Here is a 57,671-nt window from a genome sequence, read left to right on the forward strand (position 1 = left end):
TCGGAATTGTAACTGCCTGATTTGCAATGATGAGGTTTGACGTTAGTCAAAAGTTTAGAAAACACCCCGATAAGAAAACAGTAAATATTGAGTAAATTTACCCTATGAAACCAAAGTTGTATTTCGACACGTCAGTTTTTGGGGGTGTGTACGATATAGAGTTTGAACAAGAGACTAAGAAGCTCTTTGAAATGGTCGAAAAGGGCGAAATTATTTGTCTCTATTCTGAATTGACCATAGCTGAACTTGAAAATGCACCAAAAAAAGTCAAGGAACACTTTCACAAAATCGTAAACAGCAATGCTGAACAAGTTGAACTGACGAGAGAAAGCACAAAACTTGCAACGCTTTATGTAACTGAAAAAGTAGTTGGACCTACAAGCTTTGATGACTGTTTACATATTGCGACAGCAACTATTCAAAAAGCTGACATTTTGGTTAGTTGGAATTTTAAACATATCGTCAACGTTTTTAGAATAAGAGGTTACAACTCCATTAACATAAGAGAAGGACATAACCAATTAGATATCAGGTCACCAAAAGAAATCATAACACATGAAGACAACAACTAAAAAATTTGACACTGTAAGCTTTTTTAGAGCCGAAAAGGAAAGGATTGCAAAAGAAATATCAAATATGAGTTTTGAAGAATTGAAAGATTATTTGAAATCAAAAAGTGCATGGATGAAGAAAAATAAAAGCCGACCGCACAATTGAGGTACTGTCTTAAAAACCAAACAAAGCCCATAAAATTTTCTCGAACTTAGCGCTGTCTGAAAGAGGACTTCAGTCGGCTGTCTGAAAGAGGACTTCAGTCGATTGTTTAGACGGAAGTTCATCTTGTGCAGGCAAGTCTGATGGCTTGCCTGCCTTTTTTGATCAGTAGCTGGCCTTTCCGTTCCAGCTTTTTCCAGACGTGCCAAATAAATAGCGCAGCATGTTGCGCTACCAACTGTCAAGGTCTTTGAGTTTGCCTTTAATACTTGCCCTATGGAAGTATTTTAGCCATCCTCCTACCCAGTCGCTCTGCTCCAACCGGGTGACAATTTAGTATCGGAGGCCTCTGGCCGGATTCAGGGCAGCGGCCAGGCCATCTGCGCCTTTACCGGGTAGTATCGCACCACCAGATTCTTCTCTTCGCTATCGCTCCGATCAGAATGACGGTCATTGCGGGAGAAGGGATATATCCGTGTAGCTTATCCCCAGCTCGCGCCTGTGGCGCGTGTCCTTTTCGTCCTCAGCCCAAAGCGGTACGTTTAGCGGCAGGTTATCACAGGCAATTTATTCCGCTATCGCTCCATGATTTCCTTCGCAATGACAGTATGATATATCAGTCATTGGGCTATCCAGGCCACTTACACCCCCTGCCCCTCAAGGGGGAATTACCTCCTTTGGAGGTTTCTACTGTCTTGTTCTATTTCGGTGCTATGGTGCCGCCCGTTTCGCTTCCTTCAATCCCTCCCTCCCGGGAAACCACCCCCGACTAAAAAGTACGGAGCAAGCTTTGCGGCTTGTCGAAGATCCCGGATTTATTACGGGGCTAATCCCGCCTACTAACTAGCGGGACAAGGGACTTTCACCCTCTGGAAATATTAGGTATCTTCGATACCTTTGCCCATGCCGGGCACACACAGCAAGTCATAGATGAATTCTTCTTGCGAAAAATTTTTAATGACCTGAATAACATTATTCTCTATTTCCTTGCTGGCCATTACAATTCAAATTTCTTTAGATGTCGCATAACTTCTCTTTCTACCTGTTCAAAGTCGGGCAGGTCTTGTATTTGGTCTGCCATTGATTTTTGCCAACGTCCTTTATATTGGGGTAACCGTTGTTCCAACTTATGATGAAAATCGGCTGGATTTAAATCTTTACGCTCGCATTTCGTGCGGAATTCATTTGTGAAAAAACCGCTGTCCATTCCGTGAATTTCCAGTAAATACCAAATATCATAAAAATCCCGGGCTTGCATCCGCTGCATGACCGAACGTAATTTTTCAACCAATACTTCTTCAAGCAAATAGGAGAGTAATTGATGCTCTTCCTGGTCTGAATAAGAAACGATGACATCTTTGTTAGCGGTCTCAAAAACCAGTTTTTCGCTGCGGGAAATATCAACCTTTACTTTTTTATTATGCCCCTGACCGCCCAGCGGACCTATATAACTGATGTAAAAATTAATGCCGCCATCTTCGTGTTCATTGTCATAAATTATTTCAAGCGGAATGTTGGCTTCTTCCTTTATGTATTCAAAAACAACCGCAAACCATTCAAAAATTTGCTCATTGGAAATAGTATCATCCAGTAAGGTAAAATCCAAATCCTCAGAAAAACGATAGTCTTCAAAGTACACTTTCTTTAACACAGTTCCACCTTTGAATACAATTGACTTAGCAAGGTTTTCATGTTGGGCAACACCTTCCAATATCCATGAAAGGATGTAATCCTTTTCAATCTGCTGATCGCGGACACCCACTTCACGGGCTTTGCTCTGTATTTCTCCGGGCTTAATCATGTGTAAATAGCAGATTTAATGGTTTCCGTTTCCAAATTTTGTTGAATGCTCCAACGACTGATTCGTTTTCCTTGCTTAGGTAATTCCGTGTCCAAAACCACATAAGAAGCTGTTTTTGATTCCTGGAGTTTTTCGGTTATGTCCGTTTTGATGTCCAGTATTTCCAATAAAAAACCAAGTCTTTTTATGACCGCCTGAGAATTGAATTTTTCAGTATATTCCAAGAGCTTATTGAACTTTAATTTGTCTTTTGAAAGGTAAAGCGCACGTGCAATTTCAACTATCCCCCCAGCATAATCCGGTTTGAAAAGACAGTCAACAAAGGTTTTTTCCAGATCTGAGCAGAATACTTTATGAAAGCTGTCTATCCATGTCTTTTTTGCCCCAAAGAAATGTTCGCTATTGTGATAAATGAATTGAAAGGATACCCCTTTAATCTCTATTCGTGTTGGGCGCTGTTGTTTGGCGACTACAATTTGTTCCTTTAATGAAGGCTGGGTAATCAGGTTGTGGATTTGCAGCGCAGAGTAGTACCCAATATAGTGATCGGTTCCTTTGGTCAAGGGCTCAGCCAATAAATGCCAGTCGGGCATGAATGTTTCCGGATCCTGCTCATAGGGAATCAGGCAATAATGGCCTCTTTTGAGTCTCATTAAAAGTCCACGCCTGACCATATCACTTAGCAATTCCTTTAATGCACTTGCCCTGGAATTTGGAAGTGCCTTTCTTGCCTCACTATAGTTAAAACAATCTTGCTCAAGTTTATTGAAATACCCCAATAGCTCGCTTGATTGAGTTGATATGTTCTTATTCTGCATAGTAAAATAGTCAGCTAAAACCTGACTACAATGATACAAAGGATAATTCTATTTTGAAAAAATGATTTCTTATAGTCCAATTGTCAGCCGAAACCTGACTAATAAGATATGCAACATCATTATCGGTGGCGGGGTGATAAAATTGCACTCATTGGCAAAGTTTGGCCGGCTTGAGAATCCCCCAGCTGTGCCGGGTGACGATGATGTTTTGCGGCCTATTACCGAAGTTTATGGCATTACAGCCCATGTCTGAACTAAGAAGAGCAAATACCAACCATCCTCACTTCCTCACAATTTCTTGAATCCAGTGAAAGCAGGAAAAGTTGTGTTGCCGGAATTCTGGAACTTGAGCAGTGCTTACCATGAAAGCCCACTGAAGATTATGGAAGTTTTGGGGCGGGCCTATTCTAATAACTACAGCCAGAGGCTGCAAAACGTAGCCGTCACATAGCTGGAGCCAAGCGGGAGTATCCGCGAAATCTTCCAACTGGTCGTATCCCTGGGCGGCACACTTTCCGGAGAGCACGGCATCGGCTACGTACAAAAGGAATTCATGGACATTGTATTTGACAAGACTTCATTAGATTTGATGCGACAGATCAAACAGGTGTTTGATCCGAAGGGGGTGCTGAATCCGGGGAAGGTGGTGAATTGAGCAGTCATATTCCTTGTTGGTCTTAAGCATACCTAAAAATGTCCTGTAAATGAAAACTAATTCTATTGACCTGATTAAGAGATTTTTAGACAACTGAAACCATAGTGGGTATAAACAACATGTTGTTTATACAACCGTTGGCATTAATTTAAAAAGAACCGAAAATGATAATCGGAGATAAAGAATTTAAGTACAAGAAAGACGCTCTTAACTATTATAAAGCGATACTGAATTCATATGAACCGCCACATAAAGTTAACGAAGATGATTTTCGAGACTTGGTTGGACTAATTGAATTTCGTCCTGATAAAGAAAAGAAAATTGGATGTGGAATTGAAAGCATTCAAGTAATTGAAGTCCGTTATAAAACAAAATGCTTTGAATTAACGCGGAAAGACGGCTCTAAAGAAATTTTTTCCTATTTAAATTGTATAAATGGAAAGTCTAAACCGTTAGCGAAATTCAATAAAACCTGTCGTGAAACAATAAGCGAAGACCTAAGAAATGTTAAATTGGCTTACTTTAAAAAGTTCTCAACCAAAGGTGAAGTGAAATGCCAAGAAACGGGAGAATTATGTAAATGGGAAGAATTGAATGTTGACCATCGACTACCAAATACGTTTTCAGTAATTGCTGACAGATTTATTGAAGTTCATAGAATTGACATAAATGCTGTTCAATACACAGAAATTATGGACGGAGTTTATCATTTCACAGACGTTGAACTTGCCGAAAATTTTAAAAATTATCATAGAGATAAAGCAAACTTGAGATTGGTTAAGAAAGCAAAAAACTTAGGGCGTTCACATCAAGCAAGAATTAATCGACAAAAAAAGGACTTAACAATTGACCGAAAATAATAAAAACTACCGCCAATCGAGTAGCCCGCCCCGCCAGCGGTAGCTGACGGGGAGAACATCTCACACCACCCGATCCTTCCATTGGTCAGGATAAACCAAGCGGTTCGCGTACTGGGCGGTTCGTAAAGCAAACAACTACCGCTCTTTACACCAGTAGTTGCTTCTCTGCGGAATAATTTATTCTGCTATCTTTGTCTTTCAAACAATTTTTATCTGCCTAAAGATAACATTATGAAAAATCTCAACATTTTATTCGCAGTTTTGCTAACACTCGTCATCATTTCCTGCTCTAAAAATGACCCTATACCTAAAGAGCCTGAAGTCAATGCAGGATGTCTGGATTCACAAGCCGTCAATTATAATGAACAAGCAAAGAAAGATGATGGTAGCTGCCGCTATGTGCAGGAGAAGAGTAAATCATTGCTCCTCAGCTTTACAGCTATTTTTAACCCGGAAAATGCACAATGGGCTACCCCCGCTATTCGTGATCTGTACCTCAACAATAAGGAGCATGTAGTACCGGTTTCGGTTTACTCCATGCTGGAAGATTCTTTTTACAACGAAACCGCCAATTATCTGCGTACCAATTTGAAGATTTCGCGGTATCCCACTTTGGCTGAGGGTAAGTCTCAAATCACATTTAGTTCTACACAATATGACAATTTCCTTAACCAGGTGCAGTCACTCATTGATTCGAGAGTTGCGAAATCTCCTGTAGCCAATGTGGATTTTACCCACAGCATTTCGGATGGCGTGCTTAAAATTCGTAGTGTCACTGAATTCTTTGAAAAAGGTTCCGGGAGATACAATTTGGCCATATACGTGATGGAGGATAAAAAGAAATACTACCAATACACCGGCAATGGCAACTACACAAATGAGTTTGAGCACCGGTTTGTGCTAAGAGGCACGGCTTCCGGGCATCATTCCGGAGATCTCCTGGCTGAGGATCCGGCTGCGGGGACACTAGTCATTTCAGAAGCAAGCCTAGAATTGCCCTCAGACTGGAACGAGGATAACTTGCATATTGCAGCGGTTATCTGGAAATTCCAATCGAATAACTCTACTTACATCAATTCCACTTACCACTAAAAAGGGCAGAGAAAGGCTCTTATTCTATAGCTTTCCAATGTTGCAATACACTTGGGAGGTTTGCTTGGCTGCATGAAACCTCCCCGTTTTGGTGAGCGTTTAGCGATAACGCAACGCGTGCCTCGCAGGGCGCGTGCTGGCGCACGCCTGTGGAGCCTGTCCATGAGTTTTCCGTTGTGGCAATTTTGGCAACTCCACAACAAGCCCATTAAACTATGGAGCTAATAACCTGGTAGATCAAAAAGCAAATTATATTCACGCTAATCCTGTTATTGTCAATTTCTAGTTTTTCGTCATAATCCGTTTCACCCGTGGTTACAGGGTGAGGTGTAGTTTATGGCCCGGCCCGCTGCTCCTGCCAGGTTTAATGCAGTTAAAACAAAATATTTAAAAAATCTATTTATTGTTATAATCCTGTGTTACTATGTTGAGCAAAGCCAGAACATCCCTTCATATCACCCGAAACTCCTCTTGCTTCACCCAACCCTTCTTCCCATCAGCCAGGCGGACTTCTGACCAGCCTTCCAGTTCATCTGTGATCTCGACCTTTATGCCCTCGTGGATGAGGTAGAGGTCGGTGCTGCCGGCATCGGGGGAGCTTTTCATATAGACGGTGGGAGCAAAGATGATCGCGAAATTCCCGGAAGTTTCTGCCTGATATTGCTGCCAGGCCAGCGTAAATAAACAAATGCTAAATACCAGCACAACGGCTCCTGTAATGCGCAGGCCGCGAATTGCCTTGCGCTTTCTTATAAACAGAGTAATACCGAAAACAATAAAAGCCGCCCATAAAAGCGTCAGCGCCCACAACGACCATCCTTTGGAAGATTGCGTATTTACAAGATTGCGCCAGCCGGTCACTATTGCCAATTCCGGCACAGGCTGCACCTCATCCGCTATCATCTGGTTCGCCTTTTCCAGATTGAATTGAATATCCTCATCATCGCTGCCGGTTTTCAGTGCCCGCTCATAATTAAGAATAGCTGCGGAATAATTTTCCAGTTTGTAATATGCATTGCCAAGATTATAATAAAGCACTCCTGACGCATATCCCTTATCCAATACTACCTCATATTTTTCTGCTGCTTCCTGGAATTGTTCACTTTTATAAAGCTCATTGGCTTCAATAAAAACACTTTCCGGCTCCGTTGCAAAAGCCGAAATCGCTGTAATTATAAATAAGAATAAAGCTATAATATTCTTCATTTTAATTGCTCTTCAAGATCGCTGATGAGGGTAACGGTTTGTGTGTATGTGTTGTGCATGTCTCCGGAAGGCGTGGGTGCAAAACGGGCAAAGTCGCAATGGTTCATTACCTGCAACAGTTGTTCGATGTTTTCCTGCCGCACTCCACGTAGCGCCAGCATTTCCTGCAGCTTTTCCCTGTCCATATCCGCAGCGCCAATGGTGAGTTTATCTTTTAAATATCCCATCAGGGCAGTGTTGATCTCTGTATAAAATTCCTCTTGCTGTTGCGTTTCCCGGAATTCATTTGCCTTCTTCAAATGTTTTTTCGCGATGGTCGTGGCCTTTCTCCTGCGCATCCCGGCCCCATCAAGGCTTTCCTCTTTTCTTTTTCGTTTATAAACCAGCAATAGTCCCATCAGCACAACCGGAACCGCAACTCCGGCAGTAAATGCAGGCGAACCGAAGAAATAGTTTCCCTCCTTTTCAAGTTCAGCTTCGCCAGTTTTGATGTAACGAATATCCTCTCCCAGCGTTTCCACGTCCTTCTTTTTAGCGGATGGAATTGGGCCGGCTGCATCTTTTTCTCCCTGGCTTATATACAGCTTAAATTCCGGAGAGCGCATGGTGATGTAACGTTCCTGGCCGGGATCGAAGTAGCTGAATTCCTGCGGAGCAATGGTGTATTCCCCGGCTCTTCGCGGAACCAGCAAAAAGTCATACGACTTGGAACCCGTGATCTGGCTGCCCTGGTTGTTCAACTTTTGCTCCACCTGCGGATCAAATACCTCCACATCCGAGGGAAGTTTTAATTCCGGTTGATTGAGTTTTTTAATATTTCCGGTTCCGTTAAAGTTAAATTTTAAAGTAATCCCCTCACCTGTTTTTGCTTCTGTTTTATCAATGGTTGAATTTAAATTGAAAGTCCCCACAAGTCCGGCAAAACTCTCAGGTTTTCCAGATGGTAAAGGCTTCACATTTATTTTAAGGATATTGCTCCTTACCTCATATTTCGCATTCCGGCTGTTGCCAAAAAAATCATCGAAAAAGCTTCTGCGGTTACCCGGCTCCCGCACCATTACCTGCAACTGCATAGGTTCAATTTCTAGAGAACCGGTTTTTTCCGGAAATATGGCGGTTCGCTTTATTTCAATGGTTTGGAATCGTCTGCCCTTGTAAACCTCCTCCTGCACGCGGTATTCACGCGGCCGTTCAAAATCCTCGGCCCAGAAACCCGGAAATGAAGGAAAATCCATCGGAGCCAGATCAACAAGTGGCTTGGCGCTGTAAAGCTTAAAAGAAACCACGATCTGTTCTCCCTGGTAAGCGGTGGTTTTACTGGCCGTGGTTCTTATGAATAAATCGTCACCACTGCTGCCTGAAGGCTGTTCCTCGCGGCCTTCCTGGCCGGAAGCGGAAGTGCTGCCCTCCACTACCTCTATACGAATGGGTTCGGTCTGCACCTCCTCACCATTTACTTTTGCTTTGGCCGGGCCAATGGTAAAAGTTCCGGCCTGACGCGGCCGCAATACATAAGAATAGGTTTTGGAATCGGATCTGCGGCCATTGATGATCTGGATGCTGCTGGAAACATTTGGCCCGCTGACTACCTGGAAATAGGGCAATGATGGCGGATCATATCCCTCAACCCGGCCTTTCAGCGTAAACGAAAGTGTGAGCACATCACGGGTACCCACTTTCGTTTTGTCCACTGAACCGGTGATCTGGGCATCCAGCGGTGCCGTTATGAACAGTAATATGGCAGACAAAAACCAGCTATACTTTCGCATTTCTATCACCATTCCTTCTCCGTTTTTACTGGTCTGGATTCTTTTTGTTGCTTTAAAAGCATTTTACGCTGCACCTCTTTTTCCTGGCTTTCCAGCGCTTTTAATATCTGTTCAGCCTCTTCCTGCGAAATTTTAGCTCCCTCCGCAGGTTGCTGCTCTTTTCCCTCCTTGTCAGGTTCTCCATTCTCTTTTCCGTTATCAGGCTGATCCTTTTTGTCTTCTTCACCTTTTCCATCATCTTGCTGATCCTGTTCATTTTCTGAATCCTGATCCTGTTTTTCCTGTTCCTGCTGTTCATCGTCCTGCTTATCCTGATCCTGTTGATCCTGTTGTTTTTTGAGCATTTCCAGCGCATAGCTCAAGTTATATTTTGCATTGTGAGCATCAGGATTCAGCCGCAACGCACGCTTATAAGCTTCGATGCTTTCCTCATATTTCTGTTGCTCCAGCAGCGCATTGCCGTGGTTGTAATGTGCTTTCGCTTTAATGTCATCTGATCCTGACTTCCCCGCTACCTGCGCGAAACGATCTGCAGCATCTTCATAACGTCCCTGCTCATAGAGGGCGTCTCCCAGGTTGAATTGCGCCAGTTCCTGTGTAGAGTCTATGCTCAACGCTTTCAGGTATTGGGTTTCAGATTCTGCGTAGGCCCCATCCTGGTAAATTTTATTGCCTTCGCGAATGACGCCCCGCTCCTTCTGCGCTGATGCAACCAAAGAAAAGAGCATGGCCGATGCAAAAAATATCGCGGTTATTATTTCTTTATTTTTCATTTGATTTAATTGCCTGAAGTTTTAGGTTTTAATCTTCTTAAAGGCACAAAAAATTCGGCCACTAAAAAAAGCAAAGCGGCTGCCAGAAAGAATTGAAATTGATCCTCATAATCTGCAAATACCTGCGTTTCCCGTGTATTTTTCTCCTGTTCATTTATACTGGTCAGCATGGCATCCACTTCTTCCTGTGCATTCGTAAGGCGATAATATTCTCCTCCTCCTGCGTCTGCAATTTCCACCAGCATTTCTTCATTCAACTTTGAAAATATTATATTCTGATTTTTGTCTCTCAAAAAAGTACTGCTTCCGGGCGAAGCAGGTACAGGCGAACCATTGGCGGATCCCAATCCTACGGTATAAACCCTGGCGCCCTGCTCTTCAAGCTTTCCGGCTTCCTCTATGGCATCTCCCTCATGGTTTTCTCCATCGCTCACCACAATAATCACTTTATTTCTGACCTCTTCACCGGAGAATGATTTCCCGGCCAGCGCAAGCGCCTCGCTGATAGCCGTGCCTTGCGAGGGAATAATATCTGTTTGTAATGAACTGAGAAATAACTGCGCAGCTCCCAGGTCAGAGGTCAGCGGCATTTGCACATACGCATTGCCGGCAAAAACGATAAGTGCTACGCGGTCGTTTTGCAGGCGGTCCAGCAACTTGCTGATGTAGTTTCTGGCCAGATCCAGGCGACTGGGCATTACATCCGTGGCATTCATGCTGCGGGAGAGGTCAAGCGCAATTACCACATCAACGCCCTGCAATTCCACCTCCTTCAGTTTATTTCCTATTTGCAGGTTTGCCAGCCCCAATACCAGGAAAGTCCCGGCCAGCAACACCAGGATAATTTTAATGATATGAAGCCCGGTTGATGCTTCCGGGGCCAGCCGCTGCACCAGTTTTTTATCGCCAAAGCGCGCTATTGCACGCCTGCGCCAAAGCATAAAGAGCAGGAATAATCCCAGCAACAGCGGTATTGCCAGCAGGCCATACAGATAAGTTATGTCTTCAAATCGAAGAATATCCATTTCTTTTAATTTATTTTCAAATAATTAATCATCTTAATTTTTTATTTAAATTTACTTTTTATTTTAACTTAAAATTTTTTACTGAGAAAACATTTATTAAAATATTAAGGAACTGTTTTAAAAAATACAAACCGGCTAAATACTTCAACAAAAAAGAAACAGCCGGCCAACAACGCAAACAGGTGAAATTCCTCGGTTTTGCGTTGAGAAGTTGCAATCTCGATTTCGGATTTTTCGAGTTGGTCAATATCATTGTAAATCTCACGGAGGCTGCGCTCATCGGTGGCGCGGTAATACCGGCCTTCAGTGGTAGCAGCTATATCGTTTAGGAGTTCTTCATCAATCCTGACTTCTATTCTTTGAGTGCGGGTAATTCCATCGCGGCCGCGGTATGGAATATTTACGTGTCCTCGTTTGCCAATTCCAATAGTATAAACACGGATGTCCAGGCGTGCAGCAATTTCGGCAGCCGTTTTCGGATCAATAGAGCCGCTATTGTTCTCACCATCTGTGAGGAGAATAATCACTTTGCTTTTGCTCTCACTGTCTTTGAGCCTGTCAGCAGCGGTAGCGAGGCCCATGCCTATTGCGGTACCATCTTCCAGCCAGCCGCTGCGCACCTTTTGGAGCAGGTCCCGCAGCACATAATGATCCGTGGTGATGGGTGATTGAGTAAAGCTTTCGGCAGCAAAAATTACAAGGCCAATCCTGTCGTTGGGCCGTCCGCTGATAAAGTCTGACGCGACCGCCTTGGCTGCCTCAAGGCGATCAGGATCAAAATCCTGGGCCAACATGCTTGGCGAAACATCCAGGGCCAGCATAATGTCAATTCCTTCTGTCGTGATCTTTTCGTTCTCATCCACCGTTTGCGGCCTGGCCAGGGCCACCACGAGCAACGAAAAGGCAAGGATCCGGAAAAGGAACATGCTGTGATAAAACACAGGCTTCCATCCTCGGCCCACTCCTGCGAACGCCTGGAGGCTGCTCATCCGCACTTTCGGCAGTTGTTTTTTTCTGCGTGCTATGTACCAAACAATGAACAGCGGCACGAGCAGTAGCAGATAGAAAAACTCCGGGTTTGCATATTCGTAGTTAAAGCTCACCTCGTATCTGTTTTAATTTCGTCTTCCTGCGTTTCTTCTTCCGCAATTATTGCTTCAGGGGCAGGTTGCGGTTCAGGCCTGCGCTTTGTTTTTTCTACAAAACTGAAGGCAATTTCCAGATTCTGCACGTGGTCGGTTTCAGGCGGAGTGGCTTTGGCAAATTTTACCATATCGGCTTCGCGCAGCATGTATTCCACCTGCTCCAGCAATTCACGCTTCACCTTCTGGTCTTTCAAGTCTGCCATCAACTCGCCTGTAGTAGACTCCATCGCCCTGATGCTGTACCTCCGCTCCACATAGTGCCGGAAAATATCCGTCAGTGAAATATAATATTCCTTAATTGCACCATTTTGCCACAGCTTTAAATTTTCCAGTTCTTTTAATTTTTCAAGTGCCCAGACATGCGCAGGGATAGGTGGCGGCTGTTTTACTATCTTTTCCTTTGGTTTCCGGTAATGCCGTATTAATAAAAATATTGTAATAATTAAAATTAAAACGGCCACACCGGTAAGAATGTAAGGCAGGAATTCTTCAAAAGTATAGGGAACATCCAAGGGTTCCTGAATGGGTGCAATAGCCCGGCTTGTATCAATTGGCAAACGGGTGAAGGTAATAATGCTTTCGGGAGAATTTGCTGTATTAAGGACGGTGTCGCCCTTTATTGAATAACTGAATGGCAGCGAGGGAATTTTATAAGCACCAGAATCCCATGCCGTTACTTTGATTGCCTGGGTGAGCACCAGTTGGCCATCCTGTTTTGCAGTATCAATGCCGGTGATGTGCAATACTTCCAGCCCTTCAATGGATTCCTTTACATCCGGCCAGTTTACCACCAGGTTTTCTGACTGCCGGAGTTTAATATAAATATCTACCTGATCACCAATCTCCGCTTTTTCCTGGTATTGCGTCACCTCCAGGAAAGGTTCCTGTGCCGGTAAGAGAAACGGACAGAGCATTAATATTAAGAATAAACCAATTCTCATATTTATCAGCCTCACCTGCGTACCTCCCTTTTTTTAAAGAAATTCATGAGCTCGCGGATGTAGGGCAGGTCCGTTCTTAATTTTAAAATATCCAAGCCGCATTTTCTGAAAATTTCGCGGAAATAAATATCATGCTCCGCATAATATCGTGCGTAGCGGTTCCTGATATTTTCACTGCCGGTATCAATCATCATTACCTGACCGGTTTCGGCATCGGTCATTACTATCAGGCCCATTTGAGGCAATGTCTTTTCCCGCTCGTCATACACCTTTATGCCGACAATGTCATGCTTGCGGGATGCAATGTTAATCGGCTGTTCGTAATTGTGGTCAATAAAGTCACTGATGAGAAAAACGATGCTGCGCTTTTTCATTACGTTATTCATGAATTTCAGGGCTTCGCCAATGTCAGTGCCTTTAGCGGTTGGCCTCACTTCCAGCAGCTCCCGGATAATCCGCAGGATGTGCGTCTTCCCTTTCATTGGCGGAATGAATTTCTCGATTTTACTGCTGAAAAATATTACGCCTACTTTATCATTATTCGTAATAGCTGAAAATGAAAGTACCGCACAGATTTCTGTAATAAGCTCATTTTTCATTTGCACGGACGTTCCGAAAAAAGAGGATTCACTTACGTCTATCATCAGCAAAACCGTCAATTCCCGTTCTTCTTCAAATATTTTAATAAATGGCTGATTGAACCTGGCCGTCACGTTCCAGTCAATATTCCTGACATCGTCACCATATTGGTAAGCCCGTACCTCACTAAAAGACATTCCGCGCCCCTTAAACGCGCTGTGATATTCACCGGAAAAGACCTGATTACTGATCCCGCGTGTTTTAATTTCAATGCGCCTTACTTTTTTAATGAGCTCCTGGGTTTCCATTTTAACAATTAAATATTTGAACAGAATTAAAGGAAACCACATAAAGAATAGCGGCCATTATGTTTACGTCAGGAAGGTCTGTTTCAGGAAAGTTTGCGTCAGGAAGGTCTGTTTCAGGAAGCTCAGTTTCAGGAAAGTTTGCGTAAGCAAACGTTAATCCCCCCTTGAGGGGGGCGCAGGGGGGTGTTTGCCGCGCAGTGAGTAACCGTAACGATTTGCTCCACCGACACCCTCCTGCCCCTCCGAAATAGTCCGGAGTCCTTCGAACCCTCAAGGAGGCATTTCTCCCCAGCTTTATATTCCTGTTCATTATTTTAATTATTAAATAGAACCTTTCATCCTTTTACCTCTCCATCGCCCGCATCTACGGAACTTCAATTTTGTTAAGGATCTCTTTGATAATTCCCTCTGAAGTTATGTTCTCTGCCTCTGCCTCATAGGTGATTCCGATCCGGTGGCGCAACACGTCATAACATATAGACCGCACATCTTCCGGAATTACGAATCCTCTGCGCTTGACAAAAGCATGGGCTTTGGCGGCCAGCGCCAGGTTGATGCTGGCACGCGGAGAACCACCATAACTGATCAGCGGCTTCAACTGGCCGAGGCGGTATTTATCAGGATTCCGGGTGGCAAATACGAGGTCAACTATATATTGCTCTATTTTTTCATCCATGTAAACCTCGCGAACAGTTTTACGGGCGCGGATAATCTCTTCCGGTTTTGTAACCTGATTTACCTCCGCAGGCCTGTTTGAGAGATTTTGGCGAATAATCATTTTCTCTTCTTCCTGATTGGGATAATCCAGCACTACCTTCAGCATAAAGCGGTCTACCTGCGCCTCGGGCAACGGATACGTTCCCTCCTGCTCTATAGGGTTTTGTGTAGCAAGGACGAGAAACGGATCATCCAGCGGAAATGAATGGTTGCCGATGGTTACCTGCCGCTCCTGCATGGCCTCCAGCAATGCACTTTGTACTTTGGCAGGTGCCCGGTTTATCTCGTCAGCCAAAATGAAGTTGGCGAATACAGGCCCTTTGTTGACCTCAAAACTTTGTTTTGCCTGGTTATAAATCATCGTACCGATAAGATCAGCAGGGAGCAGATCGGGCGTGAACTGCAACCGGCTGAACTTGGCATGAATGGCCTTTGCCAGGGAATTGATGGCAAGCGTCTTGGCCAGCCCCGGCACACCTTCCAGCAGAATGTGGCCGTTGGAAAGCAACCCGATCAGCAGCCGCTCTATCATGTACTTCTGCCCTATTATCTTTTTGCTGACTTCCATCAGGATGAGATCGGTAAATGCGCTCTCCTCCTTAATTCGCTCATTGAGCGCCTGAATATCTATTCCTGTTTCAATGGTTTCCATGAAAAATTATTTCTGATTAAGATTAATGTACAAACTTATAATCCTCAATTTAAAGAACTGAAATTCTGACAGCCGATGCCAGAATGTATTCAGCGGGCGGGTTTGGCAAAAATCAGACAACGAAATTTTGTGGCAACCGGCAGTTTTTCAGCTTTAAATATTTTTTAACAGATTTTAACGTCTGCTGAATTCTTTACCAAATGTTGAATTCAAAGATTAGTGAATTTGTCCTTTTCATTTTATTACTGATGATTTATGAAAATTTGTTCTGCACACGCCTTCAAAAACCGGTGAATATTCTGCAATGCAATCTTCTACGAACAACCCTCATTCCCAGCAGTTAATTCTGCAAACAATCATTACCCCAGCTATCTTTGCCGGCTATGCCATTCAAATCAGGATTCGTAAATATAATCGGAAAGCCCAACGTAGGGAAGTCAACGCTCATCAATGCGATGGTTGGCGAAAAAGTATCCATCGTAACGCCCAAAGTGCAGACCACACGGCAGCGCATAATGGGCATCCTGAATAGTGAGGATTACCAGATCGTATTTTCGGATACACCGGGCATTATGAAACCGCGCTACCTGCTGCAGGAGAGCATGATGAAGTATGTTTCGGCTGCGCTGGAAGATGCTGATATCGTGCTTTATATGGTGGAGGCTACAGAATCTCCGGCTGACCATGAGGATTTCGCAGACCGGCTTTCGCGCCTGGAGGTGCCGCTTTTTCTGGTGATCAACAAAGCTGACCTGACAGAGCAGCCGAAGCTTGAGGCGCTAATCAGGGATTGGGAGGCGAAATTTCCGCAAGCCGCAGTTATCGCCATCTCTGCCCTTCATACCTTCAACCTGCAGAAGTTGCTGGATAAAATTATAGACCATCTTCCTGAGCATCCACCTTATTATCCTCACGAAATGTATACGGATAAAAGCGAGCGCTTCCTAGTTTCAGAAACGGTACGCGAAAAGATCTTTACGCAGTTCAGGCAGGAAATCCCTTATTCCATTGAAGTGAACGTAATTGAATTTAAAGAAGAAGAAGCCATTATAAGGATAGAAGGTGAAATTATCGTGAACAGGCAGTCCCAGAAGCCCATTGTAATCGGCAACAAAGGTGAAGCCCTGAAACGTGTGGGGACAGCCGCAAGGAAAGAACTTGAGGAGGTTTTCAATAAAAAGGTTTTTCTTAAGCTCTTCGTAAAAGTGAGGGAAAACTGGCGGGAAAAGCCTGTGTTCCTGAAGAACTTCGGGTACGATGTCTGATAGGAATTTTTATCCCTATTGATGTAATGATAATTTTGAGAAAGGTTTTGTTTAAATACCTTTATGTAATGGACAGATTGATTTTGACGTGCCTGCTGTTTTTATTGACAGCTTCGATTTTAAGCCTGCCGGTTGCTCACGCTCAAACTGAAAAGCGGGCTTGCAAACCTTCAGACATTCCACACTTTCTTACCACCTTTAACAAGGCGCTGGTGGCTGACAGCGCTGGTAACTTTGAAACTCTCAAAGAAAAATCTGTATTTGAAAGCGATGATTATTTTGTATATCAGAAAAAACGCAACGGAGAGTTTTCCACATATCTCATTAATGCCGAAGAATATTGCGAATCCACATATAAAGATGGTACGATTCACTCAGTTTCATTCTCGGTTTTTTTATGGGATACACCAATAGAGCGAAAGTTCACGCTTTACCTAAATGGTAATAAGAATGTAGAGGAGCTAAAAGTATCCTACCCCAAAGGAGATATTTCCATCAGCGAAATAATCTTTACCAATCGCTGAAGGAATTGCAACCGGAGCGGTGGGCGGCCACCTGACCGGTTAGTTTGTCAGGATCATTCGTTTATTGGCAATTTCCTTATTATCAGCAATCAGGCTGTAGATGTACATTCCCGCCTGCAGTTCGTTTCCATCAATGATTTCCGCGCCACTGCCCCGCTGCGATATGCTCTTCCTTATAAGCTGCTTTCCTGACATGTCATAAATGTACAGATCAGCAGAATTCACCGAATAAGGAAGATAGTATTTAATGGCTGTGGAAACCGTAAAAGGATTGGGTTGATTTTGATAAAGTATCGGTTTATCAAAATCATCTCCTCCCGGAGCCATCACGCCCGTGTGGTTTTCGATTATGATTTTAAGTGAATCTACTAACATTTTCAATACATCAATCTCTGAGAGCACCACTTTATATTGGTCTTCCTGCTCCTGAATCTTGGTTTCAAATTTAGTTTGCACAGAATCCAATTCCTTCATTCCCTCTATCAAAACCGGAATGAACCCGTGATAACTTATGCTGTAAAAGCTGTCGGCATTCATGGTAATCAACTCAGGATATACAGTTCTCACTTCCTGGGTACGAAGTCCGAACTGTCTTTTTGCCGGGAAAAGATACTTATCGAAAGGTGCGCCTTTATAGTTGAAGCTAATGCCATTAATGCTGCGGAGATTCTGCATTACATTATTTAATGGAGCCGGCTGCTGCTGCATTCTTTGATCAGCATAAGAACTGTAGGTATGGGCCATTATATCGCCTCCTACCGTAAGTGCGTAGCCCTTTAAAAATGAGCGTTTTATGGCTTGGCTTCCGTCATGATCCACCGTCCAAACCCGGCCTTCTCCACCATTCTGGATCACCATGAGAGGCGCCTTTTGCCCTGCATGGGCTTTGATGCCGAAAGGAATAAGTGTATCATTTGGCGAAATTGCCTGCAATCCGAAATTGGTTCCCATGCTTGTACTGCCATCCACCATCCTTATTTCATGATAAGTTCCGGTAATGCGAATTTTAGTCAGATTCCTCGTACCGAAGTCCAGGCTGCCATCATGTGCATTAATGGCCATATTCCCCGGGGCCGTGCGAATGATAAGGCTTTGAGTAGGATTCTCAAAGTAAATTCCGTCTCCTTCATCCACCACTATTCTGCCGCCAAAACGTGTCCTGCCGTCTACGTGGAGTGGAGTAAGTGGGTTAGAGGTGCCAATCCCCACATTTCCTGCTGCCGAAATGCGCAACCTTTCCTGGCTCCCGGTCCTGAACAATATGGACTGGCTTTCAAGTTGGTTGAAAAATATGTTGTTGTTGCCTTCAATGCCCAACTGAAAACCACCACTGGCCGATTGAGCATTGGTCAATTGAAATTGGGTGGTGCCAGTTCCGGGATTGGCAAACATCTGTGTAGTGTCCTGAGCATTCAGATCACCGCCAAACAAAAGAAAAGCACCCAACGTGGCTATTGCGGGGAAAAGTTGAAAATTTTTCATAATGAAATATAGTGAGTAAATAGTGAAAATAGATTACCGCATTAAACAAAAACGGGTAATTCAGGACGGAGAGGCAATATTTTGCAGGGGATAAAGATAAGGTAGAAATCAGAGTATTTTATAATATGAAAAGAAAATCTTATTTCTTTGATATAAAATATACAAAATATATTTCTAACGCTCAATATTGCTCATTGTCATTCGGAAAATCAAGCTGTTTCACGTCTTCAATATATTTTTCCACGGCCGTGGTTATATCATCGAACAGATTCATATACCGTCTCAGGAACCGCGGGTTGAATTCCTTGTTGAGGCCAAGCAGATCATGTAGCACGAGCACCTGTCCATCTACATCCGCCCCGGCACCTATTCCTATCACCGGAATGGTTAGCGATTCCGTGACGGTTTTGGCCAGCACGGCAGGTATCTTTTCGAGCACAATGGCAAAACATCCGGTTTCCTCAAGGATCCTGGCGTCTTCAATAAGTTTCTGCGCTTCTTCTTCTTCCTTTGCGCGCACCGTGTAGGTACCGAATTTATAGATGGATTGGGGAGTGAGGCCCAAATGTCCCATCACAGGCACTCCGGCAGAAAGAATCCGCTCCAGCGATTCTTTGATTTCTTTGCCACCTTCCATCTTCACCGCATGAGCGCCTGATTCCTTCATAATCCGGATGGTGCTTTCAAGGGCGATCTTTGAATTTCCTTGGTAGGAGCCGAACGGAAGATCCACCACTACCAGCGGCCGCTTGATAGCGCGCACCACCGATGCCGCATGATAGATCATCTGATCAAGCGTAATGGGCAGCGTGGTCCGGTGGCCGGCCATAACATTAGATGCGGAATCACCCACCAGCAATACATCAATTCCGGCATTGTCAAGGATGCGGGCAAGGGTGTAGTCATAGGCAGTAAGCATCGAAATCTTTTCACCGCTTGCCTTCATTTCCTGCAATACGTGGGTGGTAATTTTTTTGACTTTGCGGGAGTAATTCGTCATAGGAGGAATGCGTTTTATGGGGCCGAAATTAACAATTGGTTGCCGGTATTATTATAAAAGCAAATGAATAAGGTCGTTCTTTTGTAGTGTATCCCGAACTTCATCTGCTGCCGGATTCTATAAGTGGCAGCCATACAATCAGCGTTTGAAGTTATTTTTGCACTTTTTATTTTAAAAATCCAGGATTTAATGCGCGCAGCCACATTCCTTACTATTTGCTCCTTATTCTTTATTCTTCCTTTTTATTCCTGTGAAACCGACCTCAATGTTAATGCAGACTGGAAAGAGATAAGTGTAGTATACGGCCTTCTCAATGCTGATGATTCAGTTCATTATATAAAAGTAAGTAAGGCTTTTCTGAATGAGAACACCAGTGCCATTGAGGTGGCAGGCATTCAGGATTCTCTTTATCATCAGGACAGTCTCAGCGTTTTTTTGCAGGAGATAAACGACCGGGGCCAAATTTCGAGGGAAATTCACCTCAGGCGCACTTATAACGAGAACAAGGAAAGTGGCATATTTTCCTACCCCGGCCAGTATCTTTATCGCACTCCGCCAGGCGTTGTCATCAGCACGGACCACAGTTATACATTATTTGTCAGGAATTTAACGAGCGGTTATGAAACCTCGGCTACCACTCCTGTGGTAAACCCGGTCACCCCTATATACCCAGGAAATGCGCAAACGCAGATTCAGTTCTGGCGCTACAGTGATATTCGCTTTAGCTGGATTGCCGGGCTGGATGCCAAATTTTATCACGTTGAATGCGATTTTTTTTATGAGGAATTTCCCAAAACAGATCCTTCGGATGTTGTACAAAAAACCATGGTTTGGCGGCTTGGCCAATATCTCCTTTCCAATCCTGCCATTAAAGAGGAAATGACGCTTCAGATAAATGGAGAAATCTTCTACAGGACCATCGTCAGCAATATCCCGGTAAATGCAGATCTTCAACGCAGGGTTACCGGTATTCAGTTCCGGTTTGCATCAGGAGCTACGGAGGCCTATTATTACATCACGCTGAATGAACCTTCTGCAGGAGTGGTGCAACGCAAGCCGGAATATACCAACATGAGCAACGGGTTCGGTGTATTCTCAAGCCGTCATTTTGCCACAGCCCCGGCAAGCCTGGGCAACGAAAGCATAGATTCGCTTATTTTGGGTTCCCATACCCGCGATCTGAATTTTATCCGGTAAAAGTTCAGTCCTGTTTTTCTGCACTCCCCAAGCTTTCCGGATTCCATTTCCATTCTGCCAATTAGTCAGAAATACTTATGGAACTTCAAGCCTGTCAGTTAAAATATTCAATGGCACTGGCATTGATAACCACCTCCCCGAAAGTAAAACTGACTATTTAAAACAATAAAAATAACTACTCGAGACATGGGAAAAATAATTGGAATTGACTTAGGAACTACCAATTCTTGTGTAGCTGTAATGGAAGGTAACCAACCCCAGGTTATTCCAAACAGTGAAGGCAAGAGAACCACACCTTCTGTCGTAGCTTTTTTGGAGAATGGTGAAATTAAGGTTGGTGATCCGGCAAAGCGCCAGGCGATCATCAATCCACAACACACTATCTCCTCTATTAAGCGCTTCATGGGTAAACGATTCAGTAAAGTAAAGGAAGAGAAAGACCACGTCAGCTATGCTGTTGATGAGGGACAGAATGACACCATTCGTGTTAAGATCAATGATAAAAACTATACTCCGCAGGAACTTTCAGCTATGGTGCTTCAGAAAATGAAGAAAACCGCTGAAGACTACCTGGGCCAGACCGTTACAGAAGCTGTGATTACCGTCCCTGCTTACTTTGACGACTCACAAAGGCAGGCTACAAAAGAAGCCGGAGAAATTGCCGGACTTACCGTAAAAAGAATACTTAACGAACCAACGGCTGCTGCACTAGCTTATGGCCTTGATAAAAAGAGCAGCGATCAGAAAATTGCAGTATACGATCTTGGTGGCGGAACTTTCGATATTTCGATCCTCGAACTGGGAGATGGCGTTTTTGAAGTGAAATCAACCAGCGGTGATACCATGCTAGGTGGTGATGACTTTGATCACACGATTATAAACTGGCTCGCAGATGAATTCAAGAGCAGTGAAAATGTTGACCTCAGGAAAGACCCAATGGCATTGCAGCGTTTGAAAGAAGCGGCTGAGAAAGCCAAAATTGAGCTGTCGAGCGCGCAAGAAACTGAGATAAACCTGCCTTATGTCACTTCTGTGGACAACATGCCGAAGCACCTTGTAAAGAAGCTGAGCCGCAGCAAGTTTGAACAACTGTCTGACAATCTTGTCCAAAAGACCATCGGCCCCTGCCGGGAAGCTTTGAAGGCTGCCGGCCTCACCGCCAAAGATATTGATGAAGTGATACTGGTGGGTGGTTCTACGCGGATCCCGAAAGTTCAGGAAGTAGTAAAAAGCTTTTTTGAAAGAGAGCCGCACAAAGGAGTGAACCCTGATGAAGTCGTGGCAATAGGAGCTGCAATCCAGGGAGGAGTTCTTACCGGTGAGGTAAAGGATGTGTTGCTGTTGGACGTTACACCACTTTCAATGGGAATCGAAACCCTGGGTGGCGTAATGACGACTTTGATCTCGGCAAATACAACCATTCCAACCAAAAAAAGCGAGACCTTTTCGACTGCCGCTGATAATCAGCCTAGCGTGGAAATACACGTGCTGCAAGGGGAACGTCCGATGGCCAACCAGAACAAAACGATTGGCCGTTTCGTATTGGATGGAATTCCGCCTTCACCGCGTGGTGTCCCGCAAATTGAGGTAACGTTTGACATTGATGCGAACGGGATCCTGAATGTTAGCGCCAAGGACAAAGCAACCGGTAAGGAGCAAAAAATCCGGATTGAAGCCTCTTCAGGCCTTAGCAAGGAAGAAATTGAGAAAATGAAAGCCGAAGCGGCAGCCCATGCCGATGAGGACCAAAAAGCTAAGGAACGTATTGAAAAGCTGAACCAGGCCGATGCACTGATTTTCTCAACAGAAAAGCAGATGAAAGAATATGGTGAGAAAATTCCGGCTGATAAGAAAGCAACGATCGAAACCGCCCTCGCGAGCCTGAAAGAGGCCCATAAGAGCGAAGATCTTTCGGCCATTGAATCAGCAACTTCTGAGCTTAATACCGCATGGCAAGCGGCCGCCACTGACATGTATCAGGGCACCCAGGGCGGAGCCGATCAGGGCCAGCCCGATGGAGGCGATGATTCAGCAACTGACGGATCTTCAGGAGCTGGAAACGGCAAAACTGAAGACGTAACCGATGTGGATTACGAAGAAGTCGAAGGCGATAATAATAAGAAGTAAATCTCTTTTTAGCCTTTAAATTAAAAGCCCGGTGAATCATCAAGAATCACCGGGCTTTTTTTATTGCATTCGGTACCTGCTATTTGGTCCATGTAGATTTACAGGAATCAACCGAAGAAGTAGCCGTATTTTCTATCATCAGATCAAGTGAAATGATTTCACCTGAAATGCTTCCTGTGCCGGAAACCAAAAGATCATTCCCTCCCGGTTGCTGAGTAATTATAAGCTCATCGTCATCTATAGTCGCTGAAACGGGATCGTCAATAACCTCCGCCAGCCCGGTGATTAGGACGCCTGCAAGACGCAGAGAATCTACCAATATTTCTGCTTCATATATTCTTGAACCTCCGACACTGCACGAATCCTCTACATTCCAGGCACCGATGAACCTGTTCCTGGCAATGATCTCACAGCGCTCTCCGGTATAACCCTCATTGCATGAGCAAATCCCGTTGTTGCATTCTCCATTTTGGCCACAGTCTATTTCAAAACAGGGCAATTCCTGATCACAAAGAACACCGGAATATGCCTCATGACAAATGCAGACGCCATCCTCACAGGTTCCATGCGGGCCACAGTCAATGCCTTCACATGCCTCTCTGCATGATTCCAGTGAAAGGGTAAACCCACAAACACTCATTGCAATGACCAGATAAAGCTGAAATTTCTTCATTAAATTTTTAAAGATTTTTTAAATTAAACCTGACGTTTTATAGAAAAACCCCGGGAACCGCAAATGTACTGCGGTCTACCGCTCAGAATTTCCGGCTTTTTATTGATTTGCAAAATATCGAAGAGGCAGACCACATTTGGAAAGCCAGCTAAGAAGCTGACCGGCAAAGGCATATTTTCAGGATCCACCAGGCGGCAGATCAGTCAACCGAAACTTCCAGAATGCAGGAAATGGGAATGCAAACTCCGCCTTTCAGGATGATATTTTCTTCCGTCACTGCCCACACGGTCGTTTCTACCTGCTTCTGACCTTCAGTGGTTTGAAATTTAATCCGCACCTTATGCTTATGGCCATTCCCAAGAATCCTGGCCTTTTCAAGCTTCTCTCTTCTCTGGATCCGGTCTGCAGGACGGTACAAGACATCCTGCGATGAAAACCGGCAGTTTTGAATCAATTCCTTGTCAATTTGCTGTGGGATTAAAGTTTCCATTGATATTTTCTTTTTTGATTTGGATCAGAATGCGCTTGGAAATATAAGAATTATCTGCAAAATATTTAATATTGACTGAGATCGCGTAACGGGAATCGAGGCATGAGGCACTCATGTACTATTCGAACCTCTCTCAATTACAGCCGTTTCATCATTTCAATCCAAAAAAATAAATTGTTATGCCCTTGAATGTAACACAGAAGTTGATCCGAGACCACCTCGTTGACGGTACCATGACTCCCGGAAATGAAATCGGGCTGCGGATAGACCAAACCCTGACCCAGGATGCCACCGGAACAATGGTAATGCTGGAATTGGAAGCTATGGGCCTTGATCGCGCCAAAACAGAAGTATCCGTGCAATATGTAGATCACAACCTGCTGCAAACCGACTATAAGAATGCGGATGATCACCTTTTTCTGATGAGCGCAGCGAGCCGTTTTGGAATCTGGTACAGCCGGCCCGGCAATGGAGTAAGCCATCCGGTACATCAGGAACGCTTCGGGAAACCTGGCCGGACGATGGCGGGCAGCGACAGCCACACTCCGGCAGCCGGGGCAATTGGAATGCTGGCATTGGGTGCTGGCGGACTTGATGTAGCCTTTGCCATCGCAGGTAAACCGCTCTACATGAAAATGCCAAAAGTCCTGGGTGTGAAGCTGACAGGTAAACTACCGGATTGGGTAAGCGCAAAAGATGTGGTGCTGGAGATGCTCAGGCGGTATGATGTAAAAGGAGCGCGGGGCATGGTAATCGAATATTACGGCCCGGGTCTCAATAGCCTGAGCTGCATGGATCGCCATGTTATCGCTAATATGGGAACAGAGATGGGCGCTACATCCACCGTTTTCCCAAGCGATGATGAAGTAAAGCGATTCCTGAAAAGTGAACACCGTGAGCAGGACTGGATACACCTGGTGGCCGATGAAGGTGCCGGCTACGATATAAATGATGAACTGGACCTGAACAAACTGGAACCCATGATCGCTCTTCCGGGAAGCCCTGGCAACGTGAAAAAAGTCAGGGAAGTAGAAGGACGCAGTATCAGCCAGGCAGTCATAGGATCATCTGCAAATCCAGGCTTGCGCGATTTCTGGATGGCAGGCCAGATCGTGAAAGGGAAAACCACGCAGAATGACGTTTCATTCGACATCAATCCTACAAGCCGGCAGTTGATCGAAAATCTCTCAACCACAGACAGTTTTGCCAGCCTCATTCATGCCGGAGCGCGATTTCACCAAGCCGGATGTCTTGGCTGCATTGGAATGGGGCAAGCACCGGCCAGCGGGCGCATCAGCCTGCGAACGATGCCGCGCAATTTCCCTGGGCGCAGCGGAACTCGTGAAGATGCCGTTTACCTGTGCAGCCCCGAAACGGCTGCCGCCTCTGCGCTGACCGGCAAGATCACCGATCCACGCGACCTCGAACAGATTTATGGAATGCGCTATCCGCAGTTTGTGGAGCCGGATCGTATCATCATTAATAACGAGTTGCTGGTAGAACCGCCAGAAGACAGCAGTCACGTGGAACTGGTGAAAGGTCCAAACATTCAGAGTTTACCGGAATTTGCCCCCCTGGCAGATGCATTGGAAGTGCCCGTATTGCTAAAAATGAGTGATAATATTTCCACAGATGAGATCATGCCTGCCGGTTCGCAAGTTCTGCCTCTTCGAAGCAATATCCCTGAAATCAGCAAATATTCATACTTCCAGATAGATCAGCAGTTTTATGAGAAAGCTTTGGAAGCGAAGGAAAGATTTTCTGCATTTACGGTAGTGGCCGGTGAAAATTACGCCCAGGGAAGCAGCCGCGAACATGCAGCCATCGCGCCCCGGTATCTGGGTCAGGCCGTTACCATTGCAAAAAGCTACGCGCGCATCGGATGGCAGAACATGGTGAATTTTGCAATTCTCCCGCTGGAATTTGCTGACCCGGACGACTATGACAAACTTGAACAGGGAGACATCCTGGTCCTGCATGGCTTACACGACTCCATTAAGAATGACAAGGAAATCATCCTCAGCGTTAAAGGAAAGAACATCATGTGCAAAATGAAACATTCATTAAGTGAACGGCAAAAGAATGTAATCCTGGCCGGAGGAGTAATTAATTTACTAAAACAGGAGATTACATCGCTCTAATGTAAGCCGGGAGGATTTTTACTCTGCCCCCGCTCCTTTCATGCTTCCTGCCTCCGTAAAATGGATGGAGCGCAAAATTCCAGGAACGATCATGCGGTACATGCGATGCAATTTTCCATGCCGCCTGTAAATATCGCCTTGCATCTCATCACATTCATCTAATGTCTTTTCAGCACCACTTACTCCGTCTATACATTTTGCCTCAAAACTGTCCACGGCTATTTGTGCGAAGATGAATCCCTGTTCATTCCAACCTGAAGGTAGTTTTGCAGGTTTGAGAAAATATGCCCACTGGCGGTCATTTTCCAGCAACAGCACTTTTGATTCTTTTAAGTTTAAAGAGAAATTTACGGGAGCTTCCCCGTCCCAATCCTGCAGGCTCTTTATCGTTCCGCGCGGAAGCTCGGTTCCATAACCTTCCGGGAATATGCCCACATAAGTGGCCCCGGCCGGGGCATGAACGTTCAGGGGCAATTCTATTATGGTCTCACTTCTGGAGGAATAAATATTAATGATTGCATTTGGAAAAGTGGTGGAGTCTTCCATCACCTTCCAGACTTTTGGATATACCAGCCGCAGTCCAAACGCTTGGTTCTCATATTCATTCCAGCCTTCTGTACTGATTTCAAACCGGGCTTTCTTCGGGCTCCTTTCCTTCTTTTTCTCTGCCTCCGTATCCTCCGAAGACCGCTGTTCGCCAGAATCAGGTGAGCCGCATGAGATTGTAATAATCATCAACAGGGAAAGTATCCAAATTAAATTTTTCATGGTTTGAATAATTTTAAAAACTGAAACAGCAAGTTGTGAATAGTCACTGGCTTTTTTATGCTTTTAAATGTGAGCGCTTTGCTCGGCTACGCTGCCTTTTACCACGTGATATAGGTCCACTTCCTTTGCTACGGGCAGAATGTACTCCTCAACCCTGGCCAGCGATGTATCGGTAATGAACACCTGCCCGTAATCCAGGTGAAATAGCAGACTGATGAGCTGCCGCACCCGGTGCCGGTCCAGCCGGTCAAAGAGGTCGTCCAGCAGAAGTAGAGGGGGAAAGCCTTTGCGGTCTTTTATGTAGCTGAATTCCGCCAGCTTCAGCGCCAGCAAGTAGCTCTTTTGCTGACCCTGGCTGCCGAACTTTTTCAGGGGATGGTCTCCAATCGTAAACTCCAGGTCGTCTTTATGGATTCCGCTGGAAGTGCGCTGCAAAGCCAGGTCGCGCTGAAGATTCTTTTTCAGCCGCTCCAGCAGCGGCATCTCGTGCAGGCGCGACTGATACGTCAGAGATACATCTTCCCGGCCTTGGGTAATCGCTTTCACATATTCCCTGAAATAAGGTAAAAACTCAGCAATAAACCGGCTACGGACTTCATAGATCAAACTTCCGGTTTCATGCAGTTTCTGATCATAGATCCCCAGCAATTCACGGTTTAGACGACCTATTTCTTCAGCATCCTTCAGCAAGGCATTGCGTTGTTGAAGCGCCCGTTCATACTGACTCAATAACTGCATGTAAGCCTTATCGTCCTGCGAAATCGCAGCATCCATAAATTTTCTGCGGGTCTCGCTACCGCCCGTAATCAGATCTACGTCATAAGGCGTTACCATCACCACCGGATACCTGCCATAATGTTCCGTCATTCGAGGCACCGCCACCTGATTTTTCTTTATCACCTTTTTCCGTCCGCGCACTTGCCCTATCAGCACCGTATCATTTTCTTCCAACCGCTTCAATTCTCCTTCTACCATAAAATATTTTTCCCCGTGCTGAATGTTTTGGGCATCTATATAATTAAAGTAGCTTTTTCCGGTAGAGAGATAATGGATCGCATCAAGGAGGTTGGTTTTCCCGGCACCATTATCACCCCAAAATACCACGAATCGCTGCCGGAATTTTATCCGTGCCTTCGGGAAATTTTTAAAGCTATCCAGGTGGAGGGAATGCAGAAACATAGCGCACAAAGGTAAGGCTGCCTGCAGCTGTAGAAGTACCTTTGCCGGCTATGTCGAAGAAGAGTTTATGGCTGCTGGTGCATCTCTCCATGATAGGGGTGTCGCTGATTTATGGAGGCAATTATACGGTGGCAAAAGAGGTGATGCCTGCTTTTATTCAGCCTTCCGGTTTTATCATGGTTCGCGTGTGGGTGGCCCTGCTGATGCTCACGCTCATACAGATCATTTTTGTAAAGGAAAAAATTCGCGGGCTGAAAGACTATGCATACCTGGCAATGTGTGCATTTTTTGGCGTTGCAGCCAACATGCTCATGTTCTTCAATGGCCTCAATCATACAACGCCTATCAATGCCTCGCTCATTATGACGCTAACTCCGGTCATTGTGTTGACGGCAGGTACGCTACTGAAAGAGGAGCAGTTCCGGTGGAGAAAGCTGGCGGGCGTTCTCCTGGGTTTGTCAGGAGCGGCACTGCTCATTGCCGGCCCATCCTTATCGTTTGATACTTCCACCTGGTGGGGCGATTTGCTGATACTGTTCAATGCATCATCCTACGCCATATATCTGGTGCTTATTCGTCCGATGATGGTGAAATATCATCCGTTTACCGTCATTCGCTGGACTTTCACCTTCGGTGCTTTGATGGTCCTTCCTTTCGGCCTGAATCAGGTTTTGGATGCTAAATGGACACAGATGGAACCCATACATTGGGCACAAATAGCATTTGTGGTGCTGGGCACAACCTTCATTGCTTACCTGCTTAATGCATGGGCCTTAAAGTTTGTGAAATCGTCAGTGGTGGGTTCCTACATTTACCTGCAGCCTGTTTTTGCAACTTTGATCGCGGTGGTATTTGCTGATTACAACCTTTATCCCCGGCATTTGCTTTATGCAGCACTGATTATGGGTGGCGTGTTTCTGGTGAGCTGGAATAAAAATAACAGACAGTCCGTACGAAGCCCTTAATATTTTGGCTTTAGTTAACATTAAAATAGCGGGGCTCATAAACTGTTTTTTCAACCATTTATTTAAAACCAACCCTAAATACGTACCTCGATTCCGATAAATTCAGGCTTAAAACAAAATGTTAATGATGGGATTTACTTTTAAAACTCAATTTTATTATAAAAAGAACACCATGAAACGTATTTCATTCTTGATCCTGCTTTCTGCACTGGCGCTTGGTGCGTGCGATTCGGCACCTAAGGAAAATGAAGAGGAGAAAATCACGGAAGCTGACCGGCCCAAAACGCGGCTGGATTCCCTAAAAGAACGGATGGGCGGCAACCTTGCAACAGGTACAGAGGTTGACAAAGCCGCTGCTGCGTTCGGAGAAAAGGTTGCCATGGAGGCTGCCGGAATATTGCGCTCCAATCTGCAAGGAGCGATGGAGGAAGGTGGTGTGGAACAAGCGCTTGTTCATTGCTTTGAGGCGGCAGAAACGCTGCACCAGCCATTAGCGCAGAAATATGAGGCACAAATTTCACGCGTCAGCCATAAACCCCGCAACCCGGATAACGAAGCGAGCGGCCATGAAAAGGAGCTGATCTCCATCCTACAGTCTCAACTGAAAACGGGAGAAGAAGTACCTGCATTAAAGGAGGAAACCGATGCCTTCACATATTATCATCCGATCATAACCCAGCAAATGTGCCTGAACTGCCACGGAGTGAAGGAGCAGGATATTGCTGAACTGGACCTGATGACCATTGAATTGATGTATCCGACTGACCGTGCAACCGGGTTTAAGGCAGGTGATATTCGTGGCCTTTGGAAAGTCCGGTTCAGCAAGAACCGTCTGCAACAGGAAATGAACAGCAAAGAAGCGATTTAATGGGAATAAAAGGAGCAGCCGCGAAAGCACTTGCAGCCGTTTTTGCACGCGATATAAAGAGGTGGAGCAGTCATCCTTTGCAGACGCAGGAAGCGCAGTTCCGGAACTTGCTTTCTCAAAGCCGTGAAACCGCCTTTGCCAGGGAACACGGGCTGGCCAGGGTAAAAAGTTATGAGGATTTTAAGAAGCAGGTTCCCATTCGCGATTATGAAGGGCTCCGGCCTTTTATAGACAGGATCATTGAAGGCGAACGCGATGTGCTGTGGCCTGGGCGTCCTATCTATTTTGCCAAAACTTCAGGCACCACCTCCGGTGTGAAATATATTCCCATCACGAAAGATTCCATCAGCAACCACATTGATTCCGCAAGGAATGCTTTGCTGATGTATGCGCTGAAAACCGGCAACAGCAGTTTTTTTGACGGCAAAATGATTTTTCTTTCGGGCAGCCCAGTACTTGGTGAAACAGGCGGAATTAAAACCGGCCGGCTCAGTGGAATCGTGAATCATCATGTGCCGCAGGTGCTCAAAGGAAACCAGATGCCGGGTTACGAAACCAATTGTATTGAGGACTGGGAGCAGAAGCTGGACAGGATCGTGGAGGAAACCATGAAAGAGGATATGCGGCTCATCAGCGGTATTCCTCCCTGGATGCAAATGTATTTTGACCGGCTGCAGGAGCGCACCGGAAAGAAAGTGGGTGAGCTGTTTCCAAACCTGCAATTGCTGGTACATGGCGGTGTAAACTTCCAGCCATACCGGGAAAGGATGATGGAAAGCATGGGCAGAGAAACAGATACTATCGAGACCTTTCCTGCTTCAGAGGGGTTTATCGCTTTTCAGGATTCGCTGGATGAGAAGGGTTTGCTGCTTATTCTCAACAAAGGCATTTTCTTCGAATTCATTCCGGCAGAGGAATCGGGAAAGGAAAATCCTGAACGCGTAACGATCCGGGATGTGGAATTAAATAAAAACTATGCACTGATCCTGAACACGAATGCCGGTCTTTGGGGCTATGATATTGGAGATACGGTAAAATTTACCAGCAAAGATCCCTACCGTCTGGTGGTATCGGGCCGCACCAAGCATTTCATCTCAGCGTTTGGTGAGCACGTAATTGCAGAGGAGGTGGAAAGTGTGCTTGCCGAAGCCGCCAGGGAAATGGGCGCGCTGGTCAATGAATTCACGGTTGCTCCGCAAATTACTCCCCCGGATGAGAGCAGTCCTTACCACGAATGGTTTATAGAATTTGAGAAAGAACCGGAGAATCTCCTGGATTTCCGGTTGCTGCTTGATAATAAGTTGAGGCAAAAAAACATCTACTATGACGACCTCGTCCGCGGCCATATCCTTCAGCCGCTTATGATCAGGCGGGTGCAACGTCAGGGATTTTCCCAATACATGGCAAGTCTTGGCAGGCTCGGTGGCCAGAATAAACCCCCCCGCCTCGGCAATGACCGTAGTTTTGCAAAAGGTTTAGAGAACTGGCTGGAGAATGAAAAATGAACTGGGAAGGACGGAGTTGTAAGTTCAGTAACAGTTTAATTTTCAATAGGAAAGAATTTGAACGGAAGAGAAATCAAAATTAGTAATCTGAAATTTTAGAATATAGGCAGGTAAGAAATTATTGGATTATTTTTAAACTTATTTCCTGATTACCGGTTTTTCAGAACACATATTTTCGAAATATATAATTATAGATACGTAAGAAATCTACCAATCGCGGTTTGCCCCGGCTTTTATCCCTGATACTTTTGAGCCAACATTAAAAAACATATTATCATGACACATTTACACATCAGACGATTTTCTTTTAAAATGATTCTGCTGTTAGCAGCCGGATTCTTTTTTACCTTGAACGGATCAAAAGCGCAGGCTTGCGAGGCGGACTTTGATTTTAACCAGTATGGCAATCAGGTACACTTCGCGAACAAATCCTCCGGCTTTTACTCTACTTATTTCTGGGATTTTGGCGATGGCAACACATCCACAAGCAATGCCCCAGGCCATTCTTACGCGGCTGCAGGAACGTATAGCGTTAGCCTTTTCCTCCGGGATTCACTCGGATGCACCGATTCGCTTATAAAGCAGGTGGTGATTCCTGCCATGCCGGATCATATCCTCGGCACGGTTTACTTTATAGATCAGGGCCAGACCAATATTGATCATGGCGTTGCCTATCTCATCCAGTTTGACAGCACGCAGAATACGCTGACCGCAGTTGACACGGTAGCCATTGATTCCAACAGCATGTTTTATTTCGATAATATCGCCCCTGGCGAATACCTGATAAAAGCTGCGCTGACAAGCCAGTCAAGCCATTACAATGATTACATGCCCACTTATATGGATACGAGCCTGTTTTGGAATATGGCTTATTCTATAGAAATCGGGAATAACTGGTTTACGGATGCTTTTGTATACCTGCTGAAGGGAACCAATCCCGGAGGGCCTGGGTTTATTGGTGGAAATGTTACTCAAGGCGCAAATAAAAAAGCCGGACCTGGCGATCCTCTTGAAGGTGTATCGGTACTTCTGCTGGATATGAATAACAAAGCCATCACATCTACCTGGACTGATGCCACCGGAAAATTCGAGTTCGATAATATTCCTTTAATGAGCTATAAAGTATGGCCCGAAATTCCTGGTAAAACCACGGATCCTATGATTGTGGATCTGAGCCAGGATAATGAAGAAGAAACCGGATTGGAAATATTTGTGAACACTACTACGGTAACAGGAATATTCAAAAGCCACCTGGCGTATGAGCCGCAGGTTTTGGATATTTATCCTAATCCATCAAACGGAATAATTAATATCAATCACAAAAGTGCCGAAGGAGGAAACTTGCAAATCCGCTTGCTGAATAGTGTTGGGCAGGTAGTATTGCTACGGGGACTGAATGCACAACCAGCATCCGTGCAATCCCTCACCCTGGATGCAACTGCGTTGCCCCGGGGATTTTATTATGTCGAAGTGTTAAAATCCACCAGCGGCAACAGTGCATCCTATGTTCAGAAGATTGTGATTGAATAGACCCCACTTTTCTCCTTTGCACTTAGAAGAGGCGGCCTTTGCAGGCTGCCTCTTTTGTTTTGCATGCACCGAAGATAGCCAAATGGTTTAAATATTATAACAAGACTAAATTTTTATAAAACTAAAAATGCGATAAAAGTCAGGATAAAAATTCACCCATTCTCCTCACCCTGCCCGAGGCATTAACATTGCCTGCTACCGCTGGCTTCTCAAGATTTAATATTGATCATGAAATATACCCGGTTCTTATTGTTCCTTTTCCTTCTTTTCTTTACCGGCACAAGTGCTGTCATCAATGCCCAGAACAGCAGTGTAAGCATAGCCCGGCTTCAGTATAGTGGCGGGGGGGACTGGTATGCAAACCCTACCTCATTGCCGAATCTTATCAGTTTTTGCAATGAAAATCTTGGTACCGGCATAGCACCTCGTGAAGTTACAGTGGAAGCCGGAAACCGGGACATTTTCAATTACCCGTTTATTCATATGACCGGCCATGGAAATGTGGTTTTTTCTGATGCCGAAGCCGAGAACCTGCGGAATTACCTCACTGGTGGTGGATTCCTGCACATTGACGATAATTATGGTATGGATGTTTTTATCCGAACGGAATTGAAGAAGGTATTTCCGAACCATGAACTCATTGAACTCCCTTCCAATCATCCTGTTTTTCATCAGAAATATACCTTTCAAAACGGATTACCAAAGATTCACCAGCATGATGAAAAACCTGCCCAGGCTTTCGGTATCATCCATGAGGGAAGGCTGGTGTTGCTATACTCCTATCAGTCAGATCTAGGGGATGGCTGGGAAGATCCTGATGTGCATGACGATCCTGAAGAGGTAAGGCAAAAAGCGCTGCAAATGGGGGCCAATATTGTCAGCTATGTTTTTATGGGTGAATGAGCAAGTAATATTCCTGCCCATTCTGTCGTCTTTCTGGATTTAGCAAGCTCTAAATTGCGAACCTTTCCGGATCCCTTCGGAATTATTATTAAAATTGATTGTTGATAATGTTGCGGTTTAACACATCCTGGCCTTATTAATCTTCTAATTTGAGATTCACGATCACGGCCAATGAAATATATTTTCTCATTTATTCTTTTAATTATTCTGCTTAGTACGGCAACAACCGGTTATGCCACTCACCTGAAGGGAGGTGATCTCACCTACCGCCATCTCAGTGGAAACACTTATGAGATCAAATTCCTCGTTTACCGTGATTGCGTTGGAAGCACGGCTCCCTTAGACGACAGCATCGCTTACCGGATTTTTGCGGCATCAAATACCAGCAGTTTTAGCAGCAGATATGTTCTGCTCAGCAACAGCAGCTTTGTAGATGCGGAAATTCCAAATTGCGCGAACCCCACTGGCATCTGCATCGAAAAAGGAGAATATATAGATACCATTCAGTTGGGCAACGATTCGCAGGGATACCATATTTCTTACATGCGTAATGAGCGAAATGAGAATATAACCAACCTGAGGCGATGCGTGAATACTACTAATAATAGCAACTGCACAGGTTCCTGTTTTCTATTTCCTAAATATCCTTTTGGAATGGTATGGTATGCATTTGTGCCACCCCGCTCATTTCGGAATTCCTCCCCCCAATTTCTTACGGTTCCGATTCCCTATATATGCGTAAATAAACGAAGTACTTTTAACAACAATGTGTATGATCCGGATGGTGATTCACTGGTGTTTTCAATTGATACGCCTTATTCCCCTCCGGCTTGTGGAATTGCAGCTCCTACCCCCACGGTTCCTCCTTTCAGCCAGGTAGTATATCAGTCTGGTTATTCTGCACCCAAGACTTTTGGCGCAGCCACGCCAGATGTTACTATAAATCCTATTACCGGTGACATTACCGCTGAACCCAACGCCAGCGGGAACTATGTTTTGGCTGTTACGGTAAAAGAATACCGGGTAGATCCCATCACAAAGGCCGTTACATACCTTGGCGAAATCAGAAGGGATCTGCAGTTTATAACCGGAGTTTGCCCCTCCAATGCTCCGCCCAATTTTGTAGCCGATACGCAGGGCTACTCCCGCAGGCTCGATCCGGGAGATACCATCTGTTTTACGGTTTCCGGAAAAGATACTACACCCACTTCTACCGGAAGCGATACGGTTTATCTGTCTGCAGTTGGCGGTATTATGGGTTCGCCCGGTTCGCTGATCCCACCCCCACACGCCTACTTCCCTGATACATTAGACTCGTTCGAGGTTTCGCAGCAATTCTGCTGGACTCCAACCTGCGACCACATTACCTATTCCTCGCCCCATGTTGTCAACTTCAACCTGTCTGACCAGGGATGCAACCAGGTGCAGAAGGCTTACAGCATTTATGTGACGCCCCCGCCAATTCTGAAGCCACCAAGACTAAAATGCGTCAACAGCCTTACGGCCAGCACCATTCAGCTTAACTGGGATACGGTGGGAAGCGATACGGCATTTGTGCGGTACAACATTTACCGCAGGCCAGGATCCAGCGGCTCCTTCTACATGGTGGAATCGATTTATAGCCATCTTACCACAACCTGGACCGACTTCGGAATTACGGATGCGCTCAGCCAACAATATGAATACCTTATCAAATCCTCAAACCTCTGCGAAACTGAAGGTTTGCCATCCGACACGCTTGGCACCTTAATTCTTTCAGTATCTAAAATAAATGCAACGCAGTCGCTGCTAAGCTGGACGAGCGTGCAAAGCAACTTTGGCAATTACACTATAATGCAGGATACCGGAAATGGCTATACTGCTATTGATTCTACCTCAGACACTTCCTATTTGCTCTCCAACTGCAACCTTGAAGCAGAATACCGGATCAGGGCAAGAGATTCATCCTTCAGTTGCGACATGCTATCGAATGCTGTGGCAGCCGAAATGGCGGATTCTGTTGCGCCTGCGATTCCGGAGCTCCGGGTGGCAAGCACAGTGGCTGCCGATACCATAAACCTTACATTCACCCCATCTCCCGATGCAGATGCCAGACTGCTCATTTTTGCTTCGGTAAATGGAGGTGTTTTTTCTGCGGTGGATACGCTTGACATCACTTCTTTCTCAAAGCAGGTTTATCAGCACGTTCCGGTTTCTGCTACGACTGATCGCTACTGTTATTATATCCAAAGCCTTGATAGTTGCGGCAATTTCAGTTTGCCTTCTGATACGCATTGCGTGGTGCAACTGGAGGGTGCGGGCGGCCAAAGACGAGCGCATCTCAACTGGCATCCTTACAGCGGATTTCCGGTAGCTGCTTACATCCTGGAACGGTGGGACGGCAGCACATGGCGGCAGCGTGATTCTTTAACTGCTTCAGATACTTCATTCAATGATCTGCTGGGCGCCCGCTGCAACGTGCCGCTTTTTTACAGGATCAAAGCCTTGCTCAATCGTGCTACTGACAGCATCAGCTACAGCGACACAATCAGGGTTACACCCTTTGACACCGTGCCACCGGCCATACCTAAAATGCATCGCGTAACCGTAGAGGCAAATTCCGCGATCCATGTAGAATTCCTGAGAGTGGCGGATAATGATGTGAAAGAATATGAGATTTTTTATTCGCAGGATGGCAGCACATTTCTTTCTGCCGGCTTGCATCCGCGCCAAACAAACGATACCCAGGTTTTTGTGCATTCGGGAATAGATCCCGGTAGCCATCGTTTCTGCTATTATGTGCAGGCTCTTGATTCCTGTGGGCCAAATTATTCTGCTCCATCAGAGACGCTTTGTGCTATGGAATTGCAGGGACAGGCAGGCAACCAGTCGAACCACATTCAATGGCATCCGTATGTTGGATTCAACATAGATGATTACGATCTGGAACGGTGGAATGGCAGCACCTGGATCAGCATTGCCAGCATTCCACCCACTGATACGCACTTTGTGGATACTCCACTGCCTTGCTATATAGAGCAGCGCTACCGAGTAAGAGCAAACGAGCTGGGCGCAAATACTTTTTCCTATTCTGATACACTGTATCTGACGCCATTCGATACGATTGCGCCCGCTGCACCTGAAATGAGATCTGTGAGTGTGCGGAACAACCAGGTAATTGATCTCACCTGGAATCATAGCAATTCGCCTGATATTGATCGCTATATTGTTTACAGGATGCCTGCTGGTGGAAGCTTTTCCATTCATGACACGGTGGGATTGGTGAGCAGCTATATTGATACACCTTCATCCGTGATAAATGGTAGTTGGTGCTATGCCGTAGCAGCACTGGATTCATGTTCTGATAATATAAGTGATCTTTCTGATTCGCACTGTTCCGTGGTTTTGCAGACGGACACGCTGGGCTGCGAGCAAAAGGTTGTGCTGACCTGGAACCATTACGTTGGCTGGAGTGCAGGCGTTTCGAATTATGAAATATTAAGAAGCAAAGATGGTGGCAGTGAAACCCTGCTTGCAACCGTAAATAGCACCACAACCACATTTACAGATACGCCTGCACATTATCCATCCCGATATTGCTACAGGATAAAGGCAACAGAAACCGGATCCGGAGGGGAATTTTCATTTTCCAACCAATCATGTGAGTCGCCCTTTGAAGCCGATGTTCCGCACACCATAATGGTCACAAAAACGGTGACCAGTACGAGCACAGGAGAAATTGAGATTAACTGGGAACCGCAAGCCATTGCAGAGAAAATTGAATTTCAGCGGCTCTATTACAGCACTACCGGAACCCTGCCTTTTGCAATTCTTAAAGACAGCATCCCGATTTCGCAGACTTCTTTTTTACATGAAAATTTAAATACAAAAACAGGTGAACATTATTATTACCTGGTGAATGTGGATAGTTGTGAAAATGAAAGTGACAGCAGTGAGATTCATAAAACGATGGATCTCGATTTCGCGATCGGGCAATTGGAGCACGACCTGAACTGGACGCCCTACGAAGGTTGGAACGTCAGCCAATATTATATCCAGCAATTGCTTTCCGGTACTTTTCAAACTGTGGACTCGGTAAACGGAAATATCACCACATGGCATAAATTTCCTGCGCCCTGCAACCTCAAGATCACCTACCGGGTGCTGGCAACAGATGGCGCTGGCGCTTTCAGCCTGAGCGACACGGTGGAGAATCAGGCTATAGACACCATTCCTTCTGACGCCCCGAAGATTACCAATGTTTCGGTTTTAAATGGAAACGTAATTCAACTGGATTTTGACGGATCCGATTCGCTTGACAATTATCTTTACGACATCCGCAGAAGTACGAATGGCGGGCCTTTCCAAAATATAGGTGTGGTAAATTTCACGTTTCCAAATGATCAGCATAGCTACTTCGATACTACCAATACCCTCACTGATCGCTACTGCTATCAGGTAACAATCCTCGATTCCTGCCTCAATTCAACTGCATCCAATATTTTCTGTCCGGTTCAGTTGCAGGGACAGGACGAGAACCTCGCTACCCGGCTGGATTGGTTTCCCTTTTTCGGTTACCCCAGCTTCAATTATTATGTATTGCATTTTAATGGAAATGCCTACGACACACTTGCCATACTTCCGCAAGGCGATACCACTTACCGCCACCAGCCGCTGCCCTGCAATAATCTGCACCACTACAAAATCCTGACAAAGGAAACAGGTGGCTCGCGCTTCAGCTTTTCTGACAGCATCGCACTCATACCATTCGATACGATAAAACCGGCCGCCCCTGCTGTGAAATTCGCTACAGTCATAAGCAGTTCTTCAGTTGAACTGCAATGGGCACAAAGCGATGCAGACGTGCGGCTCTATGATGTTTTTATCAAATCAGAAAACACGCCCTGGCAATTTTATGCCTCAGTACCAGATGATACAGTATTGACGCTGACAGGGCTGAACACGCTGGATTCCATTTACTATTTCCGGGTGATCGCCATTGATAGCTGCGGCCCCAACCGGTCTGACAGCAGCGAAATCCATCGCACCATCCAGCTTCAGGGTGTTGCCGGTAATCTCGAAACCCGGCTGAACTGGAGTGCTTACACCGGGTTCTCCGGCATTTCTAAATATTACATTTATCGCTATGAAAACTTGAACTGGCAATTGCTGGATTCTGTCGCTTCGTCATCTTTGCTTTATACGGATGATTCATTGCCTTGCAATCGAACCCAGTATTATCGCATCACTGCCCAAGAGGCCGGCAGCCCTTACTTCAGCATTTCTGACAGTATTGCGCTCACCCCATTTGACACCGTTGGGCCTGATGTGCCCAATGTGCGGAAAGCGTCTGTTTTGCCATCAAATGAGGTGGAGGTGGTATTTGATACATCGCAGGTTACGGATGTGGATTGGTACCTCATATATGTTTCCACCAATGGCGGATCGTTTGTGCTGCATGATTCGGTTTCCCACCAACTGGCAAATCCCCTTCAATACTTGCATACAGGCGCAGATGGCAGCGCCAATAACTACTGCTATTATCTGATTGCAGCCGATAGTTGCGCCAGAAACCTTTCCCTTCTTACTGATACGCATTGCACGGTAATGCTTACCGGCCAGCCCCGCCAATTGCGGTCAGAGCTCAACTGGAATTCCTATACCGGCTTTTCAAACCCTGATTATGTTGTGCAGCGCCAGGATGGTACAGTCTGGATTGACCTTGCCACAAATCCCGGATCCGGATTCACTGATTCATTGGTAGCCTGCAACGTGCCTTATACCTATCGTATTGCCATTATAAATGGAAACGATACCGCATTTTCCAACTATGAAACAGTAACGCCTTTCGATACGATTCCTCCCGGTGTACCTGGCCTTCGCTATGTCACTGTTCAGCCGGATCATTCTGTGAAGCTGGAATGGGATTATGACCCGGATTCAGATGTGAAGTTCTTTGACATCTTCCGTAGCATCAATGGCGGTACTTTCAGTTTAATTAATACGGTGGAATATGATTCCGTATTGGTGGATTCACCATTGACAGCGCAAACAAACGTTTACCGATACTATGTGGTCGCGATAGATAGTTGCAATGCGGCTAACCGTTCTGCCCCATCTGACACCGATAATACCATGCTTGCAACGCTCACCTCGCAAGAGTGCGTCCCACTAATAAAGCTGGATTGGAATTTTTATGTAGAACTTCCTGAGGATGTGGACTTCTATAATATTTACAGAAGTGATGATGGCATCAATTTCAACTTTATAGATGTAGTTCCCAATTCAATAAATACATATACCGATTCATCAGTTTCTTTAAACAATACTTACTGCTACAGAATAGAAGCGCTTGATCCTGAGAGCGGCTATAGCAGCGCTTCGGACACATTCTGCATGGAACCGATTCTCTTTCCGCTTCCGGATACTGCAGCGCTCATCAGTACCTCAGTATTGGCCACCGGCCTGGCTTCCGGAGAAATTGAAGTACAGTGGCAACCTGCTGCTCCTGCTGATACGCTGACGAAAGGTTACCAGCTCTATCATTCCACCAGTGGCAATGCCGGGACGTTTTCCCTGATCCATGATGAGAACAATTTGAATATTGACCGCTATACGCAAACGGGCATAAACACAGAAACAGGCCTGAACTTTTATTCCATAGCAGCTTATAACCGGTGCGACACGATCGGGGCATTATCCATCATTCACCGCCCGGTACAACTGGAAGCGAATAATCAAAACCTGGCCGTTGAACTTAACTGGCGGCAATATCAGGGGTTTGTACCCGCAATGTACGAGCTTGAGCGAGCACCTTTGGGCCAGCCATTCTCCACCCTCGCAATGCTGCCTGCTTCTGATTCCGGTTATACGGATTCCTCAGTGCATTGCCTTGAGACTTACAGCTACCGGATCAGGGCTTTGCATCCGGCCGGAGCAGCTTTTCATTCATTCTCCGATACGCTTACAGTTACTGCATTTGACACTATTCCTCCTGCACCTGCTGATATTCTGTACGCCTCAGTATATGTTACAGACCCGGCAACCGGGGAGATCGTGCTGGAATTTGTTCCTGCTACCAAAAATACCCGCAGTGGCTATGCAATTCACCGTTCAGAAAATGGCGGAGCTTATTTGCCTGTGGATACTTTGCATGATACCAGTAGTACTGCCATTATTACATATTCAGATTTAAATTTAGATACAGAAAATAACACCTACAGTTATTTCTTAGGATCGCTGGATAGCTGCGGAAATGAGGCTGCTCCTGCTGATACGCACACTGTGATACACCTTCAGGTTCAGGCAGTGAATGGCGCCAACCTGCTGAACTGGAGTGCCTACAAGGGCTGGACCGGCTGGGAATATGGAATAGAGCGCAGAACGGCTGCCACCCACTGGATTCCGCTGGATACGGTAACGAGCGGTGTTCTGGCATTTACTGATAGCCTGACTAAATGCGACACAGTTTATACCTACCGGATTGTGGCGTATGATTTTTCCGGAAACTACTTTTCATTCTCGAACCAGGATAGCGTGATGAGTTTTGAAACCGATACCCCTGATGCCACAATGATGGTACGCGCCACCGTGAACGCGTCAGGAACTGCGAGCGGAGAAGTGCGCCTGGAATGGAATCCATCGGTTTCGGCAGATGTGGGTGGCTACAACATTTACCGCAGCCCTACCGGTGCGGCTCCGTGGACGATGGCGCAGGCTTACCATCCTGATACTTTTTATGTAGAAACAGGATTGAATACCGATGGAGAAATTTATTACTATGCAATAGAAGTGGAGGATAGCTGCCACAATACGAGCCGAACCTTGTCTGACGTCCACCGAACCATTGTGCTTGAGGCCAATGCAGGCAATGAGCGCGTGAACCTTGCCTGGAACAGCTATCAGGGCTTTGCGGTGCGCGAATACCAGTTGTGGCGTGATGGCAGCCTTTACCGGAAATTTGATAACGCAACCTTTAATTTTACAGATACCAGCGTGCTGTGCATCAATTATTATTCATATACCATCCGGGCCATTTCAAATGTGGATACCACCATTTTCTCGGAATCGAATGTGGACTCAGCGAAACCCACAGATGTAACGGCTCCGCGGCCCATTTATCTGAAGGCAGCCTCTGTAACCTCGCCCAATGACGAAATTACGCTCACCTGGAAGCGCAGCAATAATTTCGATGCGAAGAATTATAGCATTTACCGCAGGATACAGGGCCAGCCGGATATGATACTTCTGCACACAACAGCTTCTGCTGACGATACCTCCTTTGTTGACAATTTTGAAATTGGCGAATCCACCATTTGCTATGATATCAGGGCGAACGACTACTGCGACAATCAAAGCGTGAGCAGCAACCTGGGCTGCATTATCATTTTGCGTGGAGCACCGGGAGCGCTGGTAAACCACCTGCAATGGGACGACTATTTCGACTGGCCTGGCGGAACAGAGGAATTCAGGATAATCCGCTCAGAGGACGATCTTCCCTGGACAGATATAGGTGCTGTTCCCGGCAATGAATTGAACTACACCGATGGTGATCTCTCTGATTTTGTGCTGGATTACTGCTACCAGATAGAGGCAGTTCCTAATGACGATGGCAGCAACAGTTCATTCTCTACCGTACTCTGCCTGCATCAGGAACCGGTAGTGCATATTCCGAATACATTTTCTCCCAGCCTATCCTTTGGCCTCAATGATACGTGGGGTCCGGAAGGCATGTTTATCAAAAGCTTCAGCATGGAGATCTACAATCGCTGGGGAGAAAGAATATTTGAGGCAACCGGCTCAGAAAGGTGGAATGGCCTGTATAAAGGAAAACCGGTAACGGAGGGCGTATACATGTATGTGGTCACCATCCGCAGCCTGAATGACAATGTTGAGCGTTTTGAAGGGACAATTATGCTGATCAGATAGGGTACAATTTTCTCCCCCAAGGCACTCCCCTGCTCCACCAGCGTCACGTACCCCTTGCTGCGAGATTAGTGGAAACTCCTGGACCATAAATCCTATTGAACATTATGACCAATCTTACCTCTAACCATTTTTTATTCTAATAGAATATCTATTTGTTTAAAGACTTCACTTGGATTCATTGCCCTGCTAAAGGCGATCTTTCCTTCCTTATCAATCAGCATATAAGTCGGAGCCCTATAAACTGCAAAAGGCTGGATTTCTTTGTTGGAAAATTGTCCTTCTGCAACAAGGTGTATTTCTCTTGGTAACAGTGCGTTTCCTGATGTATCCTTTTGTGCAGGCAACCTTTATCTTGCCTTAACAGGAAATTCTTCCAAATCTGTATTTCTTTATCTCCAGTCTCCAGAGCAATATTTATAAAGACCACATCTTTCCCTTCATACCTCCTTATCAGTGCGTCCTTTTCCGGAATAGCATCCAGGCATGGCTGACACCAGGTACCCCAAAAATTCAAATAGACCACTTTCCCTTTAAAATCAGCAAGGTCAACAGAATTTCCATACGCATCCGGTAAATTCAATTTAGGAGCTAGGGAACCGGATTTAAGAGACATGAGATAATCACTGAATATTTTAAACTTTTCATAATTCTTATGATTGCTGAAATTATTGCTGTAAAAATCAGATAGGTCTTCAAGTATTTCAAGTGCTTCATCGTTCAGGAACAAAGGAAATTTTAAGGCGGCAATATTTATTGCTATGTCCCTTGCTTCACCCGAAAATGAATGTTTCGCTACCTCCGCTATTATGCTCAAATAATCTTCATCCCTCACAGGGCTCTGTATTCTGGCAATTTTCCTTTTAACTCTGTCATCCAAATAGAACCTGATATAATCCTGATACCGTGGCATAAAGCTATAAGGAGGGTTTGATAAGTCATTGGGGGCAATAAACGAATAATATTCATCCCCCGGAATCAAATAGCCACCAAAATCATCGCTTTTCCTGTCATGAAGGGACAGATACTTTAAATAATTTGTAGCCTCCTGATAATGTATTAGTTGCCGTATATATTGCTCATATTCTTTAGAAGGCGGTAAATTCTTATCAATCTGAAGTGTCACCTCGCTTTTCCAATTTTGTATACATTGCTTAAACTCATCAATTTCAAGAGCATTACAATCTATGTCACGATTATATTTATACTGTAAAGCCCAGTATTTTTCAAGGAAAGCATAGTTCCCCGCAGCATTTCCATCAATTGATAAATTGGAAATTGAATTTTCTATTCTAAATTTAATAACTAAAGTATCACCCGGCTTTAAATATATATCAAAGCTGAAGAAAATCTTTCCAGTACTCTTATTCAGGATTTGGTAGTACTCCGGTTTAATAGAATTTATCTCAAAAATAAACTGGCCTTGACTATCAATTTCAGTGGAATCCAATATGCAGCACACATTTCTATTGTACTCGTAATCCTGGCTATGAATAAGGTATAGTGATATTCCTGTAAATGGGGGGTAATCTCCAATAATACAGGCAGAACTGGATTTAGCCAGAACTTTTTCTGACACAACAAAGCTGAAAACAAAGAGGATTAAAGCGAAGTATAGTTTCCGGTAGTTGGAGATTGCCATAATAATTTGATTATAATTCTAATTTCGGCTTTAATTGTTTTTTTATTTTTTCCACGAATAAATTGATTTTGTATTTAAATTTTATTATTTTAAAACTTAAAATCTAAACCGTAAAAGAAAAATAATCAGCAATAGGACTTCACCCATTCAATGGCCTTTTCTTTATCTGTGAATAGCCTCACTGGTACTGCCGGCTTGTTGAATGAAAGCCATAAGTTGGTCGCGATCTCAATAAACTTGGATGGTGTGATAAAGGCCCCGGAAATAATATTTTTTGTGGCTTCTTCTGAGGAGAAATAGGCACGGGCTTCTTTGGTGGCCGGATCCATTTCCGTGAGGTCACCAATCATGCAAAGCCTTCTGTTGCCGGTAACCTGCAGGCGCTCAGCTACTACTTTTCTGGCCAAAGCAAGATCGTAATGAACTTTGGGCCGGAACAGCACGAATACAATATCGTCTTCAATCCAGATGCTGATATGCTCGTTGTCAATTCTTTTAGTTTCCATTTTTAATATTAATATTAAATGCAGGGGTTAATGGACCGGAAGGCTAGCACAATCTTCAGAGCTATCCGAATACTAGGTGAACACATTCTGGCTACCATACCATATTCCAGTGCGGTATCTCTTTTAAAACTGACTTTAAAATGGTTGAGGTTCGTATCATTACGGCTGAAGTATTTCTGCTGGTGCCGAAGCGTATACCTGCCGTTTTCCACAGCAATGCAAGCCTTTTGTGCCCTCTCTAAAATAGCTCTTCCGTTCTCCACAGAAATATCTGCTTTAGGTGACTTCTCCAGAATTTCTGTGCCTGTTTCCTGGGCATATCCGAAGGAAATCGCCAGGCAAATAATTGTTGACATGAAGATTAGTTTCATTTAATAATTTTCACGAAAGGTAAATATTCAGCAGCCTCAATCCTGCACAAAATAATGTGGGAATTCGGTTGACTTCAGAACGCTTTCACTTTCCCGGTGATCCGGCTGCTTCAATTCACCATTTTATTGGCACAACTGGTACTGGCAAAAGCTTCGGGCTTGGCTTTGAAGATAAAACCCATGCTAAGGATGTATCCCATTGCTTCGCTGAGGGCGGAGTTACTCTTGAACTGCGGACTTGTGTTGATGTCTGCGTGTACCTCAAGGTCAACCTTGTGCTTGTCGAGCAAGGGGCAAAGTTCATAGGCGATCTCAATAGATTTGCTCACCTCCATCAGCATCCGCTCTTTGATGGACATCCGGTTACGCATCTTATCCTTGTGGATGAACATGAAGCCGCCATGCTTTTCGCGTACAAATACGATGACTGTGGCAAACTCAAGGATGTTGTTGCGTCTTTGGGAATCTGTGCCAATGCATACTTTCAGCTTATACCCATTTTCACGCTCGCGCCTGATCACTTCATCCACTTCTGATAAAATAGAACCTTTCAGTTGCTCTCCGTTAAATCTTTTCCACATAATACAAATGGATTTTACTGATGGAATCTTTGAATCACGCGCTAAATTTACTACTACTTCCCTAAGTTCAGCACAGCCGAAGCAGAAAATTATGAACATTGCCGGTATTATGTATCTTCAGCCCGGCAGGTCAAAAGCCTTTCAATAAGCTCCGTCTCACCGAATCCTGCATGGCGGGAGAAAGATCAAATTGATAGCGATACATGGCATTTTCCCACTCGCCATAAACCGGATTAGGCAAAACGATAAGACGGTTTCCGAAAGCATTTCGAACGCTGTCCACTTTAGCATTCCGTTCTTCCCGCGTTTTCTTTTCAAAATCCTCCAGGAAGTCATTGAGGTTATCTCCGGCCATCATAGCGATCTCATATCCCTGTCTCCTTACCTTTTCCCGCCTCGGCTCCTTTCCGGAAGTTGTCGTCCGCAGCAACACACGTTCTTCATTTACTGCCGGGAAATCGAATCGCTGTAAATTCTTCATAGTTGCCTGCAACTCCTCCTGCTTCCGGTTAGAGATATAAAAGACGGCATACTCCAGGGAATCTGCCACCTGAAGAAAGCGCAGTGCTCCCGGCACTGTATCCGCTGCGGCCAGATCAGTCCAGCGCTTCCAGCTTTCGAACGTATATGGCTGATTATTCAGCACCTGCCACGCACCATACGGACTATTATCAAGGAGCGTTTCATCAATATCCACGACTACCGCCAGTTTCTGCTCCGGTTTCCGAGCCCGGATTTCCCGCAGTCGCATTTCGGCCAGAAAGTAGGTCTGGTAAACCAGCGCCCTATATTCTGCTGATCGCTGCACAAAAAGTACAGCCAGCGCCTTATGCTCAAGAGGAGCAACGGCAGGTGCAGTGGATTGATCCTGCACGGCTGGCGATTTTTGCGCAAGTTTGCAGGAAAATAATAGCAGAAGCACCAGCGGCAAATATCTGTACATAATGAAAACTTAAAATATTTGAAAGGGCAAAAATAGAAGAATGCAGCACTTCCATTTAGCACAACCGTTTCCCTGGCATTTACTGAAAACAAAAACTGATGGCAAGAAAAAACATACATGATAAAGTACCTGCCCATAGCCAAATGCTGATCCCTGTTTTGGAAGCATTAAAAAGACTTGGAGGTTCAGGTTCAATTGAGGAAATCAACGAAAAGGTATATGAAGTTGCTGGCTATACAGAAGACATACTGGAAATCCCTCATGATGAAAACGGAGTACAATCCAAAGTTGAATATCGTTTGGCCTGGGCAAGAACATATTTAAAGAAATACGGACTACTAGAAAACTCTTCTCGTGGTGTTTGGGCATTAGTTGATAATGAGATTGAAACTTCCAGATTAGATCCGGATAAAATTGTCCGCTCGGTAAGAGAGAAAGTCCGCAATCCAAAACCTGGAAAGTCAGTAGATCAGAATCTTCTTAATGAGAAGGAAGTATCAGACGAAATTGAAGAAGAAATAGATTGGAAAGAAAACCTAATTTCTGTCCTTTTGAAAATTGACCCTTCAGCTTTCGAGCGTTTATGTCAACGACTTTTAAGAGAAAGTGGATTTATCCAAGTTGAAGTAACAGGCAAAACTGGAGATGGAGGAATAGATGGGAGAGGAATTGTTAGAATAAACGGTTTTTTAAATTTTCACATTTTCTTTCAGTGCAAAAGGTACAAAGGTTCCGTAGGCTCTGGTGATGTCCGGGATTTCAGAGGTGCAATGCAAGGACGGGCAGATAAGGGATTGTTTATTTCAACCGGAAATTTTACAAGAGAAGCAATAAAAGAAGGAACAAGAGACGGAGCTCCGCCAATTGATCTCATTGATGGAGAGCAACTTTGTGATAAACTTAAGGAATTTAATCTTGGAGTGAAAACGGAATTAATAGAGGAAGTAAGCATCCTTCCCGAATGGTTTGACAAAATCTGAAAAGTAGTTTGATTTTAAAAAATTCCGGGGGCTTTCCAACCTTTTCTGTAATATGCCGCACTTTAGAGTGAATGGATCAGATGACGTCTCAGAAAATAAACAGGGAAGAACAGGCATTGATCAAGAGCTGCGTGGAAAACGACAGGCTTGCTCAGAAAACCCTGTTTGAAAAATATAAACGTGCTATGTACACCATTTGCTACCAAATGCTGGGGAATACAGATGATGCGCATGATGCTTTGCAGGAAGGTTTTATCAATGTATTCAAAAGCATCCGTTCATTTTCCGGCAGAGGAACGCTGGGGAGTTGGATAAAAACGATCATCATCAGGTCCGCGATTAAACAACTGGATCTGACGTCTCAAACTATAGATATTGACTATGCTGTGGAATTTGAAGCACCCCAATGGCCCAATGATATTGACGGAGAAATCCTGGAAAAGGCCATTACCTTGCTACCGGAAAAATGCCGGGTTGTGTTCCTGTTAATTGAAGTTGAAGAATATTCGCACAAAGAGGTAGCGGAAATGCTGGGCATTGGAATTGGCACTTCAAAATCGCAACTGCACTACGCCAAAAAGCTTTTATGTGAAAAATTGAAGCATATTTATGCATAATGATAAAGAATTAAAAAAAGCAATTAAAAAGCTCCCGGACCGATCTCCAGAGGCCGATTCATGGCCAGGAATAGCGCAGCGGCTGGATGAGCAGGAGTGCCTCCGCATGCCGCTCATGAAGTTGCCGCAGCATGAGCCCTCCGAAACTGCATGGCAACATATTGAAAAAGCCCTTCCGGGGAAAAGGATTCCCATGTATCGCTACTATACCGGAATTGCTGCGGCCATCCTGCTCCTGGCCGGACTGAGCATAGTTTTTAATATGGAAAAAACCGGGGCGGAAAAAGTAACGGTAAATTATTCAGTAGAATATACTGACGTTGCTAAAGACTGGGACCTGGATTTTTCTTCCACGCAAAAGGCACGCGAATATTTGCGGGACCTTTGCCAATCCTTTGAAAGTAATTGCGAAAGTGAAGAGTTTACTCAATTGAGGTCGGCATTAACGCAAACCGGTGATGCTATTGAAAGAACGGAAGGAATCCTGGCTACATTCCCCAATGATCCTGATCTTAACCGTAAGCTATTAAAATTCAAAAAGCAGGAAGCCAAAATTACCCGCGAGCTATTAGTCATAACCATGAAATAAAGCTGAAAATGAAAACGCTTTTATTTTTTCTACTATTCTTATTGGGTACTGCGAATGTATTTTCTCAGCAGCAGACGCAGGTGATTACCCGGCAATATGAACGCACCATTTCTGTAAAGGAAGGTGACAACCTTGAAATAAAAGGGGAGAAAGCCCGGATCACCGTTGAATCACATCCCCATAATGAAGTCGTTTTGCAGGTAAAGTTTACAGCGCGCCATACAGATAAAGTAACCGGGGAAACGGAACTTGATTATATGCGCTACACAGTTCAGGAGCGGAAGGGTACTATTTACATTGATAACTATTTTGCCATTCCAAAAAAGATAACCCAGGTAAATTCCAACCTACAGGCTGAGCTTTTAATAAAAGTTCCATCAGGTATGGCCATCAACCTATACAACTATTTTGGTAGCACTGCCATTACTAATTTATCGGGTGCTTTGGGCATTTCATCAGAATATGGCTTGCTGAATGTGGAAAACTGTAGCGGCCCCATATCTATTGACGTTACTTTCACTGAACTGAAAATAAAGCACTGCCGGAACATTGACATCCGTGGAAGCAACAGTGATGTCCGGGCTACCCTGCTTACAGGAAACATAGACTTTTCAGGTGAGAATTCTGATATTGACATTCAGTCTGCCGGTACAATAACCGGGAATATAGAGGTGCAAAACGGGGACGTAACACTTAGCGGCATTAAGCTCACCCAGCAATCAATTGAATTAACTTCCGCTCATGGAGAAATTGAAGTGCCTGCTCCTTTAAGCGTAATTGATGGCAATGAAAATTCCAGGGTGTATTTTCAGCCAAATCAATCGCTGCCGCTATTTAAAGTAAATTCATCTTTCGGAAAAATTCAAATTATTAAAGGTTAAACAAACTCATGAAAAACAATTGCTTAATTATTCTTATTGCTTTTTTGCCGGCTCTTCTATTTGCACAGGAGGAAGCTGACACGGCCAATGCAGCAAAATCAAGCTTTTCAGAAAAGTACAACTACCTCATCCGCGCTAAGGAGGAAAAAACACAGTTGTGGAAACTGACACCGGTAGGCAGTTTTGCTTTTGGTGGAGGCAGTGGCAGGACTATGTTTGCGCTATCTTCTTACTTCGGCTATGAAAGGAAACTCTCACGCAGCTTTTCCATAAATGGAGAAGCAGGGTTTAATCAATACTATTCTTTTGGAGAAGGATCCAACGATAAAACCTTCTGGTTATCCGGAAGTTTGGGCCCCCGGTATTATTATAATATAAACCGCAGGATAAGGCTGGGGAAATCAGCAAATAATTTATCAGCCAACTACTTTTCTGCAATGGCGAATTTTGGAGTGAATGGTCTGGCACCTGGTCCTTCTTTCTCTGCGCTTTACGGCCTTCAAAGAAGAATTGGGGATAATTTCTTTATTGATCTGGGAATCGGACCACAAATACGCATCAGGCAAAACTCCGTTGATCTGCTGCCAGACCTCAGACTAAGAATAGGCTGGGCCTGGTGAGCTGAAACGACTGATCAGCTAAGGCACATCACCGGTGGGAGCACGCGCTACGCTATCGCTGAACGCGCGCTAACAATTGTACATTACGTACCAACAATTTGAAGAAGTTATTTATCCTTTGCCGTTTCTTCAATCATTTCTGTCAACACCTTCAGATCTACATCTGTAAGTTTATTTATATAGAGACAGCCAACTCCGGTTTTGTGCTTGCCTAAACCTTTTAAAGCATCAGCATGTCGCTGGATGTCAAGGCCAAGATGCAGGGATAAGTTTGCTTTACGAGGCGAAAATCCCATATCAAACCAATCCACCTCCCTGCCTGTCTTCGGACTTTTGTACCGTTTTTTGCCAAAGCCAATGAGTGAAGCTCCCCACATTTTTGGCTCCTCTCCGCTGGCCTTTTTCATTAAGTTAAGGATGGTGAAACTGTCTTTGCGTTTTTGTTCATCCTTAATCGCATGGATAAAATCATCAACACTTGCAGAATTTTGCTTCGTTTTGATCTCAACCGGTTTTGATTTTTTCTCAGCCATGTTTTATTTATTTTGTTTTGCATTGATCAATTATCGTGGTGTTATCTACTCTTTCCGCTGCATTTCAAGGTTACTATTTTGCTGTCCAAGGAAGCTTGAAATTCCTGCTTGCGGGTAGCTGTCGTTAGCGGTTCATTGATTTTCATTATCTTTTATTACCTTGAAATTATTAAGCGCAATGCACAAGTAAAAGTTGGTTCAGAACGAAAATGTCCATATTTCTTGTCCCACTCGCCTGATCTCAGGTCATCTTCTAGTGCTTTAACGAATTTCTAATTGTTTGAATCCGTTTTTTATGTTGATCGAGTTGTAACCCCTTATTCTTTCAATGTTCACAATGTGCTTAAAGTTCCAACTCACCAAAAAGTCCGCTCGGTTTAGGGTCACAGAAATGGGTATTGATTTTAATTGGCTAATAAATACTTCACTTCTTCTCAATCACAATTTTTAGTTGTGCCCTTTCATTATCAGCATTTATTAGTTCCAAAATATACAGGCCGGGGGAAATATTTTCCAGGTCAAAACTGAAAAGCACAGGAATATCTGAAGCTGTCTGAACTTCCCGTCCCTGTGCATCTCTCAGGGTGAGGCGCTGCAATTCATCATGCGGTGATTCTACCAGCAAGTGCGTTGTGGCGGGATTAGGATATACTTTCACCTGCTTCAGCCAGGGCGTTTCTTCAATTGAGGTAATGATAATTTTCACCTGTACGGTGTCTCCGTTTGTGCAGCCGTTGAGGCCGGTTGCCAATACTTGCACTGTGTACGTGTCGGTGACTGGCGGATAGGTGTGCAGCGGATTCCGGTCATTGCCGTAGGTGCCGTCACCAAAATCCCAATTTACCCATGTCAGCGAATCCGGTGAGTTGAGCGTAAACTGCACCTGGAATTGCGCGGATCCGGGTGCCTGAGTGATATGCACCTGCGGGCGTGGCTTCACTTCAATACGCATGGTATCCTGGTTCGCGCAGTTATTAGCATCCGCATAGCTGTAGATGAGGTGGTGAGTTCCATTGCCTGCAACATCTGACATAAAGACATTGCCCTGCACTCCCGGCCCTGACCATTGTCCGCCTGAGGGCATTCCAATCAGGGGAATTTGTACGGGACGATCAGTGCAAAAGGAAGTATCAGCCGGCAGATTCACTGCTGGTGGAGGCAACACGGTTACTTTCATCGTGTCACTGTTTGCGCAGTCCTGTATGCCGGAGTAATCATAGACCAGGTAATGCGTTCCCACGCCTGCTGATGCGGGATCGAATGTGTTTCCGGTGACGCCCGGCCCTTTCCATGTTCCTCCTGCGGGTTGGCCCTGCAGCGTCTGCACACTTCTGTTGATGCACCAATTCTTATCCGGCCCTGCATTGACCGGTGTGAGCGAATCCACAGTCATGAGGACCGTATCACTTGATTGACAATTATCTGCTGATGTATAGGAATAGATTAACTCATGCCGGTCTACCCCTGCTGCCAGCGGATCGAAGATATAGCTCAATCCCTGGGGTGAAACTCCATTACCCGTCCATTCGCCACCTGAGGGGTTTCCCCGGAGCAAGAATGAAGGATTTTTAATGCATAGCAATGAATCCATTCCTGCAATGACAGAAGGCAGCGGATTAACAGTAATTTCAACCGAATCTTCGGAAGTACATCCTTGGCTGTTGGTAAAAGTATAGGTTAGATAATCCCCATCGTTTGCCTGTGATATCACAAGTTTGTTATCAACTACACCGGGGCCACTCCACGTTCCGCTGGAAGGCGAGACGTAATTGGAGAGATAAAGCGTGTCGCCATCCTCGCAAACCTCAGGAAGCGGATGCATCGCCAGGGAAGGTAATTGCAGGCTGTTCACTAATACGCTATCGGTATCTTCACATCCTTGCGCATCAACTACTTCTACTGTAAATAATTGATTGGTGCTGGCTACGCCCCTGTATATGCGGTCTGACACCGAACCCGGTTGCCAGGTGTAGCTGTAACTGCCATTTCCCGAAACCACTGTTGCCGTAAGCATAAACGAATCGCCCAGGCAAACATCAATGTCAGGACCTGCCGTCACTTCCAGGTTATCATAGAACGGAATCGTCACCGTGTCTCTGAAAGTCTGACTGCATTGGTTGCGGAAGGCTCTCACGGTATAAGGCTGGTCGCCTGCTGCCGGGAAGTTGAGGCTTTTGTTATGGATTTGAAAAGTATCGCCATCAATAGTCCATTCATAAGTGAGGGTAACATCTATCCCGGAAAGCGTCATATTTCCGCATCCTGTAGGAGTGGCCGTATAATTTGCCGCAGGTGCAGAGTCCACATCAATCCTGAAGGTCTTGACCAGATGATCCTGCATTGGACACCTTCTTCCAACAATATCCACGGAAAAGAAATGAGGTGAGGTGCCTATATCCGCAGCAGTTGGCGCCCATTTAAGATGAAACTGCTTTGAGGAATTGTTTCCTGTAATTTTAACGTTGGCGCCTGGAATGCCGTGGCCCCAGGTTATTGAGTTGGAATCCGTAGTATCAAATCCGGCAATGTCGAATTTCATTTCGAAAGTATCGCCAGGGCATGTGCGGTAGTGAGTGCTCAAAGAGGCCGGAGAAATAGTTATAGAATCCGTGAATTGGCAGGAGGTTATAATGGCTTGCCAGTCACGGGTTACTTCTCCGATTTTATTTCCATGCCGGTATTCCTCCACTTTTACGGCCATCCACGCAACCTGCGACTGCATGGGCCGGAATCTCAGTTGGCCGGAATCAGAATCAATATGAAAACCGCGGCAGAGGGGCCGAATGAAAGGCAGATTGTTGTTGGGAAATCCATTGAAATAGAGGGGCTTATCATAGCTGTAAGGAGTTAAATAGGGTATAGAATTGCTTGAATCCCGCAGAACAGGAGTTAGCGAGTATACCAAAGAATCACCATCTGCATCCACGGCATTGATGGCATGATCTATACATTCTGACGTACAGGAAATAGTGAGTGCGTTGCTTTGCAGAATCGGAGAACTGTTGGATCCCGACTGGCAGATGTTGATTGTGAGTTCATTATAATAGGATGTGCTGGAAAGGCCCATGCTGCGGGTGGTGCCGTCATAGTAAACCCTGAAGTTACAGGAATTCTTGTTGCCCAAAAACACCGTGTCTACAAAGATCTGCTTCTGCACACCATAGGGAAAGGAAGAGCTGCTGCTCTGGCAGCGGGACAGTTCGCTGGGGCAGAGGGAAGTAACATCAGTGTTGGAAACGATGGATAGGTACAATACCTCCTGGTAGTTCGAGTTCAACCCCTGGATTGTGGCAGGTACTGTGTCCGGCAGATTGATGGCATTGCAATCGCGGTAAATTGCTAACCTCACCTCGAAAGTGTCTCCGCCAATGTGCTGCATGGAGAATTCAGTGCCTACTACATGGCCACCCCGGCTTGGGTTTGCTGAAAAAATGAAAATTGTGAAAAATATAAATAAGTAAGAGTTTCTCATGGGGCTTTAAATTCAGATTATCGTGAAATTATATGAAGCTAACCAAATATCAAGGGTGGTGGTTCCTTATTCTTTCATAATTTCCAGCAGCATTTTAAGTATTCAAGTTTGAAAGGTTATGTATTTTTATTCTTTTTTATTGCTCCAAAAATACCGTTATTAGGACTAATGCGCATGGTTGCAGTATTTTGTAGCATGAAACCTAAAGGGTAGCAAAAAATGACTTATGACGGCTTTCCAAATGCTCTACTGTTCTGTGAACAAACTTACTTAAAGGCCGAAAACTTTGATTTACGGTTTTACCCACCATAATTATTAGAGGCAATTTCATCACGCTTTACCAATTATTACCCTTAAAGAAATCTTTTGAAGTTTTTATAAATAGATCTTTGTTTCCATCAAGATGGACCCAATGTCCGGTATTTGGCACAACCCATAGAAACGCATTTGGCATTTTTGCTTTAGTCCTGATAATACATTCCAATGGAGTAGCATGATCATTATCGCCCACTACCAGAAGAGTCAGGGTTTTAATGCTCTTTAAGTCAGCTTCATTTAATTGAACAGAGTAATTGGGAACCTGGTCGAGAATGTTTTTTATTCTATCATCACTAATTTGTTGATCACGCATCCACGGCAGATTTTCCAAATTTGCATATGACAAATATTCAACGAATTGAGGGAAATCTTCAGCATTCCATGTTCCGCAAGAACCAACTATTATCATGGATTTAATCAAATCCGGTTTTATCAATGCTAATTGGAAAAGGATCTCACCTCCATAACTGTAACCAATTGCATTAATATTATCTAAGCCTAAATATTCGATCAGGTCCATTAAATTCTGTGCTGCTGACCTTACAGATACCTCTTCAACAAAAGCACTCGACCTCCCATGCCCCATCAAGTGCACCAAATAGATCTTATATTCGTTGCTATATTCATGGATAAACTGCTTCCACGACTGCAATGACTGAGTAAAGCCATGTAAAAGAAACAGAGCTTTACCGTGACCATAAACCTCATAATAGGTATGAATGCCGTTTAATTCTATGGTATCTGCTCTATTAAACTTTTGTGAATTACCATTCATAGTTGGAATTATTAATCGTTAAAAAAAAGAACTCACTTATCCGCCTATTCAATAATTTTTCTAATGTGTACAAGATTCCTGGTATTACCCTTATCCCCAATCAGGTACGAGTTGTTGAAACGTCCCGGTGGGAGAACGTTCGTTAACGGGCATTCTTTGTTTTTTATGTATGCTCGTCTTACTCACCATTCTCCGGCATAAGTTAGACTCTCGCCAGTATGTTGACGTAAGTAGTCGAATTTTAATTTAAGTATCTGTCGAATATGTAGATAATCGTGAGCAAGCCAATTGGATAAAAACATTTTTGCAGTCATCTGTCCAAACTTGGGATGGCTATAGGCATTGTCCCATTTTGGAGATTGGAGTGATTGTAGCCATTCAACGGACTGTTCTCGTTCTTTCAAAAACCTTTTCAGTATATCTTTAAAGGACTGTTGTAAATATTCCCGTTCATTCACCCAGCCGGGCGGATCAATAGATGGTAATAATTCTGTCGGGGTTTCAAGAACGTGTTTTACTCTTGCCCGAAAGTCTTCACGTTCTTCGTCATAGAGGTGGCAAATGATTTCAAGCAGACACCATTTTTCAGGTTTGATTTTCCACAAATATTCTTCTATTGTCAATCCTGTTAGCAGTTCTTTAAATACGCCTCTATTCCCTGAGAGTTCTTTTATGATTGCAGTTTGCTCCATTTTGTCTGTTTTTCAATGACGCCAAACTTGTTTATAGATACTATTTTTCCTGTTTTTAACCTACCCTCAAATATCCATATTCTCTGCCGCATTCGGAACATCATGAAGTCTTTTTTGCCGGATACTAGTAACCGGCAACAAACTTACTTAAAAACTAAAAAGCGGAAATTACCACTTTAATCGCTATAGGTTATTTGTCTGTTATGGGGCCGCTACTTTATTCTCTATTTACATACTTTTCAAGTTTGTCAAATGCTCCTTGCCAGGCATGGATAAAATATTGTCTTGCCTGTTCCCAGTCATCTGTGTTTCGCCATCCAGTATGAATTAAGGTCACTTTTGTCTCGTTACCTTGTGCAGTAAATATCACTGTCACATTTGTCAAGGGCCGAATGTCGTTCATGAAATGCTTATACTGCACCGGCCCTCTCCATTCAAAGTTCAAATAGTTTGGAGTATCAATTGCCAGTACTTTGCACCCGATTGTGCTATTATTTTCCCGGTCGTCCGGAACCCAAAACAATTCATATTTCCCACCCACTTCAGGTTCCACATCTGCCTTATTGGTTAACCACCTTTCCAAATGTTTATTCTCAGTAATCATTTCGAATGCTTTGTGAACTGAGCAGTTAAGAATCACTGTCCGAATTATTATCTTGTCCATATCGAGATTGCTGTTTTATGACTATTGGGCGTAGGTTTTTTATTCTCTTAACTTATCTTTCTTCTTAATCTGTCTTCCGAACCAAAATCCCATTATTAAGACAGGAATCAGCCCGAAAAATGTTATCCAAAATAGTGGTTTTGGGTTCATTTAAATATGCTACAACTAGAATATATGTACGCTTTTTCCTGTTTTTCTCTCCGTCAAATATCCGCATTCCCTACCAAATTTGAACCCATGAAAATTTTTGCTGATGTGAACAAGATTCCTGGCATTACCCGGACCAGCATTTCCCCAATCTGGTTCGAACCTGTAGAAACGCCCCGCTGCAAGTTCTTTCCAGTGTTTAGAAGCAAGTTCAACCTCCAATGGAATAGCACCCGGATGGGTGGAAAGTAGTTTTAAAGCAGCTATGGGAAATACGCAAATGGAGAAGCCAGAAGCAGCTCAATAATATATTTTTGACCGGTGGTACACCGAGGCAAAACCCCACTTAATTTTGACATCCACAGAACTGTATCATCTTTTATGGACTATGGGTAATAAAAAGCAATCTTCATCACTGCCAAAGCCCGAAAGCTGGGGTACACGCATAGGTTTAATACTGGCAATGGCGGGCAATGCCGTAGGCCTGGGAAACTTTCTCCGTTTCCCGGTGCAGGCCGTTGAGAATGGCGGAGGCGCCTTTATTATTCCCTACCTCGTCTGTTTCCTGCTTATGGGCATTCCGCTGCTGTGGATTGAATGGACGATGGGACGTTATGGCGGCAAATTCGGCAATCATTCCACGCCCTTTATCCTGGACGAAATGACCAAGCGAAAGTTCTGGAAGTACTTTGGGGTATTTGGAATCTTTACCAACATAGCTGTAGCTTCATATTATTGCTACATCGAAAGCTGGACGATGAGCT

At 44.7% G+C, this 57,671-nt stretch carries 48 protein-coding genes and 1 pseudogene (1 of these 49 running past the window's edge); 23 read left to right on the plus strand and 26 right to left on the minus strand.

Annotated features, from left to right (window positions below; translation table 11 throughout):
- Nucleotides 1–104: 104 nt before the first annotated feature.
- Both WD077_15015 and WD077_15020 read left to right on the plus strand, forming a co-directional pair.
- On the plus strand, nucleotides 105–572 hold the full coding sequence (locus tag WD077_15015; protein ID MEX0968541.1) for a PIN domain-containing protein: 468 nt from the start codon (nucleotides 105–107) through the stop codon (nucleotides 570–572).
- Complete coding sequence (locus tag WD077_15020) at nucleotides 556–717, plus strand: hypothetical protein (protein ID MEX0968542.1); 162 nt, start codon at nucleotides 556–558, stop codon at nucleotides 715–717. The genes WD077_15015 and WD077_15020 overlap by 17 nt, the downstream gene beginning before the upstream one ends.
- Nucleotides 718–1,711: 994 nt before the next feature.
- Here the strand turns inward: WD077_15020 and WD077_15025 are convergent.
- Nucleotides 1,712–2,515, minus strand: coding sequence for a nucleotidyl transferase AbiEii/AbiGii toxin family protein (locus WD077_15025; protein MEX0968543.1), 804 nt, complete (start codon nucleotides 2,513–2,515; stop codon nucleotides 1,712–1,714).
- The gene (locus WD077_15030) at nucleotides 2,512–3,333 is read right to left on the minus strand and encodes a type IV toxin-antitoxin system AbiEi family antitoxin domain-containing protein (GenBank protein MEX0968544.1); all 822 of its coding nucleotides are present in this window, start codon (nucleotides 3,331–3,333) and stop codon (nucleotides 2,512–2,514) included. The genes WD077_15025 and WD077_15030 overlap by 4 nt, the downstream gene beginning before the upstream one ends.
- A 469-nt stretch (nucleotides 3,334–3,802) precedes the next feature.
- On the opposite strand from WD077_15030, the pseudogene WD077_15035 reads away from it, so the two are divergent.
- The 3 genes and pseudogenes from WD077_15035 to WD077_15045 all read left to right on the plus strand — a co-directional run bounded on the left by WD077_15035 (nucleotide 3,803) and on the right by WD077_15045 (nucleotide 5,940).
- Nucleotides 3,803–3,988 (plus strand): annotated as a pseudogene (locus WD077_15035) (FAD-linked oxidase C-terminal domain-containing protein).
- 164 nt (nucleotides 3,989–4,152) lie between these two features.
- A complete protein-coding gene (locus tag WD077_15040; protein ID MEX0968545.1) occupies nucleotides 4,153–4,848 on the plus strand; it encodes a DCL family protein in 696 nt (231 codons plus the stop codon).
- 231 nt (nucleotides 4,849–5,079) lie between these two features.
- Nucleotides 5,080–5,940: an Omp28-related outer membrane protein gene (locus WD077_15045; protein MEX0968546.1), complete on the plus strand. Its 861-nt coding sequence runs from the start codon at nucleotides 5,080–5,082 to the stop codon at nucleotides 5,938–5,940.
- A gap of 450 nt (nucleotides 5,941–6,390) precedes the next feature.
- Here the strand turns inward: WD077_15045 and WD077_15050 are convergent, their stop codons facing one another.
- The 8 genes from WD077_15050 to WD077_15085 form a co-directional block, all read right to left on the minus strand.
- Nucleotides 6,391–7,146 (minus strand): tetratricopeptide repeat protein, encoded by a 756-nt coding sequence (locus tag WD077_15050; GenBank protein MEX0968547.1) that lies wholly within the window; start codon nucleotides 7,144–7,146, stop codon nucleotides 6,391–6,393.
- Nucleotides 7,143–8,927, minus strand: a complete 1,785-nt coding sequence (locus WD077_15055; GenBank protein MEX0968548.1) for a BatD family protein — start codon at nucleotides 8,925–8,927, stop codon at nucleotides 7,143–7,145. The genes WD077_15050 and WD077_15055 overlap by 4 nt, the downstream gene beginning before the upstream one ends.
- Nucleotides 8,921–9,688 carry a tetratricopeptide repeat protein gene (locus WD077_15060; GenBank protein ID MEX0968549.1) on the minus strand — a complete coding sequence of 256 codons (768 nt, stop codon included), beginning with the start codon at nucleotides 9,686–9,688 and terminating at the stop codon, nucleotides 8,921–8,923. The genes WD077_15055 and WD077_15060 overlap by 7 nt, the downstream gene beginning before the upstream one ends.
- A 5-nt stretch (nucleotides 9,689–9,693) precedes the next feature.
- Nucleotides 9,694–10,713, minus strand: a complete 1,020-nt coding sequence (locus tag WD077_15065) for a VWA domain-containing protein (protein ID MEX0968550.1) — start codon at nucleotides 10,711–10,713, stop codon at nucleotides 9,694–9,696.
- A 104-nt stretch (nucleotides 10,714–10,817) separates the two neighbouring features.
- A complete protein-coding gene (locus WD077_15070) occupies nucleotides 10,818–11,816 on the minus strand; it encodes a VWA domain-containing protein (protein ID MEX0968551.1) in 999 nt (332 codons plus the stop codon).
- Entirely contained in the window at nucleotides 11,813–12,772 is a 960-nt protein-coding gene (locus tag WD077_15075; GenBank protein ID MEX0968552.1) for a hypothetical protein, read from the minus strand. Before WD077_15075 ends, WD077_15070 begins: the two co-directional genes overlap by 4 nt.
- A 38-nt stretch (nucleotides 12,773–12,810) precedes the next feature.
- Complete coding sequence (locus WD077_15080) at nucleotides 12,811–13,686, minus strand: DUF58 domain-containing protein (GenBank protein MEX0968553.1); 876 nt, start codon at nucleotides 13,684–13,686, stop codon at nucleotides 12,811–12,813.
- A gap of 364 nt (nucleotides 13,687–14,050) precedes the next feature.
- Nucleotides 14,051–15,055, minus strand: a complete 1,005-nt coding sequence (locus WD077_15085; GenBank protein ID MEX0968554.1) for a MoxR family ATPase — start codon at nucleotides 15,053–15,055, stop codon at nucleotides 14,051–14,053.
- 383 nt (nucleotides 15,056–15,438) lie between these two features.
- Between WD077_15085 and era the strand changes: the two genes are divergently transcribed.
- Both era and WD077_15095 read left to right on the plus strand, forming a co-directional pair.
- Nucleotides 15,439–16,320: a GTPase Era gene (era, locus tag WD077_15090; GenBank protein ID MEX0968555.1), complete on the plus strand. Its 882-nt coding sequence runs from the start codon at nucleotides 15,439–15,441 to the stop codon at nucleotides 16,318–16,320.
- 68 nt (nucleotides 16,321–16,388) lie between these two features.
- Nucleotides 16,389–16,844, plus strand: coding sequence for a hypothetical protein (locus tag WD077_15095; GenBank protein MEX0968556.1), 456 nt, complete (start codon nucleotides 16,389–16,391; stop codon nucleotides 16,842–16,844).
- A gap of 39 nt (nucleotides 16,845–16,883) precedes the next feature.
- Here WD077_15095 and WD077_15100 read toward each other — a convergent pair whose 3' ends face one another.
- Together WD077_15100 and panB are read right to left on the minus strand one after the other, a co-directional pair.
- The gene (locus WD077_15100; GenBank protein ID MEX0968557.1) at nucleotides 16,884–18,326 is read right to left on the minus strand and encodes a T9SS type A sorting domain-containing protein; all 1,443 of its coding nucleotides are present in this window, start codon (nucleotides 18,324–18,326) and stop codon (nucleotides 16,884–16,886) included.
- A gap of 181 nt (nucleotides 18,327–18,507) precedes the next feature.
- Nucleotides 18,508–19,326, minus strand: a complete 819-nt coding sequence (gene panB, locus WD077_15105; GenBank protein ID MEX0968558.1) for a 3-methyl-2-oxobutanoate hydroxymethyltransferase — start codon at nucleotides 19,324–19,326, stop codon at nucleotides 18,508–18,510.
- A gap of 189 nt (nucleotides 19,327–19,515) precedes the next feature.
- Between panB and WD077_15110 the strand changes: the two genes are divergently transcribed.
- Nucleotides 19,516–20,523: a hypothetical protein gene (locus tag WD077_15110; GenBank protein MEX0968559.1), complete on the plus strand. Its 1,008-nt coding sequence runs from the start codon at nucleotides 19,516–19,518 to the stop codon at nucleotides 20,521–20,523.
- Between the two features lie 186 nt (nucleotides 20,524–20,709).
- A complete protein-coding gene (dnaK, locus tag WD077_15115; protein MEX0968560.1) occupies nucleotides 20,710–22,650 on the plus strand; it encodes a molecular chaperone DnaK in 1,941 nt (646 codons plus the stop codon).
- A gap of 79 nt (nucleotides 22,651–22,729) precedes the next feature.
- Here the strand turns inward: dnaK and WD077_15120 are convergent, their stop codons facing one another.
- The gene (locus WD077_15120) at nucleotides 22,730–23,323 is read right to left on the minus strand and encodes a hypothetical protein (protein MEX0968561.1); all 594 of its coding nucleotides are present in this window, start codon (nucleotides 23,321–23,323) and stop codon (nucleotides 22,730–22,732) included.
- A gap of 199 nt (nucleotides 23,324–23,522) precedes the next feature.
- Nucleotides 23,523–23,813 carry a hypothetical protein gene (locus tag WD077_15125; GenBank protein MEX0968562.1) on the minus strand — a complete coding sequence of 97 codons (291 nt, stop codon included), beginning with the start codon at nucleotides 23,811–23,813 and terminating at the stop codon, nucleotides 23,523–23,525.
- 179 nt (nucleotides 23,814–23,992) lie between these two features.
- On the opposite strand from WD077_15125, the gene WD077_15130 reads away from it, so the two are divergent.
- Nucleotides 23,993–25,954, plus strand: a complete 1,962-nt coding sequence (locus tag WD077_15130) for an aconitate hydratase (protein MEX0968563.1) — start codon at nucleotides 23,993–23,995, stop codon at nucleotides 25,952–25,954.
- An 18-nt stretch (nucleotides 25,955–25,972) separates the two neighbouring features.
- On the opposite strand, the gene WD077_15135 is transcribed toward WD077_15130, so the two are convergent.
- Both WD077_15135 and recF read right to left on the minus strand, forming a co-directional pair.
- Nucleotides 25,973–26,722: a hypothetical protein gene (locus WD077_15135; protein MEX0968564.1), complete on the minus strand. Its 750-nt coding sequence runs from the start codon at nucleotides 26,720–26,722 to the stop codon at nucleotides 25,973–25,975.
- A gap of 63 nt (nucleotides 26,723–26,785) precedes the next feature.
- Entirely contained in the window at nucleotides 26,786–27,901 is a 1,116-nt protein-coding gene (recF, locus tag WD077_15140) for a DNA replication and repair protein RecF (protein ID MEX0968565.1), read from the minus strand.
- A gap of 50 nt (nucleotides 27,902–27,951) precedes the next feature.
- On the opposite strand from recF, the gene WD077_15145 reads away from it, so the two are divergent.
- The 6 genes from WD077_15145 to WD077_15170 all read left to right on the plus strand — a co-directional run bounded on the left by WD077_15145 (nucleotide 27,952) and on the right by WD077_15170 (nucleotide 42,579).
- On the plus strand, nucleotides 27,952–28,866 hold the full coding sequence (locus WD077_15145; protein ID MEX0968566.1) for a DMT family transporter: 915 nt from the start codon (nucleotides 27,952–27,954) through the stop codon (nucleotides 28,864–28,866).
- A 172-nt stretch (nucleotides 28,867–29,038) separates the two neighbouring features.
- Nucleotides 29,039–29,734: a DUF3365 domain-containing protein gene (locus WD077_15150; protein MEX0968567.1), complete on the plus strand. Its 696-nt coding sequence runs from the start codon at nucleotides 29,039–29,041 to the stop codon at nucleotides 29,732–29,734.
- The gene (locus WD077_15155) at nucleotides 29,734–31,239 is read left to right on the plus strand and encodes a GH3 auxin-responsive promoter family protein (GenBank protein MEX0968568.1); all 1,506 of its coding nucleotides are present in this window, start codon (nucleotides 29,734–29,736) and stop codon (nucleotides 31,237–31,239) included. The genes WD077_15150 and WD077_15155 overlap by 1 nt, the downstream gene beginning before the upstream one ends.
- 276 nt (nucleotides 31,240–31,515) lie before the next feature.
- The gene (locus WD077_15160; protein MEX0968569.1) at nucleotides 31,516–32,769 is read left to right on the plus strand and encodes a PKD domain-containing protein; all 1,254 of its coding nucleotides are present in this window, start codon (nucleotides 31,516–31,518) and stop codon (nucleotides 32,767–32,769) included.
- A gap of 228 nt (nucleotides 32,770–32,997) precedes the next feature.
- Complete coding sequence (locus WD077_15165) at nucleotides 32,998–33,672, plus strand: DUF4159 domain-containing protein (GenBank protein ID MEX0968570.1); 675 nt, start codon at nucleotides 32,998–33,000, stop codon at nucleotides 33,670–33,672.
- Between the two features lie 171 nt (nucleotides 33,673–33,843).
- A complete protein-coding gene (locus WD077_15170; GenBank protein MEX0968571.1) occupies nucleotides 33,844–42,579 on the plus strand; it encodes a fibronectin type III domain-containing protein in 8,736 nt (2,911 codons plus the stop codon).
- 214 nt (nucleotides 42,580–42,793) lie between these two features.
- Here WD077_15170 and WD077_15175 read toward each other — a convergent pair whose 3' ends face one another.
- The 5 genes from WD077_15175 to WD077_15195 form a co-directional block, all read right to left on the minus strand.
- Nucleotides 42,794–44,218 carry a TlpA disulfide reductase family protein gene (locus tag WD077_15175; GenBank protein MEX0968572.1) on the minus strand — a complete coding sequence of 475 codons (1,425 nt, stop codon included), beginning with the start codon at nucleotides 44,216–44,218 and terminating at the stop codon, nucleotides 42,794–42,796.
- Between the two features lie 125 nt (nucleotides 44,219–44,343).
- Nucleotides 44,344–44,724, minus strand: a complete 381-nt coding sequence (locus WD077_15180) for a hypothetical protein (protein MEX0968573.1) — start codon at nucleotides 44,722–44,724, stop codon at nucleotides 44,344–44,346.
- Between the two features lie 14 nt (nucleotides 44,725–44,738).
- A complete protein-coding gene (locus tag WD077_15185) occupies nucleotides 44,739–45,095 on the minus strand; it encodes a hypothetical protein (protein MEX0968574.1) in 357 nt (118 codons plus the stop codon).
- A 110-nt stretch (nucleotides 45,096–45,205) separates the two neighbouring features.
- Nucleotides 45,206–45,679: a ribonuclease H-like YkuK family protein gene (locus WD077_15190; GenBank protein ID MEX0968575.1), complete on the minus strand. Its 474-nt coding sequence runs from the start codon at nucleotides 45,677–45,679 to the stop codon at nucleotides 45,206–45,208.
- Nucleotides 45,680–45,806: 127 nt separating this feature from the next.
- A complete protein-coding gene (locus tag WD077_15195; GenBank protein MEX0968576.1) occupies nucleotides 45,807–46,619 on the minus strand; it encodes a 5'-nucleotidase, lipoprotein e(P4) family in 813 nt (270 codons plus the stop codon).
- 98 nt (nucleotides 46,620–46,717) lie between these two features.
- Here WD077_15195 and WD077_15200 point away from each other — a divergent pair, with 98 nt between their 5' ends.
- From WD077_15200 to WD077_15220, 5 genes are all read left to right on the plus strand, one after another.
- Nucleotides 46,718–47,599: a restriction endonuclease gene (locus WD077_15200; GenBank protein ID MEX0968577.1), complete on the plus strand. Its 882-nt coding sequence runs from the start codon at nucleotides 46,718–46,720 to the stop codon at nucleotides 47,597–47,599.
- Nucleotides 47,600–47,670: 71 nt separating this feature from the next.
- Complete coding sequence (locus WD077_15205) at nucleotides 47,671–48,216, plus strand: RNA polymerase sigma factor (protein MEX0968578.1); 546 nt, start codon at nucleotides 47,671–47,673, stop codon at nucleotides 48,214–48,216.
- Entirely contained in the window at nucleotides 48,209–48,805 is a 597-nt protein-coding gene (locus WD077_15210; GenBank protein MEX0968579.1) for a hypothetical protein, read from the plus strand. Before WD077_15205 ends, WD077_15210 begins: the two co-directional genes overlap by 8 nt.
- A gap of 8 nt (nucleotides 48,806–48,813) precedes the next feature.
- Nucleotides 48,814–49,686, plus strand: coding sequence for a DUF4097 family beta strand repeat-containing protein (locus tag WD077_15215; protein MEX0968580.1), 873 nt, complete (start codon nucleotides 48,814–48,816; stop codon nucleotides 49,684–49,686).
- A gap of 8 nt (nucleotides 49,687–49,694) precedes the next feature.
- The gene (locus WD077_15220) at nucleotides 49,695–50,306 is read left to right on the plus strand and encodes a hypothetical protein (protein MEX0968581.1); all 612 of its coding nucleotides are present in this window, start codon (nucleotides 49,695–49,697) and stop codon (nucleotides 50,304–50,306) included.
- Between the two features lie 107 nt (nucleotides 50,307–50,413).
- Here the strand turns inward: WD077_15220 and WD077_15225 are convergent, their stop codons facing one another.
- The 5 genes from WD077_15225 to WD077_15245 all read right to left on the minus strand — a co-directional run bounded on the left by WD077_15225 (nucleotide 50,414) and on the right by WD077_15245 (nucleotide 56,760).
- Nucleotides 50,414–50,839 carry a DUF1801 domain-containing protein gene (locus tag WD077_15225; GenBank protein MEX0968582.1) on the minus strand — a complete coding sequence of 142 codons (426 nt, stop codon included), beginning with the start codon at nucleotides 50,837–50,839 and terminating at the stop codon, nucleotides 50,414–50,416.
- 424 nt (nucleotides 50,840–51,263) lie between these two features.
- Entirely contained in the window at nucleotides 51,264–54,311 is a 3,048-nt protein-coding gene (locus WD077_15230; GenBank protein MEX0968583.1) for a T9SS type A sorting domain-containing protein, read from the minus strand.
- Nucleotides 54,312–54,648: 337 nt separating this feature from the next.
- Nucleotides 54,649–55,404 carry an alpha/beta hydrolase gene (locus WD077_15235; protein MEX0968584.1) on the minus strand — a complete coding sequence of 252 codons (756 nt, stop codon included), beginning with the start codon at nucleotides 55,402–55,404 and terminating at the stop codon, nucleotides 54,649–54,651.
- A 182-nt stretch (nucleotides 55,405–55,586) separates the two neighbouring features.
- On the minus strand, nucleotides 55,587–56,096 hold the full coding sequence (locus tag WD077_15240) for a DinB family protein (protein ID MEX0968585.1): 510 nt from the start codon (nucleotides 56,094–56,096) through the stop codon (nucleotides 55,587–55,589).
- 217 nt (nucleotides 56,097–56,313) lie between these two features.
- The gene (locus WD077_15245) at nucleotides 56,314–56,760 is read right to left on the minus strand and encodes an SRPBCC domain-containing protein (protein ID MEX0968586.1); all 447 of its coding nucleotides are present in this window, start codon (nucleotides 56,758–56,760) and stop codon (nucleotides 56,314–56,316) included.
- A 237-nt stretch (nucleotides 56,761–56,997) separates the two neighbouring features.
- Here WD077_15245 and WD077_15250 point away from each other — a divergent pair, with 237 nt between their 5' ends.
- Together WD077_15250 and WD077_15255 are read left to right on the plus strand one after the other, a co-directional pair.
- Nucleotides 56,998–57,159, plus strand: coding sequence for a hypothetical protein (locus tag WD077_15250; protein MEX0968587.1), 162 nt, complete (start codon nucleotides 56,998–57,000; stop codon nucleotides 57,157–57,159).
- A 136-nt stretch (nucleotides 57,160–57,295) separates the two neighbouring features.
- On the plus strand, nucleotides 57,296–57,671 hold the beginning of the coding sequence (locus tag WD077_15255) for a sodium-dependent transporter (protein MEX0968588.1). 1,460 nt of this gene lie beyond the right edge of the window; the window shows 376 of its 1,836 coding nt (coding positions 1–376); its start codon is at nucleotides 57,296–57,298; its stop codon lies off the right edge, out of view.

Source organism: Bacteroidia bacterium (assembly GCA_040880525.1).
In the GTDB taxonomy this organism is placed as follows: Bacteria; Bacteroidota; Bacteroidia; order CAILMK01; family JBBDIG01; genus JBBDIG01.

Bases quoted from the DNA above. Each gene is read 5' to 3' on its own strand.
- WD077_15015 (MEX0968541.1), top strand. From the start codon at position 105: ATGAAACCAAAGTTGTATTTCGACACGTCAGTTTTTGGGGGTGTGTAC.
- WD077_15020 (MEX0968542.1), top strand. From the start codon at position 556: ATGAAGACAACAACTAAAAAATTTGACACTGTAAGCTTTTTTAGAGCC.
- WD077_15025 (MEX0968543.1), bottom strand. From the start codon at position 2,515: ATGATTAAGCCCGGAGAAATACAGAGCAAAGCCCGTGAAGTGGGTGTC.
- WD077_15030 (MEX0968544.1), bottom strand. From the start codon at position 3,333: ATGCAGAATAAGAACATATCAACTCAATCAAGCGAGCTATTGGGGTAT.
- WD077_15040 (MEX0968545.1), top strand. From the start codon at position 4,153: ATGATAATCGGAGATAAAGAATTTAAGTACAAGAAAGACGCTCTTAAC.
- WD077_15045 (MEX0968546.1), top strand. From the start codon at position 5,080: ATGAAAAATCTCAACATTTTATTCGCAGTTTTGCTAACACTCGTCATC.
- WD077_15050 (MEX0968547.1), bottom strand. From the start codon at position 7,146: ATGAAGAATATTATAGCTTTATTCTTATTTATAATTACAGCGATTTCG.
- WD077_15055 (MEX0968548.1), bottom strand. From the start codon at position 8,927: ATGGTGATAGAAATGCGAAAGTATAGCTGGTTTTTGTCTGCCATATTA.
- WD077_15060 (MEX0968549.1), bottom strand. From the start codon at position 9,688: ATGAAAAATAAAGAAATAATAACCGCGATATTTTTTGCATCGGCCATG.
- WD077_15065 (MEX0968550.1), bottom strand. From the start codon at position 10,713: ATGGATATTCTTCGATTTGAAGACATAACTTATCTGTATGGCCTGCTG.
- WD077_15075 (MEX0968552.1), bottom strand. From the start codon at position 12,772: ATGCTCTGTCCGTTTCTCTTACCGGCACAGGAACCTTTCCTGGAGGTG.
- WD077_15080 (MEX0968553.1), bottom strand. From the start codon at position 13,686: ATGGAAACCCAGGAGCTCATTAAAAAAGTAAGGCGCATTGAAATTAAA.
- WD077_15085 (MEX0968554.1), bottom strand. From the start codon at position 15,055: ATGGAAACCATTGAAACAGGAATAGATATTCAGGCGCTCAATGAGCGA.
- era (MEX0968555.1), top strand. From the start codon at position 15,439: ATGCCATTCAAATCAGGATTCGTAAATATAATCGGAAAGCCCAACGTA.
- WD077_15095 (MEX0968556.1), top strand. From the start codon at position 16,389: ATGGACAGATTGATTTTGACGTGCCTGCTGTTTTTATTGACAGCTTCG.
- WD077_15100 (MEX0968557.1), bottom strand. From the start codon at position 18,326: ATGAAAAATTTTCAACTTTTCCCCGCAATAGCCACGTTGGGTGCTTTT.
- panB (MEX0968558.1), bottom strand. From the start codon at position 19,326: ATGACGAATTACTCCCGCAAAGTCAAAAAAATTACCACCCACGTATTG.
- WD077_15110 (MEX0968559.1), top strand. From the start codon at position 19,516: ATGCGCGCAGCCACATTCCTTACTATTTGCTCCTTATTCTTTATTCTT.
- dnaK (MEX0968560.1), top strand. From the start codon at position 20,710: ATGGGAAAAATAATTGGAATTGACTTAGGAACTACCAATTCTTGTGTA.
- WD077_15120 (MEX0968561.1), bottom strand. From the start codon at position 23,323: ATGAAGAAATTTCAGCTTTATCTGGTCATTGCAATGAGTGTTTGTGGG.
- WD077_15125 (MEX0968562.1), bottom strand. From the start codon at position 23,813: ATGGAAACTTTAATCCCACAGCAAATTGACAAGGAATTGATTCAAAAC.
- WD077_15130 (MEX0968563.1), top strand. From the start codon at position 23,993: ATGCCCTTGAATGTAACACAGAAGTTGATCCGAGACCACCTCGTTGAC.
- WD077_15135 (MEX0968564.1), bottom strand. From the start codon at position 26,722: ATGAAAAATTTAATTTGGATACTTTCCCTGTTGATGATTATTACAATC.
- recF (MEX0968565.1), bottom strand. From the start codon at position 27,901: ATGTTTCTGCATTCCCTCCACCTGGATAGCTTTAAAAATTTCCCGAAG.
- WD077_15145 (MEX0968566.1), top strand. From the start codon at position 27,952: ATGTCGAAGAAGAGTTTATGGCTGCTGGTGCATCTCTCCATGATAGGG.
- WD077_15150 (MEX0968567.1), top strand. From the start codon at position 29,039: ATGAAACGTATTTCATTCTTGATCCTGCTTTCTGCACTGGCGCTTGGT.
- WD077_15155 (MEX0968568.1), top strand. From the start codon at position 29,734: ATGGGAATAAAAGGAGCAGCCGCGAAAGCACTTGCAGCCGTTTTTGCA.
- WD077_15160 (MEX0968569.1), top strand. From the start codon at position 31,516: ATGACACATTTACACATCAGACGATTTTCTTTTAAAATGATTCTGCTG.
- WD077_15165 (MEX0968570.1), top strand. From the start codon at position 32,998: ATGAAATATACCCGGTTCTTATTGTTCCTTTTCCTTCTTTTCTTTACC.
- WD077_15170 (MEX0968571.1), top strand. From the start codon at position 33,844: ATGAAATATATTTTCTCATTTATTCTTTTAATTATTCTGCTTAGTACG.
- WD077_15175 (MEX0968572.1), bottom strand. From the start codon at position 44,218: ATGGCAATCTCCAACTACCGGAAACTATACTTCGCTTTAATCCTCTTT.
- WD077_15180 (MEX0968573.1), bottom strand. From the start codon at position 44,724: ATGGAAACTAAAAGAATTGACAACGAGCATATCAGCATCTGGATTGAA.
- WD077_15185 (MEX0968574.1), bottom strand. From the start codon at position 45,095: ATGAAACTAATCTTCATGTCAACAATTATTTGCCTGGCGATTTCCTTC.
- WD077_15195 (MEX0968576.1), bottom strand. From the start codon at position 46,619: ATGTACAGATATTTGCCGCTGGTGCTTCTGCTATTATTTTCCTGCAAA.
- WD077_15200 (MEX0968577.1), top strand. From the start codon at position 46,718: ATGGCAAGAAAAAACATACATGATAAAGTACCTGCCCATAGCCAAATG.
- WD077_15205 (MEX0968578.1), top strand. From the start codon at position 47,671: ATGGATCAGATGACGTCTCAGAAAATAAACAGGGAAGAACAGGCATTG.
- WD077_15210 (MEX0968579.1), top strand. From the start codon at position 48,209: ATGCATAATGATAAAGAATTAAAAAAAGCAATTAAAAAGCTCCCGGAC.
- WD077_15215 (MEX0968580.1), top strand. From the start codon at position 48,814: ATGAAAACGCTTTTATTTTTTCTACTATTCTTATTGGGTACTGCGAAT.
- WD077_15220 (MEX0968581.1), top strand. From the start codon at position 49,695: ATGAAAAACAATTGCTTAATTATTCTTATTGCTTTTTTGCCGGCTCTT.
- WD077_15225 (MEX0968582.1), bottom strand. From the start codon at position 50,839: ATGGCTGAGAAAAAATCAAAACCGGTTGAGATCAAAACGAAGCAAAAT.
- WD077_15230 (MEX0968583.1), bottom strand. From the start codon at position 54,311: ATGAGAAACTCTTACTTATTTATATTTTTCACAATTTTCATTTTTTCA.
- WD077_15235 (MEX0968584.1), bottom strand. From the start codon at position 55,404: ATGAATGGTAATTCACAAAAGTTTAATAGAGCAGATACCATAGAATTA.
- WD077_15240 (MEX0968585.1), bottom strand. From the start codon at position 56,096: ATGGAGCAAACTGCAATCATAAAAGAACTCTCAGGGAATAGAGGCGTA.
- WD077_15245 (MEX0968586.1), bottom strand. From the start codon at position 56,760: ATGGACAAGATAATAATTCGGACAGTGATTCTTAACTGCTCAGTTCAC.
- WD077_15250 (MEX0968587.1), top strand. From the start codon at position 56,998: ATGAAAATTTTTGCTGATGTGAACAAGATTCCTGGCATTACCCGGACC.